The sequence below is a fragment of the Sporosarcina koreensis genome (assembly GCF_001531445.1).
In the GTDB taxonomy this organism is placed as follows: Bacteria; Bacillota; Bacilli; order Bacillales_A; family Planococcaceae; genus Sporosarcina; species Sporosarcina koreensis_C.
The window spans coordinates 8,098-65,768 of sequence record NZ_LQYA01000092.1; the positions used below are offsets into that span (position 1 = coordinate 8,098).

The 57,671-nt window shown below is 43.7% G+C and carries 39 protein-coding genes and 2 pseudogenes (1 of these 41 running past the window's edge); 40 read left to right on the forward strand and 1 reads right to left on the reverse strand.

Going from position 1 to position 57,671, the window contains the following annotated elements; translation table 11 throughout:
• Positions 1–247: 247 nt before the first annotated feature.
• A complete protein-coding gene (locus AWV70_RS11345; protein WP_060207131.1) occupies positions 248–1,378 on the forward strand; it encodes a polysaccharide deacetylase family protein in 1,131 nt (376 codons plus the stop codon).
• A 495-nt stretch (positions 1,379–1,873) separates the two neighbouring features.
• Complete coding sequence (locus AWV70_RS25200; RefSeq protein ID WP_082713576.1) at positions 1,874–7,264, forward strand: S8 family serine peptidase; 5,391 nt, start codon at positions 1,874–1,876, stop codon at positions 7,262–7,264.
• Between the two features lie 420 nt (positions 7,265–7,684).
• Here the strand turns inward: AWV70_RS25200 and AWV70_RS11355 are convergent, their stop codons facing one another.
• Positions 7,685–9,109 (reverse strand): MDR family MFS transporter, encoded by a 1,425-nt coding sequence (locus AWV70_RS11355; protein ID WP_060207205.1) that lies wholly within the window; start codon positions 9,107–9,109, stop codon positions 7,685–7,687.
• 458 nt (positions 9,110–9,567) lie between these two features.
• Here AWV70_RS11355 and AWV70_RS11360 point away from each other — a divergent pair, with 458 nt between their 5' ends.
• The 38 genes and pseudogenes from AWV70_RS11360 to AWV70_RS11550 form a co-directional block, all read left to right on the forward strand.
• On the forward strand, positions 9,568–10,173 hold the full coding sequence (locus tag AWV70_RS11360) for a 3'-5' exonuclease (RefSeq protein ID WP_060207133.1): 606 nt from the start codon (positions 9,568–9,570) through the stop codon (positions 10,171–10,173).
• A gap of 248 nt (positions 10,174–10,421) precedes the next feature.
• Positions 10,422–11,339 (forward strand): S16 family serine protease, encoded by a 918-nt coding sequence (locus AWV70_RS11365; RefSeq protein ID WP_082713578.1) that lies wholly within the window; start codon positions 10,422–10,424, stop codon positions 11,337–11,339.
• 416 nt (positions 11,340–11,755) lie between these two features.
• Positions 11,756–12,067 (forward strand): RNHCP domain-containing protein, encoded by a 312-nt coding sequence (locus tag AWV70_RS11370; RefSeq protein WP_060207137.1) that lies wholly within the window; start codon positions 11,756–11,758, stop codon positions 12,065–12,067.
• 383 nt (positions 12,068–12,450) lie between these two features.
• Positions 12,451–13,425, forward strand: coding sequence for a nuclease-related domain-containing protein (locus AWV70_RS11375; protein ID WP_060207140.1), 975 nt, complete (start codon positions 12,451–12,453; stop codon positions 13,423–13,425).
• A gap of 482 nt (positions 13,426–13,907) precedes the next feature.
• Positions 13,908–14,240 (forward strand): YhdT family protein, encoded by a 333-nt coding sequence (locus AWV70_RS11380; RefSeq protein WP_060207143.1) that lies wholly within the window; start codon positions 13,908–13,910, stop codon positions 14,238–14,240.
• The gene (panF, locus tag AWV70_RS11385) at positions 14,237–15,679 is read left to right on the forward strand and encodes a sodium/pantothenate symporter (protein WP_060207144.1); all 1,443 of its coding nucleotides are present in this window, start codon (positions 14,237–14,239) and stop codon (positions 15,677–15,679) included. The genes AWV70_RS11380 and panF overlap by 4 nt, the downstream gene beginning before the upstream one ends.
• A gap of 897 nt (positions 15,680–16,576) precedes the next feature.
• Positions 16,577–17,488 carry a DMT family transporter gene (locus AWV70_RS11390; RefSeq protein WP_060207146.1) on the forward strand — a complete coding sequence of 304 codons (912 nt, stop codon included), beginning with the start codon at positions 16,577–16,579 and terminating at the stop codon, positions 17,486–17,488.
• A gap of 323 nt (positions 17,489–17,811) precedes the next feature.
• Positions 17,812–18,357: a helix-turn-helix domain-containing protein gene (locus tag AWV70_RS11395; protein WP_060207148.1), complete on the forward strand. Its 546-nt coding sequence runs from the start codon at positions 17,812–17,814 to the stop codon at positions 18,355–18,357.
• 20 nt (positions 18,358–18,377) lie between these two features.
• Entirely contained in the window at positions 18,378–20,423 is a 2,046-nt protein-coding gene (locus tag AWV70_RS11400) for a hydantoinase/oxoprolinase family protein (RefSeq protein ID WP_060207150.1), read from the forward strand.
• Entirely contained in the window at positions 20,416–22,173 is a 1,758-nt protein-coding gene (locus AWV70_RS11405) for a hydantoinase B/oxoprolinase family protein (protein ID WP_060207152.1), read from the forward strand. Before AWV70_RS11400 ends, AWV70_RS11405 begins: the two co-directional genes overlap by 8 nt.
• Complete coding sequence (locus tag AWV70_RS11410; protein ID WP_060207154.1) at positions 22,170–23,489, forward strand: purine-cytosine permease family protein; 1,320 nt, start codon at positions 22,170–22,172, stop codon at positions 23,487–23,489. Before AWV70_RS11405 ends, AWV70_RS11410 begins: the two co-directional genes overlap by 4 nt.
• 52 nt (positions 23,490–23,541) lie before the next feature.
• On the forward strand, positions 23,542–24,633 hold the full coding sequence (locus tag AWV70_RS11415; protein ID WP_060207156.1) for a DUF917 domain-containing protein: 1,092 nt from the start codon (positions 23,542–23,544) through the stop codon (positions 24,631–24,633).
• Positions 24,634–24,805: 172 nt separating this feature from the next.
• Positions 24,806–25,888, forward strand: a complete 1,083-nt coding sequence (locus AWV70_RS11420; RefSeq protein WP_060207158.1) for an S-layer homology domain-containing protein — start codon at positions 24,806–24,808, stop codon at positions 25,886–25,888.
• Positions 25,889–26,617: 729 nt separating this feature from the next.
• On the forward strand, positions 26,618–26,713 hold the full coding sequence (locus tag AWV70_RS24540; RefSeq protein ID WP_235588635.1) for a putative holin-like toxin: 96 nt from the start codon (positions 26,618–26,620) through the stop codon (positions 26,711–26,713).
• An 892-nt stretch (positions 26,714–27,605) separates the two neighbouring features.
• Complete coding sequence (locus AWV70_RS11425) at positions 27,606–28,598, forward strand: aminopeptidase (protein ID WP_060207159.1); 993 nt, start codon at positions 27,606–27,608, stop codon at positions 28,596–28,598.
• 52 nt (positions 28,599–28,650) lie between these two features.
• Complete coding sequence (locus AWV70_RS11430; protein ID WP_060207161.1) at positions 28,651–30,210, forward strand: ABC transporter substrate-binding protein; 1,560 nt, start codon at positions 28,651–28,653, stop codon at positions 30,208–30,210.
• A gap of 59 nt (positions 30,211–30,269) precedes the next feature.
• Complete coding sequence (locus tag AWV70_RS11435; RefSeq protein ID WP_060207163.1) at positions 30,270–31,184, forward strand: ABC transporter permease; 915 nt, start codon at positions 30,270–30,272, stop codon at positions 31,182–31,184.
• 49 nt (positions 31,185–31,233) lie between these two features.
• On the forward strand, positions 31,234–32,100 hold the full coding sequence (locus AWV70_RS11440; protein ID WP_414714831.1) for an ABC transporter permease: 867 nt from the start codon (positions 31,234–31,236) through the stop codon (positions 32,098–32,100).
• A 21-nt stretch (positions 32,101–32,121) separates the two neighbouring features.
• On the forward strand, positions 32,122–33,123 hold the full coding sequence (locus AWV70_RS11445) for an ABC transporter ATP-binding protein (protein ID WP_060207165.1): 1,002 nt from the start codon (positions 32,122–32,124) through the stop codon (positions 33,121–33,123).
• Positions 33,120–34,151, forward strand: a complete 1,032-nt coding sequence (locus AWV70_RS11450) for an ABC transporter ATP-binding protein (protein ID WP_060207167.1) — start codon at positions 33,120–33,122, stop codon at positions 34,149–34,151. The genes AWV70_RS11445 and AWV70_RS11450 overlap by 4 nt, the downstream gene beginning before the upstream one ends.
• Positions 34,144–35,241 carry a M24 family metallopeptidase gene (locus tag AWV70_RS11455; RefSeq protein ID WP_060207169.1) on the forward strand — a complete coding sequence of 366 codons (1,098 nt, stop codon included), beginning with the start codon at positions 34,144–34,146 and terminating at the stop codon, positions 35,239–35,241. Before AWV70_RS11450 ends, AWV70_RS11455 begins: the two co-directional genes overlap by 8 nt.
• Positions 35,238–36,176 (forward strand): aminopeptidase, encoded by a 939-nt coding sequence (locus tag AWV70_RS11460; protein WP_082713580.1) that lies wholly within the window; start codon positions 35,238–35,240, stop codon positions 36,174–36,176. Before AWV70_RS11455 ends, AWV70_RS11460 begins: the two co-directional genes overlap by 4 nt.
• Before the next feature lie 93 nt (positions 36,177–36,269).
• Positions 36,270–36,935, forward strand: a complete 666-nt coding sequence (locus AWV70_RS11465) for a GntR family transcriptional regulator (RefSeq protein WP_060207173.1) — start codon at positions 36,270–36,272, stop codon at positions 36,933–36,935.
• A 734-nt stretch (positions 36,936–37,669) separates the two neighbouring features.
• Positions 37,670–38,683: pseudogene (locus AWV70_RS11475) on the forward strand (Rpn family recombination-promoting nuclease/putative transposase).
• Between the two features lie 764 nt (positions 38,684–39,447).
• On the forward strand, positions 39,448–40,611 hold the full coding sequence (locus AWV70_RS11485; protein ID WP_060207179.1) for a S41 family peptidase: 1,164 nt from the start codon (positions 39,448–39,450) through the stop codon (positions 40,609–40,611).
• Between the two features lie 169 nt (positions 40,612–40,780).
• The gene (locus tag AWV70_RS11490) at positions 40,781–42,070 is read left to right on the forward strand and encodes a nucleotide sugar dehydrogenase (protein ID WP_060207181.1); all 1,290 of its coding nucleotides are present in this window, start codon (positions 40,781–40,783) and stop codon (positions 42,068–42,070) included.
• Complete coding sequence (locus tag AWV70_RS11495; RefSeq protein WP_060207183.1) at positions 42,071–42,781, forward strand: WecB/TagA/CpsF family glycosyltransferase; 711 nt, start codon at positions 42,071–42,073, stop codon at positions 42,779–42,781. It begins immediately after the preceding gene.
• 759 nt (positions 42,782–43,540) lie between these two features.
• On the forward strand, positions 43,541–46,861 hold the full coding sequence (locus tag AWV70_RS11500; protein WP_060207185.1) for an S-layer homology domain-containing protein: 3,321 nt from the start codon (positions 43,541–43,543) through the stop codon (positions 46,859–46,861).
• Between the two features lie 235 nt (positions 46,862–47,096).
• On the forward strand, positions 47,097–47,591 hold the full coding sequence (locus AWV70_RS11505; protein ID WP_060207187.1) for a tetratricopeptide repeat protein: 495 nt from the start codon (positions 47,097–47,099) through the stop codon (positions 47,589–47,591).
• A 21-nt stretch (positions 47,592–47,612) separates the two neighbouring features.
• The gene (locus AWV70_RS11510; RefSeq protein ID WP_060207189.1) at positions 47,613–49,187 is read left to right on the forward strand and encodes an O-antigen ligase family protein; all 1,575 of its coding nucleotides are present in this window, start codon (positions 47,613–47,615) and stop codon (positions 49,185–49,187) included.
• Positions 49,171–50,091, forward strand: coding sequence for a Wzz/FepE/Etk N-terminal domain-containing protein (locus AWV70_RS11515; protein WP_060207191.1), 921 nt, complete (start codon positions 49,171–49,173; stop codon positions 50,089–50,091). Before AWV70_RS11510 ends, AWV70_RS11515 begins: the two co-directional genes overlap by 17 nt.
• A 26-nt stretch (positions 50,092–50,117) precedes the next feature.
• Positions 50,118–51,950, forward strand: coding sequence for a polysaccharide biosynthesis protein (locus AWV70_RS11520; protein WP_060207193.1), 1,833 nt, complete (start codon positions 50,118–50,120; stop codon positions 51,948–51,950).
• Between the two features lie 37 nt (positions 51,951–51,987).
• Positions 51,988–53,250, forward strand: a complete 1,263-nt coding sequence (locus AWV70_RS11525) for a lipopolysaccharide biosynthesis protein (RefSeq protein WP_160327654.1) — start codon at positions 51,988–51,990, stop codon at positions 53,248–53,250.
• A 3-nt stretch (positions 53,251–53,253) separates the two neighbouring features.
• Positions 53,254–54,492: an O-antigen ligase family protein gene (locus tag AWV70_RS11530; protein WP_060207197.1), complete on the forward strand. Its 1,239-nt coding sequence runs from the start codon at positions 53,254–53,256 to the stop codon at positions 54,490–54,492.
• Positions 54,493–54,495: 3 nt separating this feature from the next.
• Complete coding sequence (locus tag AWV70_RS11535) at positions 54,496–55,728, forward strand: glycosyltransferase family 4 protein (protein WP_060207199.1); 1,233 nt, start codon at positions 54,496–54,498, stop codon at positions 55,726–55,728.
• Positions 55,725–57,005, forward strand: coding sequence for a nucleotide sugar dehydrogenase (locus AWV70_RS11540; RefSeq protein ID WP_060207201.1), 1,281 nt, complete (start codon positions 55,725–55,727; stop codon positions 57,003–57,005). Before AWV70_RS11535 ends, AWV70_RS11540 begins: the two co-directional genes overlap by 4 nt.
• A 56-nt stretch (positions 57,006–57,061) precedes the next feature.
• Positions 57,062–57,664 (forward strand): sugar transferase, encoded by a 603-nt coding sequence (locus tag AWV70_RS11545; protein WP_060207203.1) that lies wholly within the window; start codon positions 57,062–57,064, stop codon positions 57,662–57,664.
• Positions 57,664–57,671, forward strand: a pseudogene (locus AWV70_RS11550) (transferase); its annotated part runs 374 nt beyond the window's last position; the annotation flags it as partial. The gene AWV70_RS11545 and the pseudogene AWV70_RS11550, both read left to right, overlap by 1 nt.

Consider the following 57,671-nt stretch of genomic DNA (forward strand, 5'->3'; position numbering starts at 1 on the left):
GCGCTACATGCCTTTGATAAATCAGCAAGGGAGAGTTTTGCGCGAGTCGGGCCTTGTTTTGCTCGATTTGTGACCTTCAACCTGATCGGTAAAATGTCTTAGCTAGTCAAAAGAGCATGGCACGAGAGAGATTCGCCCCGTACATAACATATTTCAGCGCTCCCGAAAAAGTTTCTGCTTCTAGACCTGTCCCGCTTTCAATATAGTGGAGAAATCGAAAAAAATCGGGAGGAGACGGGGAGAACGAATGAAGAAATGGACTTGGATCAGTTGCATCGCAATCATTTGCTTTTTATTCACAGGAACGGGGAAGGCAGAAGCGGCAGAAAACGGAAAACGGTACATCGGGCTGCATGACCGCATCCTGCCGATCGAGGATATCCGTGTCATTGACGGTGACACGAAAGTGCCTCTTAAAGACATCGCGAAATACCTCTATTTGCCCGTCGAAACGAAGGACGGGAAAACGATCATCCAAAAACGCGGAAAAGTAATCATATTCGATCATACAACAGGGGCGACCGTCTTGGACGGGGTGGATCAGCCATGGGCTCCAATCTCCTCCATTGACGGCGAGCTGTTCATTAGTGTGAAATATATCGCTCGCGAAACCGGGTTCCAATTCGAATACTTCCAGCAACACCATACAATCCGCATCTATCGCGACGAATTTAATCATATAAGCAATGAAGCATTTGAGGAGATAATCAAGGAACATGCTGCAAAGAAGCACCAGATATCCGCCTCTAAAAAAGCGAATGTCTATTTGACATTCGACGACGGACCGAATCAATTCACATTGATCAATCATGCAACACTTGAAACATACAAAGTGCCTGCCACATTCTTCTTCCTCGGCAATCAAATAAAGCACAACGAATCCATCGTCAAAACCGTATCGAAAAGCGGTCATTACGTCGGATCACACAGCATGACGCACGACAAGGCACTCGTCTACAGCTCGACCGAATCATTCATTGCCGAAATGACTGGTGCCGCACAACTTCTTGAGCAAGTGACAGGGAAGTCCGCGAATCTCGTGCGCGTCCCGTACGGCAGCAAGCCGCTCGTCACACCGAGCATGCAAAAAAGCCTCATCGATCACGGACTTTATATGTGGGACTGGGACGTCGACTCCAATGACTGGCGCTACACGGACAAACAAACCTCCCAAATTATAAAAAACGTCCAGGACGGCGTCACAAAAGCTGCAAAATCTGGCGACAAGGACATCATCATCCTTCTGCACGACCGCAGCCAGACTACCATCGCCCTTCCAAGAATCATAGAATGGCTGCAAAAAGAAGGCTACACCTTCAAGACGTACGAACCCGACAATCACATCATCCAGAACTTCCTCCAAGACCCGTTGCTCTGAATCAAACCGTTAATTGGTCAAAAGCATTCAGCGCAACAGGCAAAACCAATTACGCATAAACACCGCGAAACACGCATAAATCGCTACAACTACGCATAAATCGCAAACTCGACGCATAAATCGTCACAATCACGCATAACCGTCGTCAGAAACGCATAAATCGGCAAATGCACGCATAACTGCTGCCACTTACGCATAAACGTCAACATTCACGCATAATCCACCCAACAATGAATCGCACGATCCAAAACATCACCAGCAACCTGTCAAAATTGCATATCCAAACACCCAAGCAGTCGACTTAGCCAAATACTCATATTTCCAGCTTCACCCATAAATCTTCGGAACTACCCGCATCCAGAATCACCCATATCCTTTGAACGATTTTTCAGAAATATCATCATTAACCACACCAATCGGTATTTTCAAACAAATCGCACTATGATATCTTGAAATGGCATCAATCTACCAAACTACTAAGGGGGGATAGGTATTTTGAAGAAACATAACTTCACCAAGCTGTTCAGCACATTCTTGGCAATCATCCTTGTGCTTTCCTTGCTCACGCCATTCTCGGCATCCGCCAACACGGATTCCGCCGATTTGGCTGGCACTGCTGAAACAGCTGAAAAAACAGTACAAGCAACAAAAGCCTTCAAAGAAAACCTTCAAAACGAAAGCGTCATGGAGCGAAAAGCCGCAATCGCCGAACAGCTCAACCTGCTCGGGGGCGAAGCGAAACTGCATGAAGAGCTTCAAAACGTAACAGGGAATCAACAAGTCCCTGTCATCATTCACTTATCCGAAAAATCAGTCGGACTCCAACAGGGAATCCAAAAACTGAACGGAAAACCATTCTCTAGCGCAGAAGCACAGCAAACGAAACAAAAAGTGCGCAATCAGCAAGCCGCCGCGAAAAAAGAGATGGTCATCAAAGGCATTCAGTTCAACCAAGGCTTCTCCTATGACACCGTCCTCAACGGAATGTCAGGAACTGTAAAAGCCGACGACCTGCCAAAACTTCTTGAAGTGAACGGCGTCAAACTCGTCGAACCGGACACCACTGTTTACGCACTCGAACTCGACAAATCCAAAAGCTCTTCCAAACTGAACGGCCTGAAAAAACCGGCGCCTTCCGAATCAAAACTTGAAGAGAAAGCAAAAGACAATCAAGTCGGACCTGCCATGGACACAAGCATCGGCTTCCTCGGAATCGAAGCACTCTGGGCAGAAGGCCTTGAAGGACAAGGCATCAAAGTAGCCGTCCTCGACACAGGCATCGACGCCGATCACCCAGACTTCCAAGGTATCTACAAAGGCGGAAAAAACTTCGTTCCGCACACAGGCAACGACTACGCACGCCCACGTGCCGATGACGACGCTTCCGAAACATCACCGGTGGAACGACCGTCACACAGGCCGGAATTCAATGACAGAGGAAGCTCATTCTACACGTCCCACGGCACACACGTAGCGGGCACAATCGCCGCAATCGGCAACAATGAATATGGCATCAAAGGAATCGCACCGAAAGTCGACCTCTACGCATACCGCGTACTCGGCGCATACGGCAGCGGATCCACATCAGGCATCATCGCAGCAATCGACACAGCAGTCCAAGAAGGCATGGACGTCATCAACCTATCACTTGGCGGTGGCTCCAACACAGAAACGGATGCTGGCTCCTTCGCCATCAACAACGCCATGCTTGCAGGCACGATCTCAGTTGTCGCAACAGGAAACTCCGGACCGAACCGCGGCACGATGGGCACACCAAGCACAGCCCGCCTCGGCATCGCAGTCGGCAACACGACCAACCCGGAACTGTCGACTGTCAATTTCGAAATGTCAAACGGCGAATTCGAATTCTCCAACAATGTGAAATTCTTCTTCACGCCAATTGGAAAAAATCTTAAACAAGAATTGTCTGGTGAATTGGATATTATCGCAATTCCTGGTGTCGGTAAAGAATCCGACTACGATCAGTTAGACATCACAGGAAAAGTTGTCCACGTTTCCCGTGGAGAAATTGCGTTTTTGGAAAAAATACAATTTGCTACCGAAAAAGGCGCCAAAGCGATTATTATCTACAATACAAAAGACCATGCGGATGGAAACGATAATCCTATGTCAAATGTAGGTAGTGGCGATGTTTTCGATGTGTCAATCCCTTCCTTCAACATGTCTTACAATGCTGGGAAGGCAATCTTGGATGGTTTGAATAACGGAGAAGGAAAAATCACATTCGATGTAGATAACTTTGTCTATACTTCTGGCGACGAAGTGAACGACTCCAGCTCACGCGGACCGTCCACACCGAACTTCGACATCAAACCTGACGTTACAGCACCGGGAACGAACATCATGTCCACAATCCCGATGTACAAAGCAGACTTCCCGGAAGCCACCTACGAACAAGCATACGCACGTAAAACAGGTACTTCCATGGCCACACCACATATTGCGGGAATCGCGGCGCTAGTAAAACAAGCGAATCCGAATTGGGACGCCTTCGACGTAAAAGTCGCGCTTTCCAACACAGCCAAGGTCCTTGACACTGGCAAGTACGACGTATTCGCACAAGGGGCAGGCCGCGTACAAGCATACCAAGCAGCGCATCCTGAAATCCTTGCATACGCAATCGACACCGCAAGCAATGATGGCGTGTCCGTCGAAAACAAAAAAGGGACTGTGACATTCGGTCCTCAAGATTTAACGAACGACATCTCGGTTACAAAGCAAATTCTCGTGAAAAACGAAAACGGCAATGGCGGCACGTACAATGCTTCTGTACAAGTGACGAAAGGATTTGGTGACGCAACTGTCACAATCGACAAGCCGACATTCACGTTATCCGGCGAGCAACTGCTCAACGTCACATTGACAGCATCCGCTGCAAGCACAAAGTCCGGCGATGAAATTCTCGGATACATCAATATCGAAGGCGGAAGCACAACCGCTTCATTGCCATTCGCAGCCGAATTCGGCGGGGAAGCGGCAACTGAAGTTCAAAACATGCGCATTACAGAAACAGACTTGAGCTTCAATGGCGACGGCGTGAAAGACGAAGCGATGCTCTACTTTACAATCACGGGCGACGTCGCAACGAACTATGTTGAACTTTGGGACATCATGGACCCTGAAGGCGGTGTCTATGAAGACGGCTACATCGGCTACTTGCATGCTTCCGATTCACTAGGTGCAGGGTCCTACCAGCTGAGGATTGGAGGACAATACAGACCATGGGACGGCACACCTCCAACAATGATTCCGGACGGTCTCTACACGATCGACTTCACAGCATTGTCAGCTTCCGGCGTCATCGGTGACTACGTCGGACCAGTCGTCGTCAAATCCGAGGCAGGCACGATCGAAGGGGCAATTGAAGGCACAACTGCAACCGGTCAAATCGACGATGCCTATATTCAATACCAAGAGGAATTGGTTTGGTATGGCCTTGGCTACGACATCAATACGAAACTGAAAGCATCCTATGAGGTGGTGAAGGAAGATGAAGTCGTTGCATCCGGCCCGATCAAACTTGAGCAGGACGGCACATTCACATTTGATCTTCCAGAACTGAACAAAAAAGACAACTCGGTCAAAGTGAAGTACGAAGACGCGGCGGGCAATAAAGCTGAAGCGATCATCTACAACGCAGGCGACCAAGTGGACGATGAAGTGGAATATGCGTTGAACCATGAATCACTTACGCTTGAAGTCGGCGCATCGGAGCAATTGACAGTAACCGAAACGACGACCAAAGCGGACGGAACGACAGAAGAGAAGGATGTCACGGCTGACGCGACATTCACTTCAGCGGATGAAACAATCGCAACTGTCGAAAACGGCAATATCACAGCAGTGTCTGCCGGTACGACTGACATCACAGTCACATACAAAGAATTCACTGCAACGGTCACAATTGAAATTGCAGCTGAAGTGGAAGATACAGTAACATATGCTGTCAATAAAACAAATCTGGTGCTCGAAGCAGGCCAGCAAGAACAGCTATTCGTTACGGAAACGATCACGAAACCTGATGGAACGACGGAAGAGAAAGACGTCACAGCTGACGCGGCATTCACATCTGCAAACACGGCAGTGGCAACCGTCGAAAACGGCAACGTCATAGCAGTCGCTAAAGGCACGACTGACATCACAGTCACATACGAAGATTACACGGAAACAGTGGCGGTAGAAGTAACTGACAAGCCGGTCGGTGAAGAAACAGTCACGTATTCCGTCAATAAAACACAAATGGTTCTTGGTGAAGGCCAGCAAGAACAGCTATACGTCACACAAACGACAGTGAAACCGGACGGCACCGTCATCGAAAAGGATGTCACCGGCCAACTTCGCTATAACGTCGTCAACAACACCTACGCAACGGTCCAAAAAGGGCTCGTTACAGCTAAGAAAGCAGGAAAGACGCAAGTCCGCGTCATGATCAACGGCCAAGAAACGATCTACGTCTACTTGGAAGTAACGAAAAAACTACAAAACATCGTCACGTACACAGTGAGTCAAACCCACCTGAACATAGGTGTCGGCCAACAAGAGCAAGTGTATGTAACGGAAACAACGGTCACACCTGAAGGCGACGTATCCGAAAGGGATGTCACAGGATTCGGCGCATACAAAGTGATCGACAACTCGGTCGCAACCGTGAAAAAAGGGCTCGTCACTGGACAAAAAGCCGGCAAATCACAATTGCGCATCGAAGTGAAAGACCAGAAAGGCGTCCTAAAGGAAACAATCTACGTCTACATCAACGTGGAGGCCCTTCCGCAGGACATCGTCACATACGCGCTCAGCACGACGGAAATGACAATGGAAGTCGGAGAGCAGAAACAATTGAAAGTGACAGAAACAACAGTGGCGCCTGACGGCAGAACGACACAGCGTGATGCAACAGTCGACTCGAAATTCAATGTCGTTAATAACACGCTTGCGACCGTCCAACGAGGACTCGTCACAGCACATGCACCAGGCAAAACACAAGTCCGCGTCGTCATGCCGAACGGCGAAGTCACACTCGTCTACCTTGAAGTGACAGGCGCACCGGTGCAACCGGAGCAACCGCAAGAGCCAGAAACACCTGACACAATCACTTTCGCGGTCAATAAAGATCGAATCTCCCTACTCGAAGGCGAGACGGATCAATTAACAGTAACGCAAACAACAACAAAAGCGGACGGCACTTTTGTAGGTGATAACGACGCCACTGCTTCGTCAACGTTTACATCTGCAAATGAACATGTAGCAACTGTCGCGAACGGCATCATCACAGCGACAGGCGCAGGTGAAACAGAAATCACAGTGACAAATAGCGATTTCACAGCGACTGTCTCAGTAACAGTCACAGCCGTCGAAGAGCCGGAAGTTGAAGTACCTGCAACAAGCTTCATTGTTACGGAAGAAATCATCACAAGCTCCCCAGGCGAAATCGTGCTAGACTTGTCGGCATTTGAAGGGGAAACGGATATTGAAGTGAACGAGTTTGTCTTGAGGACGCTTGCAGATTCGAATAAGGAAGTCGTCATCCAAAAGGACGGCGCAGTCTTCTCGCTTCATAAAAATGTATTCAAAGACTTGCACGGCGACCTGACGATTTCCATTGCAAGAAGCAGTGCATCTGAAGTAATCAACGCCGTTTCCGACATCTACACGATCACGTTCTGGAACGGAATCGGTGATACGAAACAACAACTGACAAGCATCAATCATAAAATCGATGTCATCATGTCAGTGTTTGGCAATAAAAAAGTTCAAATCTTTGACCTCAGCAACAATAGAGAAGTTGAGAAAAATGCTAATGTTAAAGAGGGTAAAGTCAAATTCAAAACAGATAACGCCGGCAGCTTCGTAGCCATCGAAATCTAAAATCCAAACAGCCTTTCCGGATTCCGGAAAGGCTGTTAGTTTACCACAAACCGCATAAATTCCGCTATCCACGCATAAATTTATTTATTTACGCATAATCGCTTCCAACGACGCATAAACTCTCCAATTCACGCATAACTCCCCATAATTACGCATAATGCCCCAAACGAACCCCTTCATTTGTCAAAATCATTCAGCGCGCATTGCGAAGGCATCCCCCAAAAAATCTCCCGCGTACATTTGGCCGCAACACAATCAATTCGTCACAACACAATCAACCTGCCACGCAACAAAACGAACTCCAATCACAACGCAACGAATCTAACACGCAACACAACGACCGTCCCCAGCAACACAACAAACGAACTTTGCAACCCAAAAATAAAAAACCAGCAAAAATGCTGGTTTTTCACTTACTACTTATTCAGTTTGCTCCTCAGCTGTTTCTTCCCCTTCATCCGGCTTCGCACGATACACCAAGAAAGCCAAGATGACGGCCACAATCGACATCGCAAAAGCAATAAAGTAGACGAGCTCAACGCCGGCCACCATCGCAAGATCGATTGTCACCGGATCTTGCGGACTTGCGGAGCCTTCCAAAAACTTCATCTGCCTTGCATTCAAAATACTGATGAAAACAGAAACGCCAATCGCTCCGCCAACTGGCTGCAACGTTGACATGACCGCGGTTCCATGCGGGTACAACCTCTTCGGCAACTGGTTCAATCCATTCGTCTCCGCAGGCATCATGATTGCCGACACCGTCAGCATGATCAAAATATACCCGACGACAACGGCCCAAACAGGCGTATCGACCGTCAATCTGCTCATCATGAACATCGTTCCGCTCAACACGATCGTTGCCGGAATCATCAAGACGCGCGGTCCGAATTTATCAAACAGGGCGCCCATGAACGGCGACATCGCCCCATTCAAAATGCTTCCCGGCAAGAGGACCAAGCCGGCAGTGGCGGCGGTTAATGCCAGTGGCCCCTGCATATAGATTGGCAAAATGATTTCCGATGCAAACATCGCCATGATAATGATCAAAAACATGAGGACCGCATGCGTATACATCGGGTAGCGGAACACCCGCAAATCCATGACCGGCTCCTCCAACTTCAATTGCCGCAGCACAAAAAGAACGACACCGATGACACCTACAATCAGGGCGGACAGTACATTTACACTAGCAAATCCATTCGCGCTTTCTCCGACGGAGCTAAAACCGTACACGATTCCACCGAAGCCCAACGTCGAAAAAACCAACGAAATGACGTCAATCTTAGGTTTCGTCACTTCCGATACATTAATTAAATGCTTGTAAGCAAACACAATCGAAAACAATGCAAACGGAATGACGATGATAAATAAATAACGCCATCCAAGATATTCAACGATCACTCCGGAAAGCGTCGGGCCGATAGCTGGCGCAAACATGATGACAAGGCCAATCAATCCCATCACTTTCCCTCGGCGTTCCGGTGGGAAAATCAATAAGAACACATTGAAAATGATAGGCATCAGCAAACCGGTTCCGACTGCCTGGATCAACCGTCCAACGAGTAGTATTGGAAATGTCAGCGCGGAGGCACTGACAATGGTACCAACCGTAAAGACAATCATCGTTCCAAGAAACAATTGCCTCGTCGTGAACCATTGCAATAGCAATGCGGAAATCGGAATGACGATTGCCATGACAAGCATGAAGCCTGTCGCCATCCATTGCACAGTCGGCAATGATATTGAAAATTCATCCATTAGCGTAATCAGCGCGATATTCAATAAGGTTTCATTCAAAATCGCGAAAAAAGCACCGATGATGAGTGACAGCATGATCGGCATGACTTTTACACTCGGATCATCCGCCAAATACTCATATTTTTTCGGTTCTACAGTTTCTTGCATATAAAAAAACTCCTCTCGTCTACGTAAATATTGTTGGCATTCTTACGTGAAAGTAGTCGAAATGGAGCTCTCCAAAAAAGCGCAAAAATAAAAAGAGAAGGCAATCCCCCTCTTTTCATGACTATTGATTTTTAAAAAGGCAGACCTATTCCGAATACTCCACAAAAGTAGAGCCTCTCAAGCTATTCAATTACCCATTCAACTTGATTCGGATTTTGATAGTTGCCATTGTTAAAAACCTCCGTTCGAAAATGTAGGCCAATAATATCATGCTTGGCACCACTTTGCAAACGTTACACAAAGACAAAAAGATATATCTAGTTTAATACTTTAAAAAAGGTGTAATATAGTAATAGAATTGAAACAATGAAAAAAGTAAAGGATGTGCATCCAAGATGAGCTCGAATCAAAAAGCCGCAGACCTGCTACAATCCAAAACGGACATCCAAAACTGGGGGGCCCGCCGCGCTTCCCGGATTAGGAAATACAAAACGACATCCAGGCACGTCACAGACTATATCGTGCTCGACTTCGAAACAACAGGTTTCCGAGCTGGCGCTGACCGCATCATCCAGATTGGGGCACTCAAATACATCAACCATGAGCGGGTCGAAGTCCTCAATACATTCATCAATCCGGAACGCCACATACCGGTATCCATCACCCGGCTCACGGGCATCACAAACGAAATGGTCCAATGGGCGCCGATCATCGAACACAAAATCGAAGAGCTCCTCGAATTCATCGGCGACCTGCCTATCATCGCCCATAACGCCAGCTTCGACATGGGTTTCCTCTACGCCCTCGACAATATCGAAGGCATTCAGATTCCCGAATACACCGTCATCGACACTGTCAAACTGGCACGCAAAGTAATCACGGAAACGCCAAACCACAAACTTGGCACCCTGGCGAAGCACCTCCAACTCGAACACGACGCCCACGACGCAATCGGCGACTGCCTCGCCACCGCCGCCATCTACCAATACTGCACCCAATAACCGCCGAGCCTGGCGGTTTTTTAAATGAAAAACGCATAAACCGCTTCAGAAACGCATAAATCCCACCATTCACGCATAAACGCCCTCCAACCATCCCCTTAATTTGTCAACCCCATTCAGCGCGACCGGTGAATTGAGTTACATGTAAAATTCCGCGACACCACTTTTCCTACTACATTTGTTGAAGTATTCAAAAATAATACAGTTTGGAATATAATGAGAATAGGCATTACGAGAAAAGGAGCAAGATGAATATGAAGAGCCGTAATAAATCACTAGATCGCTCGACCAAACTGTTAGCATTTGTCTATAGCATTTTCATAGTAGTCCCTATCTATTTCATACTTGGCAATGCTTATTATTTGGATTATATAAACAGTTATGTATTTGTAGGGGCATTATTAGTTCTCATGATTATTGCTTCAATTCCATTGATTATTTTTCGAAAAGATAAGTTTAGGAGCCTTATCGTCAATTGGGTCATCGCATTATTAACTCTCTTTTGCGGTTATGAATTTCTACTCATAGAGTTTGAGAGCAATACCTATATTGCAGTGGTTAACAGAGAACCTGAGGAAATTATACAAAACTCGGGGATATACATTTTGGCGATTGGGCTTAACCATATTTATTACGTGAAAGAGGAAAATATCGTAAAGGATACTTACGAAAAAGAAGGCATCCAAATTTTTGATTTTCATCAAATTACAAATCGGGAAAGGTACAAAAGTAAAACAAATGAAATAAAACGATTTTTAGGATTTAGCAAAGAGCCATTTCACATAATGGGGGAGAATGTAAGAGGTTTTATTCGGGAAGATATTGTAGCTATTAATGAATTTCTAAATAAAGAAAATCAAAGCGGTGACAGTGCTGGACTAGCGTTAGGACTTTCATCGATGGTCCATCAAGGCAGCTTGCATAACCAAATTCCAATCGGCGTCACGGGAACGTTAGAACCAAATGGAGATGTCAATCAAGTGGGCGGAATAGCAGGAAAGATGATCATATCGGAACAAAATGGTTTCCCGTATATCATTGTTCCGGATGCAAATAGGGACGAAGCGGAAACTGTAAAGGCCGAACAAAAGTTAGCAATCGAAATTGTACCTGTTCATCATATTGACGAGGCTGTGAGGGTGATTAAGGAACTTAACGACCGATGATAAAACAATTTCGTGTCAACTTTCAGATCACCCGGCTGCAGAATGATTCAAAAAAATGATAGTATTAAATCGAATAGAAAACAATTTGAGTAGGAGTGAATGGTTTGAAACAAAAATTATTCACTTTCATTGCCAAATAGGGGACGAATGCCAAAGTCAGTGATTATAGGTGAACACCTACTAGTGGAAGGTGGAGCAATCCGCCTTACAGTGGTCGGGATAAAATCATAAACCCGATCGTGGTCCGGATCGGAGGATGGAAAAAGCCTCCGTGAAGCAGGAACTAGAAGTAATTGTTTTGTAGAGCAAGACGGTGAATCGGTCACTTCCCTCTAAAAGCCTGATACCACTTCAGTGGAAAAACCAAACGGAACCCTTTTCTCCAAAGATGAAAAAACATCTTGGAGGAATGGCAAATGAAAAGACGAATAGAAAACGCCGCATTCCAATGCGAAAATTGCGGCGCAAAGATTGAGCCTCTAACAAATGGCAGCTTTCGAAACCATTGTCCCGTCTGTCTGTACTCAAAGCATATGGACAATTTTCCGGGAGACCGTGCAAGTGAATGCAAGGGATTAATGAAACCGATCGGCCTTGATTATTCCGGAAAAAAAGGCTACCAACTGATTCACCAATGTACAAAATGCCAAAAAGTCGGCCGCAACAAGGTCGCAACCAATACCATCCAAGCAGATAACTTGATTCAATTTATGATCGAGATTGGTTAAACTTCTTGTTTTCTATCAAAGTGCTTTGGCATAACCGCCAAAGCACTTTTTATGCCCAATTCGCCACGGCCATCACCGAATCACGCATAAATGCCCCCAAAAATGCATCAATCCCGCCAATCACGCATAAACGCCCTCAAAAACGCATAACCCCGCAATTTCACGTATAACCCTAAAAACTCACGCATATTCCAAAAAATCTCCGCATAACCTTCTACATTCACGCATAAACTCTATCAATCAAACTAGCAAAATCCATTTTTAAACACCGAAATTGGCTCAAAAACCATTTTTAAACGCAGAAAACGCACCAAAACGCAATCTTTTTCCAAACCATTCCATTCTCTAGCAAATCCATCTAAACTAAACATGAGGTGATAAAAATGATCTACAAAAAACGGACAATGCCGAACGAACTGAAAGCACTCCTCTCCCTGAACAAACGCCTGCCCAACAACCATGAAAAAAAACACGTCGTCCGAAAGAATCTGCTCATCTGCCAATCAGGCTACAATGGCGAACTCGAATTCGACGCCCACATCAAAGAATTTCAGCCAGCCTATCCGCACGCCATACTCCACGACCTCTACCTGCAGCAAGACGGCGCCTATTTCCAAATCGATTCGCTGCTCATCACACCTTCATTCATTACTGTCATCGAAGTGAAAAACCATAAAGACAAAACGGTCATCAAAGCGAACCCGACCCAATTCATACGAGTTTTCCAAAACGGCGATCGCAAACCGATGCATAACCCGTACATCGAAGTGGACCGAAAAATCCACCTGCTCAAAAACTGGCTCGACAAGCGCGGCATCCAAATCCCCATCGACGGCATCCTTGCATTTGCACACACCAACGAACTTGCCATCGAACACCCGTCGCCTGAAATGAAAACGATGCTCACATACGAAGCACCTGCCCATTTCCGATCACTGCCCATTGATGAACAAATTCTCGACGGACACGCAATCTACAACCTGGCGCACGCCTTACTCGAACATCACAAGGACTACAACCCATTCCCACTCGCTGACCTATACGATATCGCTCCAGAAGACATCATACCCGGCGTCATCTGCCCGAGCTGCGAACGTCCCGGAATGCAGTGGGGGAGGGAAAAGTGGAACTGCCCATCATGCGGCCACACCGGAAAAACCGAGCACCACCAAACCGTCCAAGACTGGTTCATGCTCATCCAGCCGAAGATGACCAACCGTGAATTCCGCTACTTCACCCAGCTCAACAACCGCAACGTCGCCCGCGGCCTGCTCTCCAAATCCGGCCTGCAGCTCATCGGCGAACGCAAAGCAGCGCATTATATTCTATTAAATGAAGGGAAATCCCCAAACCGGTAAAAACGCTCCCAATGAGCGTTTTTCTTATGCAATCAACTCACAACCGCATAAATTAATTTCCCACGCATAAACCCGCCAATTCGCGCATAACCGCCTCCAAAAAGTCCATAAACTCTCCCAGAAACGCATAAATCCCCAGATTCACGCATAACGCCCTCAATCCACCCCCCTTTATTTGTCAAAACCATTCCGCGCGATCCGTACTCTCTCTATAATAGAAGAAACTCCGCACCCTCAAAAATCCGCATAAACTCGCCGAAAAACGCATAAACGCCCGCAAAAGTCCATAAATCCGTCGAATCGCGCATAAATCCAATTTTTTACGCATAAACGCAGACCCCCACGCATAAATCGCAAAACTCACGCATAACCGCCCCGCATCCGCACTCCCGATACCTATTAATCTCCAATTCCCCCTCCCACAAACAAGAAAATCCTGTATAATCAACCTCAAGAACACGAAACGAAAGGAGCATCCAAAAATGCCCGCCAACAAAAAAGCATCGCAACACTATAAGCCCGACCCGCGTTTCAAAATCGCGCACCGCGAAGCGCTCATCGGCGTCGCACTCGCCATCTTCAACTTCATCTGGTGGTACGGCTTCGCCTACGGACTCGGATCCCGCCCACCTGAAGAATATACATACATCCTCGGCTTGCCAGACTGGTTCTTCTATAGCTGCGTCATCGGCTTCATCCTGATGTCCGCACTCGTCATCGTCATCACCAAATTCGTCCTAAAAGAAGTCCCGCTCGACGCGGACCCATACGCGGATCTATACAATGAAGCAAAGGAGGAATCGCCTAAACTATGAACATCCAAGTCATCATCCCGCTACTCATCTTCCTGATCGCGATCTTTGCTATCGGCTTCATCGCATCGAAACAAATGAGCTCAGGCGGCGGATTTCTCCAAGAATACTTCCTCGGAGGACGCGAACTAGGAGGATTCGTCCTCGCCATGACAATGGTCGCGACATACGGCAGCGCATCCAGCTTCCTCGGGGGACCCGGAACCGCCTACACAGTTGGCTTCGGCTGGATTCTGCTTGCCATGACCCAAGTCGTCACCGGCTATTTTGTCCTGCTCATCCTAGGAAAAAAATTCGCAATCCTGGCACGTAAATACAACGCCGTCACAATGATCGACTTCCTGAAAGCACGCTACAATAGCCCAGCCGTCGCGATTCTATCAGCCATCGCCATCATCATTTTCCTATTCTCCGCCATGACCGCGCAATGGGTCGGCGGCGGACGGCTCATTGAATCGCTCACCGGGCTTCAATATACAACGGCGCTATTCATCTTCGCGATCTCCGTCCTCGTCTACGTCGTGATCGGCGGATTCCGCGCCGTCGCTCTGACCGACGCTGTCCAAGGCGCAATCATGGTCGTCGGCACACTCATCCTGCTCATCGGCGTCATCATCGCGGGCGGGGGAGTCCCAGCCATCATGCAAGATTTATTGAATGAAAACCCGAGACTCGTCACGCCATTCGGGGCAGACGGATCGCTTTCAGCCGCATACGTATCTTCCTTCTGGATACTCGTCGGCGTCGGCGTCGTCGGCCTTCCGCAAATGGCCGTCCGCGCAATGAGCTACAAAAGCTCCCGCGCCATGCACCGGGCACTCGTCATCGGCACCATCGTTACCGGCTTCATCATGCTCAACATGCACCTGATCGGCGTCTTCGCAAGACCCGTCATGCCGGGCATCGACGTAGGGGACAAAGTCATTCCGTTAATCGCGCTCGAAGTTTTGCCCCCATGGCTAGCCGGTATCGTCCTCGCGGCACCAATGGCGGCCATCATGTCGACCGTCGATTCACTGTTGCTGCTCGTCAGCTCAGCGATCGTCAAAGACGTCTACCTGAACTTCATCAAACCGGAAGCAACCGAAAAGCGGGTCAAACAAATAAGCTTCGGCGTCACCGGCATCCTAGGAATCATTGTCTTCCTACTCGCCCTACAGCCGCCCGACCTGCTCATCTTCCTGAACCTATTCGCCTTCGGAGGACTCGAAGCCGCCTTCATCTGGCCAATCGTCCTCGGGCTCTACTGGAAATACGGCAACAAACACGGAGCCATACTCAGCATGATCACCGGTATGGCATCTTATATCGCAATCCACTTCTACAACGCAGAATACGGCAATCTACTAGGCGTCCACACAGTCACGATCCCCGTCGTCCTGTCCCTGCTCGCCTACATCATCGGCTCCCTCGCCATCCAGCGAAAAGCCTTCAGATTCTAAACGAAAAGCGGACCCCACAACGGAGAGTCCGCTTTTCCCATCCAAAAACGCATAAACTGAGAAACTCACGCATAAATTCTACAATCTACGCATAAACCCGCCCAGTTACGCATAAACGCCGCCAATCACGCATAAATCCCAAAACTTACGCATAACGCCTTCAATCCGCCCCTTAATTTGTCAAAACCATGTGGCGCGAACAGGGAGACGGTCGACGCCTTTGCGAACCACCCGCGATTATAGAAAGTGAAATCCGATTATACGTATGTTATAATTGACATATACTAAAAAAGACTGAGCGTCGCACAACGCCCAGTCAATGTAGCTGACATCCGCATGAAGTGCGGTTGGCCAGGTCAATGGAGAGTAACCCCATCACACTGTGCCAAAGTGTATCGGATGGGGTTATTTTTGTCTAGTGGTGAACAATACAACAATTGCCACAACAGTCGTAACCGCCGTTGCAATCGCTATAAAAAATTGAATCAAAATATTTATAGCTTCGTATGTTCCCATTATATCACCCCCTTTTACAGGAGTGCCAACCGTCCATCCGCTTATGCCACTGCAACTTCTATTCTATCATTCCGTCCTACCAAAAGCGAACTAGCATTCTCTTTTCTTGTAAAGTTTATTGTACCTTCAACCAACCCCTTAATTTGTCAAACCATTTCGCGCGAACAGGGAATCGAGCCTATACTACTACCCGCGAACCCTTACTCACGCATAAATCCCTCCAGAAACGCATAATCTTAAAAACTTACGCATAAACTCCCACAATCACGCATAACTCCGCCAAAACACGCATAATCTCCAAAATTCACGCATAACCGCCCGTTACCTCCGCCCAATATGCTAAACTAGACTCTTACCATCACTAGAAAGAAGGACACCAACATGTGGAAAATCTATGCACTCCTCACCACAACCATGCTGCTCTGGGGACTCAACCTCCCCATGCTCAAATACATGCTCGAATACATGCATCCCGTCACCATGACAGCACTCCGCATATTTACAGCTAGCATCACCGTGTTCGCCATCCTCGGAGCATTCAAACTCCTTCGTCTCCCAACGAAAAAGGAATGGACATACATCATCGGCGGAGCCATACTCAACGTAGTTCTCCACCACTACTTCCTCAACATGGGCCTCTTCCGAACAACCGGCACCAACGCCAGCCTCATCCTCGGAACCGGCCCCGTCCTAACAGCAATATGCACAGCACTCATCCTGCGCAACTACCCGACCAAAATCCAATGGATCGGCGCAGCAGTAGGCTTCATCGGCATCAGCTCCGTCGTCCTTGCTGCTGGCGAAGGATTCACCGGCCTCAAACTCGGAGACGCTTTCATCTTCATTTCGATCCTTGCACAAGTCCTTTCGTTTTTGGTAATCGCGAAGGCGGCAAGAACGCTCGACCCAAGACTGCTCACCGCGTACATGCTCACGATTGGCAGCATCATCCTGTTCGTCATCAGCCTCATCCAAGAGCCCGGCGAACTCATCAAATTCACAACCGTGCCGCCAAGCTTCTGGGCAGTCTTCGCCGCAAGTGCCGTTTTCGGAACAGCCGTAGGGCATATGCTCTACAACTATTCAGTCGGACAAGTCGGCCCCGCCAAAGCCGCCATCTTCATGAACATGAACACACTTTTCGCCCTGACAGGCTCGGCCATCTTCCTAGGAGAAATCATCACAAGCCGTCACCTATTCGGCTTCATCCTCATCATAATTGGCGTCATCCTAGGCTCCGGCGCCGCCGAAGATCTATGGAAAAAACGAAAAACCAAACTCAAGCCGTCCTAAAGACGGCTCGATCACTACATCACGCATAACCCCCTCCAAATACGCATAAATCTGCCCAGCCTGGATGCGAACACGGACCTAACAAAATCAGGTCTCTCCAACACAATGAAGTTGCACTGGTTAAAAAGCGAAAAAATAAATTTTTCCTAAAAACAAAATGAGTTATCAACACCTTTTGGTTTGTTTACAAAAGGTGTTTTCGTGTTGAAAAGAATTTTCACAAATAAATTTTAATAGATTGACAAATTGGAAGTGCCGAAGTAGTATAAAATAAATTAAATATATTTAAAAAAGTTATATATATTAAAAAAGAGGGTGTCTAGATGGAAGATATTCATGGAAAAATCCATAGATTGCGTAAGGAAAGGAACTTAACGTTAAAAGAGTTAAGTGAAAAGACAAACCTCTCAGCAGGTTTTCTTTCTTTAATAGAGCGTGGGTCCACGTCTTTGGCGATCACGTCTTTGAAAAAGATTGCCGATGCATTTGAGGTAGACATTACGTATTTTTTCGAGAGTCCAAAAATTGATCGCAAATTTCATATATCGAAAAATGAGCAAAAGAAGTTTTGGATTAACACGGTTGATAATGGGTTTATAAAATTGAGCGGACAGTTTCAGAATCGAAGTATGGAGTCGTTAATCGTAACCTTGGGGCCCAATCAGCAAAAAGAATATGATGATTCGCATCCTGGGGAGGAGTTTTACTACGTATTAAATGGAACGGTTCGTTTTACGATAGATAACGAAATATATGATGTTCGGCAGGGAGAGTCGATTCATTTCCCATCGCGATTGCCGCATGATTATGAAAATCCAACAGATGAAGAAGCAGTTCTGCTTTGTGTGATGACGCAGCTGTTATTTTAAGACAAGGGGAGGCAAGCGAAATGAGAGTTGCAACAGATATCGGTGGAACATTTACGGATTTAGTGTATGTAGATGAAAAAGGGAATGTTCAAGTTGAAAAGAGTTCAACAACGCCACCGAACTTTGAAAAAGGAGTACTCGAAGTTATTCGGAAGAGCGGGATTAATGCTTCGGAAATAGAGGAATTCATCCATGGAAGTACGGTAGTCATTAATGCGATTACAGAACGAAAAGGCGTCAAGACGGCATTGATCACGACAAAGGGCTTCCGCGATGTATTGGAGATTGCTAGAGGAAATCGACCGGATCTATTTAATGTTAGATATGAAAAGCCTACTCCTTTTGTGGAACGCTATTTGCGCAAAGAAGTGAACGAACGGTTGAATGCGAAGGGCGAAGTACTAGCCCCATTAAATACTGATGAGCTGCTTACAATTATTGATGAATTGAAAAAGGAACAAGTCGAAGCGATTGCAATCGTCTATCTTCATTCCTATTTGAACCCAGATCATGAGCGGCGAACAAAGGAGTTCATTGAATCACAATGGCCAGAAGTGTTTGTAAGCGCTTCATATGAGGTGACGAGGGAATGGCGGGAATATGAAAGAACGAGCAGCACCGTTTTGAATGCCTATGTAAAACCGATCGCTTCGACGTATATCAATAAATTAAACGATGAGTTGAAACAATTGGCTCCAAGCAGAAATTACATTATGCAGTCTAATGGAGGCACTACTACATTTGAGCATGCAAAGGAATTGCCGCTCTATATGTTAGAGTCCGGTCCGGTAGCGGGTGTATATGGTTCGGCAGTCCTTGGCAAAGAAATAGGTGAGCATAACATTATTGCATTTGATATTGGTGGAACAACGGCAAAATGTTCGTTGATTGAAGAGGGCGAAATGAAAGTGTCCACAGATTACTATATCGAAAAGGATAGTAAACGTGCTGGCTATCCAGTGAAAGTACCGGTCGTCGATATTGTGGAAATTGGCAACGGCGGCGGGTCGATTGCCTGGATTGATGAAGTCGGTTCGTTGAAGGTTGGACCTCAGTCCGCTGGTTCACAACCTGGGCCAATAGCATATGGACAAGGGGGTACAGAACCGACTACGACGGATGCCAATTTATTGACTGGTAGACTGTCTCCGAAAAACTTTGATTATCCAGTCAATCTCAATGTTATTGAAAAGGTGATTAAAGAAAAGATCGGCAATCCCTACTCCTTGTCTGCAGTCGAAGCGGCCCTGGGCATCATTCGCATTGCCAATGCTAATATGCTAACTGCCTTGAAGTTAATTTCAATACGAAAAGGGCATGATCCTCGACGTTTCGCAATGGTCGCTTTCGGTGGAGGAGGTTCCATGCACGCTGCGGCTTTAGCTAAAGAATTGGGCGTGAATAAAGTAATCATACCCTTCGCATCTCCTGTATTTTCCGCTTGGGGCATGCTCATGACAGACTTACGGCAGGATTCCGTAGTTACATACAAAAGTATTCTATCGGAATTAGATTTTGAAGAGATCTCACAAGAATGGACTTCGATTGAAAACCGGTTGCTTGCTACTTTTGAAAGTGATGGGGTAGAGGAACCGATACTGTTTTTGCGATTTGTTGATATCCGGTATGTAGGGCAGGAGCATACAGTTAAAGTCTCCGTTCCGGAAGATGAGTGGAATGAACAGATTGTGGAAGAGGTAAAGGAGCGTTTCCATCAATTACATGAAAAGAACTATACCTTCCGTTTAGAGGATGCCCAATGTGAGATTGTCGGTTTGCATGTTACCGCATTAGGACAAGTGAAGAAACCAGAGTTAGCAAATGTGGAGAAACAAGGTACTCTAACTGATGCGATTAAGGAAATCCGACCTGTTTATTTTGAACAAATCGGTTGGATTGAAACACCGATTTATGATCGTGAATTGCTGCCGACTGAACAAGTGATCAACGGGCCGCTAATCGTGGAGGAAAAAGCAGCTGTCACAATTATCGAGAAGGGCCAATCGCTGCACGCGGATGTTTACGGAAACTTAATCATTGATACGGGGGTGCAAACAAATGCATGAACGCATATCGCAAGATCCGTTCACACTTGAGATTGTTAAGGATACGTTACTGTCTATCGGAGATGAAATGTTCTATACACTAGCCCGTACTTCCATGAGTCCGATCATTTATGAGGTACTGGATTTCGCTTGTGGGTTAACGGATAACAAAGGGCAACTTCTTACGCAAGGCAACGGAGTAGCCGGGTTTATCGGTACGTTAAGCTACATGGTAAAAGATGTGCTTTACAGGTATTTTGGAGAAGGCGATATTAATCCTGGTGATATTTTTATCATTAATGATCCATATGGTGGCGGAGGAACACATCTATCTGACGTCGGCCTTGTTATGCCGATCTTCCATGATCATGAATTAATCGGATTTTCGGCAAATAAAGCGCACTGGACCGAGGTTGGCGGGAAAGACATCGGTTCCTTTACAAATGATTCAACTGACATTTACCAGGAAGGTTTGCAGTTCCCGTGTATTAAAATAGTTGACGGCGGAAAAGAGAATAAGGCGCTTGTCGAAATGATCAAATCGAATGTTCGGTTCCCTGAATTATCAATAGGTGATATGCGGGCGCAAATCGCTGCACTGAAAATCGGGGAAAAGCGTTTTAATGAACTATATGACAAGTATTCAAAAGAGACGGTTTCCGCTACAATCGAACTGCTATTAGATCAAGGTGAAAAAATGGCAAGAAACTCAATATTGAACCTTCCAAATGGTGTCTATACGGCTACCAATTTTATTGATGGGGATGGCCTTGGCAATGGACCCTTCCCTATCCAGGTGAAAGTGACGATTACGGATGATCAATTCATATGCGATTTCCGTGGAAGCCACCCACAAGTACCTGGTCCGGTAAACGGTTCCTATACAACATTGGTGACGGATGTGAGAACGGTATTTTTGGCGATTACAAACCCTTCCCAAGATGTAAACGATGGTGTATTCCGCCCATTAGAAGTGATTGTGGACAAAGGCTCGATCTTTTCTGCTGAACGGCCAGCTCCAGTATCGAACTACTGGGAAAGCGGATCATCCGGTGGAGATTTAGTTTGGCAGGCGCTCGCTCCTATTTTGCCTACGCAGTTGACGGCAGGCCATTTCTTATCGGTTTGTTCTGTTACATTGGCCGGGAAACATCATGACACGGATGACGACTTCCTTATCGTAGAGCCTTCTGTTGGCGGATGGGGGGCAGGGAGTGGACAGGATGGAGCAAGGGGACAGTTTTGTATTGGGGACGGCGAGACATACAATATCCCGGTTGAAGTGGCAGAAGCGCGTTATGGCGTGATGGTGGACTCTTACCGTCTTCGTTGTGATGGGAAAGGCGCCGGTGAATTTATCGGGGGATCGGGTGTCATTCGATCGTATCGGGCATTGACGGATGCGCAAATGGCTACCGTCACTTATGGACGTCATCTCTATGCTCCATGGGGTGTTAATGGGGGAGAAGAAGGCTCGCCGAATGAGTTTTCGATCATAAAGAACGATGGGGAAATGGATGGTCCTTATGGAATGTATGCAAGATATCCTCTGAACGAGGGAGATATTATAGAACTACGAACAGGGACGGGCGGAGGTTACGGTAGTCCGTTTAAAAGGGATGCGTCGAAAGTACAGCACGATGTGAAAAATGGTTACTTCTCCATTTTGGATGCTGAGGAGAAGTTTGGAGTCTTACTGAACCCGAAAACATTGGAATTGGTAGGTGAAACAAAAGAGAGATTGCAGGTTAGGGAGGCTGGGGAGCTATGAGTACCAAAGAAAAGAAGACTGGACAAAAGCAGTCTGATGAGGCATTGGTAGCGGTACCTTTGCAAGAAAGGCAACATTGGATCTTTCCTGCCATGATTTTTGGGGGATTGGAATTCTCCATCCCGGTCTTATTGACAGGTGCTGTGCTCGCTGTAAACTTCGGAATTTCCAAGGTCTTTTGGATTTTATTCATCTCTCTTTTCGTAATTCAGTGGATTGGAAATGCTGTGACTGGCTATATGGGGGCAAAGACGGGAATTGCTTCGTCTGTTCTTGCCCGAAGCAGTTTCGGCCATGTACAAGCTCGATGGATTATAGGCTTGATCACGTTTTTCGTAGGTCTCGGTTGGTGGGCACTTCAAACCGCAGTAACAGGTGAAGCGATTGCAGCAATGTTCGGCATAGATTATAAGAACAACTTTGGAATGCTTGCGCTCATTACGACAATATGTGGATTGTTATTTGCCCTACCGTCAATACTTGGCTATTCTTCGATGAAATGGACAGATATCGTTGCAGTTCCTGCGGGTTTATTGCTTGTTGCGACGGGCATTTATTTAGTAATGAAGAACGAGGGATGGTCATCCATCGCATCGTGGCAGCCGGAGCAGACGATAACTTTCATGGCGGGTATCAGTCTAGTATTAGGGATGAATGTGTCTCAATGGGTAGGTGTTCAGGATTACACGCGATACGCAAAGCCGAAGGTAAAGGATAATGTAATTATTCCACTTGGCATTATTGGAGTCGGGTTTCCGTTATTTTTGGTAGGGGCTATCATGTCTGTCGGAACCGGAGAAGCTGATATTGTACAGATTATGATGAATCTCAATTTTCCGGTTTGGGGATTCTTGATCCTTTGGTTGTCGACATGGACAAGCCAGATTGTCAACAGTTACAGTATGGGGCTTTCCATGGCTAACACATTCAATATCAATTCAGGTAAAGGACGGGCAATTCTTACGCTGATTGGGACAATTATTGGAATCGGTTTAGCATTGGGTGGTGTATTGCAGTATTTCGAAGATTTTCTTTACGTGTCGGGTATTATTTACGGTCCGATTGCCGGAGTGATGATTGCAGACTTTTTCTTCATCCGCAAACAAACATACACGGACAATCCAGGATGGAACTGGATTGCTACAATTACAATGAGTATAGGCATTGCAATTGCTTACTGGTCCCAGTATGTCCATGAGTGGGGAATTCCCGCGGTTCAATCATTATTCATTTCAATGATTTTATACTTAGTGGCAATGAACATAAAACGAAAAATAAAGCCGGATCAATTCACTGAGGTTAAATTAAAAGAATAATTTGTGTGAAGTGACAGAAGTAACCTAATAGAATTAAAGGTGGTAGTACTTTGTGAGAGAGATTAGTTTGCAAGAAGCGGAAGACATTCTTTATGGTGCCTGTATATTGGGAGCCGGAGGAGGGGGGAGTTTAGAAGAAGGTTTGAAGCTCGTCCGGAATATTTATGAGCGCGGCCAATCAATCCGAATTGTTACTGTTGATGAAATCAAAGATGATTGGCTTATAGTCTCCCCATATTATGTCGGGTCTGTTGCTCCACCGAGCGAAGAAGTAATGGATAAACTCCGTGGACTAAAAGAGTTGCCCGGAAACCCTTCCGTTTTTGCAGCCGAAGCATTACAAAATCACCTTGGTAAAGATGTGGATGCTATCTGTGCGACGGAACTCGGTGGAAATACGGCATGGGCAATGGATGTAGCTGCAACTATGCAACTTCCTTTAGTGGATGGGGACCCTGCAGGGCGGGCTGTCCCTGATTTAGCACACACAACATTTAATGTGCATGGAGCTTCCATAACTCCTTTTGCGCTGGCGAGTCGATATGGCGATCATATAATTGTAGAATCTGTTGTCAATCATGATCGTGCCGACCAAATAGCGCGCTCCTTTGCAATGATTTCAGGAAACATTGCAGGAATATGTGATCACCCACTCGATGGAAAAAGGTTTAGAGAATATATCATTCCAGATACATTATCCCGAGCAGGAAGCATCGGATATGCTAGAAGAGTTGGACAACAAAACGACCCCATTACCTCGATTTTAAAAGAGGCAGATGCAAGGCTGCTTACTAACGGGGTTATCATTGACTCTGAATGGCATGATGCGAATGGGTTTATTGAGGGAACAATCCTCATAAAGGATAGTCAAACTCAAGAAACTTGGACTATTTGGTTTAGAAATGAAAATATGATTGCTAGAAAGGGAGATGAGCTCATTTCAATCATCCCTACCATTATATCAATCTTAGATTGTGAGAATGGCGAGCCAATACTAAACCCGCAATGCCAAACTGGAATGAAGGTTGCTGTCATCGCCTTTCCGTCTCCAGAGATTTGGACGACAAAAGAGGGATTGGCTATCTTCGGACCGACGTATATTGGGATGGATGATCAGGATTATGGGAGAACATTGAAAAAGTAAGAAGAAAAAGCCGCTCTCGAAATTGGGAGCGGTTGTACGTTTTGGAAGGCTTTCTAAAAACTCTAAATCTCAGAACTCCCGCATAACTCCCCAAAAATATAAATAACACCACCATTTCCCTCCGTTCTCTATCAAAAAAACAGTATAATCATAGAAAAGGAGGCAAACATCTATGAAACTACGAATGCAAACCGCACTTCTAACTACCGCACTGTTGCTCACACCCGCAATCCAACCAGCACAAGCGGCATCCTTCACGGACGTCCCGAAATCCCACTGGGCATACGAGCCGATCGACGCAATCTCAGATCTTGGCATCATCAACGGCTACCCGGACGGCACATACAAACTCAACCAACCCGTAACGCGCGCCCAAGCCGCTAAAATCGTCGCACTCGCAACAAAAACGAAGCCAACACAAAACTTCACGCCGGACTTCAATGACGTCACCCCGGCACACGGCGCATACGACCATATCCGCGCACTCACCGAACGCGGCATCTTCAACAACGGCGAATCCTTCAACCCGAACGCATCACTCACACGCGGGCAAATGGCCAAAATCATCACACTCGCCTACAATATCACAGTAGACGACAACGACCTGGTCACCTTCAGCGACGTCCGTAAAATAAACGGCTACCATAGCTACATTACAACCATCGCTGAACTCGGCATTACAACAACCGAACAAGGCGGGGAATTCAAGCCGAACGATCCCGTATCACGCGCACACATGGCTGCCTTCATCCAGCGAGCCATCGAATTCGACGCGAAACGCAAATCCGGCGAAATCTACTATGACCAAGCCCAACAAAAATACGTCGAAAAAGTCTACTCCATCCCTGAGCCGCCCCCAAGCCAAATGGACGACGCGCAAGCAGCACAAACCATCAATCTAGTAAACAATGAACGCCAACAACAAAATCTGGCAGCACTCAAACAAGACAAAGCACTCTCGGCCATCGCCCAAGCCAAAGCCGAAGACATGGCGCAGAAAAACTACTTCGCCCACAACTCGCCAACCTACGGCTCCGTCGGCAACATGCTCGACCACTTCAAATACGACTGGACAGCCTACGGCGAAAACATCGCCAAAGGCTACACAACCGCCAAAACCGTCGTCCAAGGCTGGATGGACTCACCCGGCCACCGCGCCAACATTCTCCAGTCCCGCTTCACCAACATCGGCATCGGCTATGCCACCGACCAAAACGGCACAACCTACTGGGTCCACATATTCGCAACAAAATAAGACAGGGGGAGGGGAACCCAACCCCTCTTTCTCTCAATCGCGCCTCACCAATCCCCAACCAATCAGAAATCTCCGCATCCATCTCCCAAAAACGCATAAAATCCAAAATCAACGCATAAATCCCTCAAACGACGCATAACCGCCCCTAAAAGTCCATAACGCCTCCAAACAACGCATAAACCCGCCCAGATACGCATAAATCCCAAACCTCATGCATAACGCCTCATACTACCCCCTAATTTGTCAAAAGCATTCAGCGCGAATAGGGGAAGATTGAATCTCGACTGTTTTCCCGCGTCCAGGCTCCATCGCAACGCAATCATCCCACCTCGCAACGCAATCAATCACCTGCGCAACAAAACCAAACCGTCGCAACGCAATGAACTCGCCATGCAACACAATCTACCATTCTCGCAACGCAACCAATCCCACACGGAACACAACGAATCGCCTCCGCAACACAATCAATCGACTATAGATCCTTCTCTTATCTCGAAAAACGCATAAATACCTTCAACTCCAATTTACTCCATAAAAAAAAGCTCTAAGCAAAAAAAGCTTAGAGACATTCCATTAAATGATATCTTATGTTATTTGACCAACAAAACGACACAACAAGAACAGGTGTATGGTATAATGATAGAGAATAGCATTGGTTTTCGAGGGTGGACAGCGCCTTTTCCTAACTCCGTTCATGGGAGATTCCCGGCGGAAAGGAGGTGCTGCTACGTGACTATTTTTGAAACGTTTGTAATCACGATTAGCTTTTCAACACTAATCGTCAGTGTGATTGCATTATCGTACACGATGTCACGAAAGAGATAATCCACCCTTGAGTGTTAGGCGACTCGGGTGGATTATCTCATCTCGTAGCGCTGATCCCCTTAAGGGAATCAATCTATTCGACTTGCCGTTTCGATGTTCGCGCATCGAAGCGGTCTTTTTATGATATTCATATACAACATAATTATAACAAACCAAAATTTTATTGTCTACGAATGAAGAGTACGACGGATGAAACACTGGTCGTAACCCATTTTTAATATCAATCGCGCCTCACCATCTTTCAATTATATAGCAACGTCCACATCCATCCCCAAACATCTCTAGAAACGCATAAACGTTGAAATTTGCGCATAAACTCTGATATATACGCATTAATCCCACAAACGACGCATAAACCCGCCTAGAAACGCATAAATCCCAAAACTCACGCATACCGCCTCATACCAACCTCTAATGTGTCAAAGGCATTCAGCGCGAATAAGGGAAAGTGAATTCCGACTGTTTCCCCGCGTCCAAGGTCCATCGCAACGAATCCTTTCTTCATCCTCCAAAAACGCCTACCAATATAACTATTCTGGAAAACTATTTTATCCATCTGGCAGATTCGATTGAATGACATGTCCTCTAGGAAACTGATTCCGAAAAGGTATAGATGCATGAGATGTGGTTATGGCGAAAAGTAGCTAAAAAAATGATGAAATTAGTGAAAGTGGCTTTTGAATGAGTGCGAGCTCCCCGTAAAAATTACGTTTTCTAATCATAATTGCACGTGAGAAATTCATAAAAAATAAAACGTTAAAAAATTATATCTCAATAACAGAACAAAAAAACAATTATATATTCTATAGAATATGGTATTGAATATTAAAAATTCTTACCCTATAATGAAAAATGAATTGAGCAAATCTATTAGTTTACAGGGGGCAGAAAATTGAATCAGATCTTAATGGGTAAAGGTGCGAGAACGATTGTTGAAGTGTGTGCGGGTGTAAAACCTGGGGAGCAAGTTTTGATTGTTACGGAACCAAGACAGTTGAAAATTGCAGAAGCAGTTGGGGCAGCGGTTGACGCGGCTGGCGGAGAGTTGGCGATGGCGGTCATTACACCGCGGGCAGCGGATAGCCAAGAACCGCCTAAAGTGGTGGCTGCGGCAATGAAGGAAAGTGATGTCTTCATCAGTGCGGTATATACATCCATCACGCATACGAAAGCTGTGAAGAACGCGGTTGCAAACGGTTCAAGAGGCGTCATGCTTACGCAATTCGATGAACAAATGTTGGTGGATAGCGGAGTGAAAGCAGATTTCCCGGCAGCGGCCCCTATTTGCCATGCCGTTGCTGAAATACTGGAAAACGCTCGTGAAATCATTTTAACTACTCCGCATGGAACCAATTTAACGATGTCGGCAACTGGCAGAAAGAGCAATGCGATGACATGTATGGTGAATCCGGGACAGTTTGCGCCTGTGCCGACCGTAGAGGCGAATGTTTCTCCGCTTGAAGGAACAGCAAACGGGACGATTGTTGCAAATGCGAGCATCCCCTATCTTGGGATTGGCGTGCTGGACGAGCCAGTGACTGCCATTGTCAAAGATGGAATGATTACATCGATTGAAGGCGGAAAAGAAGCGAGAATCCTTTCAGATGATCTTGCTTCTAAAAACGATCCGAATGTCTATAACATTGCGGAAATCGGTGTCGGCTTGAATCCGGAATGTAAGTTCATCGGTTCGATGCTGGAAGATGAAGGGGTATTCGGTTCAGTTCATATAGGGATCGGCTCCAGCTTGACATTAGGCGGGAATGTAGTCGCAGCTTGCCATTATGACTTGATCATGACAGACGTGACGTTAGTTGTAGATGGACAAACAGTGATCAAAGACGGTGACGTTCTAGTTGGGAAGCCCCTAACTGAAACTGTTTGACCCTAAGTTGAAGAATGGAAGCATTTCAAAAAACGTAATGGGGGAGAAAACGTTGAAAAGAAATTATCTAGTATTCCTGCTGCTTGCTGCTATCTCGCTAGTTTTAGGAGCGTGCAGCAATAATGATAAGGGCGAAGCAAATTCTTCGAATGATGGAAATGACGGGTCTTCAAAAGAACAAGTATTGACAATCGGATTGCCGACCGACATCGATACGTTTGACATTCATAATACGACGAGCAGCGCCACTGAAGCCGTGCTGACGAACATGTTCAGCTATCTGTATAAGCGGACAGACGAGCTTGAGCTTCAGCCGGATCTCGCGGAAAGCTACCAGATTATTGACGACAAAACATGGGAATTCAAATTGAAACCTGGCGTCACTTTTCATAACGGGGACCCACTAACGGCAGAAGATGTGAAGTTCACATTTGAGCGGGTTGCTAAAGATCCTTCCTTGAAACGGAACTCTTACTTCACGAACTTCGAGGAAGTCGAAGTGGTAGATGAACTGACGTTAAGAATCCATACGAAGACGACGGAACCGTTGATGCTGAACCGTATTTCGCGGAATGGACTAGGGATTTTGCCGAAGAAATACATTGAAGAAAATGGGTTGGAACACTTTTTAAAAAATCCTATCGGTTCCGGACCATATCAATTCAAGGAATGGGCGAAAGACTCGCATATCACACTTACGTCATATAAGGATCATTTTGAACTGAAGCCGGAATGGGACAAAGTCGTTTTCCGAGTCATCCCTGAAACGTCGACGCGTGTCGGTGAACTGATTGCAGGCGGCGTTGATTTAATTTCCAACGTTCCTCCGACCGAATGGGATCGCATCAACGATAACGATGGGACTTCCATTACGGAGGGGGATTCAACTCGGGTGATGCAGTTGATCGTCCGCCATACGGAAGGTTCCGTCACATCCGACCCACGCGTCCGTGAAGCGATCGACCTTGCCATTAATAAAGAAGTATTGGTCGACCACATTAACAAAGGCGCGGCAATTCCGACAAGGACAGGCACTCCTTTCGGTGTAACGGGAGCCCACCCCGATTTGAACAACTCATTCGTCTATGATCCTGAGCGTGCGAAAAAATTGCTAGAAGAAGCTGGATATGGGAATGGGGTGGAAATCAATCTCCAATCGTCGAATGGAAGATACACATTGGATAGCGACGTTGCCCAAATTATCGCGACGATGCTGGAAGAAGTCGGCTTTAAAGTGAATCTGGAACTGCTCGAAAACAGCCGTTATTTGGATGTGTATGATGCCCATCAGAATAAAGAGTTGTTCTTGATCGGTTTATCAAACTCTTTGTTCGACGGATCTCATGCACTTGAGTATTTCTATACGGAAGGGGCAAAAGGAATGACGGACTACAGTAACCCGGAATTCGATAAGCTATTTGCCCTTTCTGAGGAAAATATGAATCTGGAAGAAAGAGAGCAGCAATTGCAGAAGATGCAGGAAATTGTTGCAGAAGACCGTCCAAATATCAATTTATATCAAATGAAAACGGCGTATGGAATTCGGGACCACATTACTTTCGATGCTTCGCTGACAGAACATTTCTATGTTCCTAGCATTCACAAAAAATAATATTGAGAGACGATGAGGGAGGTGCCCATACCTCCCTTCAATGTATAGGGGTGAAAACGATGTTGGGATTTTTGTATAAGAGGCTGCTGCAATTAATACCTGTCCTCTTCATTATTTCTTTTATTGTATTCGGATTAGTATATGTGGCGGGGGACCCTGTTACGTTGATGCTCCCCGAAGAGGCGACTGCAGAGGAAAAAGAGACGCTGAGAGAAGCTCTTGGACTCAATAAGCCATTTATCGTTCAATACGGAATTTATGTGTTGAATTTGCTGAAGGGCGATTTTGGAGAGTCGTTCAGGTACAACACGGATGCCTTGTCCCTCGTCTTGGAACGGCTGCCGGCCACATTGGAATTGGCTTTTTACTCAATGGTCATTGCAATACTTATTGCAATTCCCCTTGGGGTTCTGTCAGCGACAAGAAAGAATTCCCTAATCGACATTTTCGCTTCGAGCACTTCGGTATTAGGAAAAGCGTTGCCGAACTTTTGGGTAGGAATCATGCTTATCCTCATATTTGCGGTAAATTTGAAAGTTTTTCCGGTGTCTGGAAGAGGATCTTTCGCCCATGTCATCCTGCCGGCTCTAACGTTAGGTACTGGAATAGCGGCGGAAATTATGCGATTAGTTCGATCGAACGTGCTCGAAATCTTACAGCAAGACTACATTAAGACGGCGAGAAGCAAAGGCTTGAGGGAGTTTTTTGTTGTCTATAAACATGCATTTAAGAACGCTTCGATTCCTGTCATTACGATTATGGCTCTGCAAATGTCTTCGGTCATTTCTGGAGCGCTGGTCACAGAAACTGTTTTCGCTTGGCCGGGGATCGGGCAGCTTATCGTTCAATCCGTGAACGGTCGGGATATGGCGGTCGTGCAAGCAGCTGTTTTCGTCATTGCCCTGATGGTCATCGGCATCAATTTACTAACGGATATCTTATATAGACTTATCGACCCGAGAATCAAATATTAAGGTGGGGAAAACCTTGACCACAAATGTTCAGATTGACAGTCAGAGAAGGATTACGAAAAATCGATCGAAAAGTTTTGTTCTAGGCTTTCGATCATTGGTGCGAAGCAAGTTAGGGCTGCCGGGACTGGTTATTGTACTGATTTCTTGTTTGACCGCTATATTCGCTCCGGTCATCGCCCCTCATGATCCTGCCCAAATCAATACAGCTCACATGTTTCTCCCTCCGGCCTGGATGGATGGCGGAATGAAAGAGTACTTGTTAGGCACGGATAACTTGGGAAGGGATGTTTTTAGCAGAGTCATCTATGGGACACGGATTTCATTGATCGTCGGTATTATGGCTGTTGTTGTTTCCGGTGCCATCGGACTTTTTTTAGGTTTGATTGCAGGTTACTACGGAGGCTTCATCGATAATGCGCTGATGAGAATCGTCGACGCGTTCCTCGCAATCCCGAATATTCTATTCATGCTTGTCATCTTAGGCGTGCTCGGTCCGAGCTTGTTGACACTAATCATCGTGCTCGGCGTTACCAATTGGATCATCTATGCCAGAATGATCCGCGGCGAAGTGTTGAGCATTAAGGAAAGAGACTATGTCATCGCATCCAGATCCATCGGAACGAAAAACTTGCAGATCATTTTTAAACATGTGCTGCCGAATGTGTTCTCTTCCTTCATCGTCATTTCCACATTAAGTGTCGCAACGACAATAATATTGGAAGCTTCCTTGAGTTTTTTAGGATTGGGTGTTCAGCCACCTACCGTCTCGTGGGGCGGCATGTTGAGTGAAGGACGGAATCATTTGGCGACAAGTTGGTGGATTGCAACGTTTCCGGGAATTGCCATTACGATGACGGTGCTGGGAATCATTTTTATGGGAGATTGGCTGCGCGACTTGCTGGATCCGCGATCTTAAAAGCATAGGGGGGAAGATGATATGCAAAAAGAAAAAGCATTATTGGAAGTGAGAAATTTAAAAGTCGGCTTTGCGACAGACAGCGGACCGATTCTAGCGGTGAACGATGTTTCGTTCAGTGTGAATAAAGGGGAAATCGTCGCCATTGTAGGGGAATCCGGCTCAGGAAAAAGCGTGTCCGCGAATTCCATCATGAGATTGATCGCCCCGCCAGGCCGCATTGAAGGCGGTAAAATTCTGTTTGACGGGAAGGACTTGGCCACTGCTTCACCCAAAGAAATGAGAGCCATCAGAGGGAATGACATTTCAATGATCTTTCAAGAGCCGATGACCTCTTTAAATCCATTGTTTATAGTAGGGGACCAAATTGAAGAATCAATCCGTCTGCACCAAAAGCTCTCCCGAAAACAGGCGAAGGAAAAAGCAATCGAAATGTTACAGAAAGTCGGCATACCTCGAGCTGAAAAGGTGTATTCATCCTATCCTCATTTGCTGAGCGGCGGCATGCGTCAACGTGTGATGATTGCCATGGCGCTGTCTTGCAATCCGAGGCTGTTGATTGCAGATGAACCTACAACTGCGCTGGATGTTACGATACAGGCGCAAATTCTGGAACTGATGAAGGACCTTATCCGTGCACAGGATACATCCATCATCTTGATCACCCATGATCTTGGCGTTGTAGCGGAAATGGCCGATCGGGTCATCGTCATGTATGCAGGACAAGTGGTGGAAGAAGCGAATGTACACGACTTGTTTAAAGAGCCAAATCATCCCTATACAAAGGGACTGCTGGACAGTACTCCGAAAATTCACGAGATGTATGAGGAGCTTATTTCAATAGAAGGAACTGTGCCAAGTCCATCAGAAATGCCGAGCGGTTGTTTTTTTCATCCGAGATGTCCAAAGGCAATGCCAGAATGTTCCTTGAAAACGCCGCAACTGCTAACGATGGAGAACGATCGCAGTGTACGCTGTTTGCTTTATACGAATCAAAAAGAAAAGGAGGCTGTCAATCAATGACGATAGTCGGTAAACCTCTGGATCATCCATTATTAGAAGTGAAAGGCTTGAAAATGGCCTTTGACGTGACGGAAAAGCGGTTCTCCAAAGAAAGGCACTATCTGAAGGCTGTCGATGGTGTCGACTTTTTTGTCAGGAGGGGGGAAACGCTCGGTATCGTAGGGGAATCGGGCTGTGGAAAGTCGACGACCGGAAAGCTCATTATGCAATTAATGGAGCCGACGGAAGGATCCATCATTTTTGACGGCATCGATTTACGTTCCCTTTCGAATGAAGAGATGAGGAAAAAAAGAAAAGATCTGCAAATGATTTTTCAAGATCCGTACTCATCGTTGAATCCTAGGATGAGAGTCTTCGATATCATTGCGGAACCATTGATCAGCCATCGGGTGGCGAAGGGGAGGGAACTGTATGACCAAGTGCTCGAACTGATGGATGTTGTCGGGTTGAACAAGGCGCACGCATACCGTTTTCCACACGAATTCAGTGGAGGACAGAGACAGCGGATCGGCATTGCAAGAGCACTTGCCTTAAAGCCTAAATTGATCGTTTGTGATGAGCCGGTATCTGCACTGGATGTCTCGATTCAATCGCAAGTCCTGAACTTATTGGTCAAACTGCAAAGAGAGTATAACTTAACGTATATCTTTATCGCGCATGGCCTTCCGGCGGTCAAGCATATAAGCGATCGTATCGCGGTCATGTATCTTGGAAGAATCGTAGAAATCGGAAACAAGGAACAACTCTTCAGCAATACGAAACATCCTTATACAGAAGGTCTGCTATCAGCTGTCCCGATACCTGATCCGGAAATGAGAGACAAAAAGAACAGGATTATCTTGAAAGGGGATATGCCGAGCCCCGTCACTCCTCCATCCGGATGCACATTCCGTACAAGATGCATGTACGCAACCGAAAAATGCAGTGAAGTGGTCCCGCCATTGACTGAGCAGGAATCGGGGCATTTTGTAGCTTGTCATTATCCACTTGACACCAAAAAACAGCAAGGAGTGACACAGTATGTATAAGTTCAGAAGGGAAAAACTCCTTTCCCACATGAAAGAACATGGTGTTGAAATGGCCATCATCACTTCAAACATCAACATTTATTATTTCACCGGCTACTATAGCAACCCTCGGGAGCGGCTGACCGCATTGATACTCGATGCTTCCGGGGAATCGACATTGCTTGTCCCGAGCTTGGACAGGCTTGCGGGGGAACTGGCAGACGTCAGGAAAGTACTGGATTATCAGGACCACGAAGATCCGTTTGTCATCATCCAATCATTGCTGAAAAGTTCAAAAGTGGCATTGGAAGAAAATCAATTCTCGCTGCACCGGTTCAAAAAGCTTTCCGAGCATGTCTCTCCTATCGAGTCAACGGACATCGGACCTTGGATAGACTCCATCCGTAAAATAAAGGACGCAGATGAAATCGAGAAAGTGAAACAGGCGATCGACATTACAGAGGAAGCGCTGGAATATGGCATCAGTCTAGTGAGTCCTAAAATAACCGAAAAAGACTTGGCACTTGAAATTGAATATAAGATGAAGAAACTGGGCGCGCAAAAATTGGGCTTTGATGTTAAAGTCATATCAGGCAAGCGATCAGCGCTCCCTCATGGAAAACCGGGCACACTGCCGATTGAAGAGAATGCATTTGTCCTATTTGATATGGGCGTGAGTGTAGGTGGGTACATAGCGGATATTTCCCGAACGGTCGTGCTAGGAGAGCCGACAGAAAAAATGATCCACATCTATGAAACTGTCAGGGAAGCATTGGAAAAAGCAATCAATGCTGTTAAACCGGGAGTAGTCATATCCGATCTGGATAGAATTGCAAGAGAACATATTGAACAACAAGGGTTTGGTCAATATTTCATTCATCGCCTTGGCCATGGATTGGGACTGGATTTGCATGAATACCCCTCCATTCATGCAAATAATAGTGATAAACTAGAACAAGGTATGGTCTTTACAATTGAACCGGGGATCTATATACCGGAAATCGGCGGCGTCCGCATCGAAGACGATGTGCTTGTAACGGAGAACGGGGTGGAAGTGTTAACAAAGGCCGACAAACGCCTTCGAGTGATAGGGGGTAATCAATCCAAATGATCGAGAACGCAAAAAAGGTATTGAAAACAAATGTCAACGTAGCTGAAGGTGAAAAGCTGGCCATTATCATCGATTCCACGAAAAGGGAAGCGGGCGAACTCTTTTACCAAGCTGGCAAAGAAATCGGTGCGGAAACGGTACTGATCCAGTTTGAGTCAAGCGGCAAGTCTGGCGCCGAACCGCCGAGCATCGTTGCGGATGCGATGAAAAACTGCGATGCTGCGCTATGCATTACCGAAGCCTCCATCTCTCATACGAAAGCGCGGATAGAAGCGGCGAAATGCAATACACGCGTAGCGACGATGCCGGGCTTGACGTTGGATATGTTAAGGGAAGGCGCATTGACGGCAGATTATTCGGATGTGAAGAAAAATGGGAACTTGCTGGCAAAAGTTTTGGATGAAGGAAAAGAAGTTGTCATTCGAACGGAAGGCCAGACGCTGACCTTTTCGATTGATGGCAGACGAAGCAAAGCGAGCAACGGGTTACTCGTAAATCCCGGTGATTCAGGCAACTTACCTTCCGGAGAAACATTCATCGCACCGGTTGAAGGGACTGCGAACGGTGAAATCATAATTGATGGATCGATTGCGGATATCGGAAAAGTTGCTCAGCGGGTTTTATTGAAGATCCGTGAAGGTAGGCTTGTGGAAGCGGAAGGTGCAGAAGGGGAAGAACTGTTGCGTTTATTGGGTGACGGAAACGGTAGACTTGTTGGCGAATTTGGCATCGGCACAAATCGTGCGGCGAGATTGACCGGTACTATATTAGAAGACGAAAAAGTCTACGGGACATGCCATATTGCATTTGGAACAAATACCTCTTTCGGCGGAACGATCAATGCGGGAATCCATTTGGATGCAGTTACGAAAACACCCGAAATATACGTTGATGGAAAACTTATCATTGCTGAAGGGAAAATACGAATCGAATAGAATAATAGATAGAGTGGATTGTTGTTGGGTTCCTTATGTAAAGGTGCTAATCAGAACGTTTCAAAAATAATGACCCTTGACAAGGAGACGACTATGAGCATTTCGAAGATTAAAACAGTAGGCAGGCAGCCGCTAAATGTGATGGTGTATGAGAATATAAAAAATGCCATTCTAGAAGGGGATCTCGAACCTGGTACCCGGTTAACGGAAACAAAAGTCGGAGAACAGATGAATGTAAGTACAACTCCTGTCCGTGAGGCGTTTCGCAGGTTGGCTTCGGAAGGTCTGTTGAAAATTGTTCCATGGCGTGGAGCGATCGTTCAAGAATTTTCCGATCGAGAACTAATTGAAGTTTATAAATGCCGTGAAGTACTCGAAGTTTTAGCGATCAAGTCTGCAATGGAAAATATAGATGATAGTGGAATTGAGAAACTCGAAAGACTTGTCGAAGAATCCAAACTGACAGAAAACCTTTCTGAACATGTTGAAATAAACTCTGCAATCCATAATACAATATTGGAATATGCACGAAATGAGATGCTTTCCAACTTGCTCGGACAATTGAAAGATGTAATTTATCATAATCGTAATATGTCTTCGTATAATGAAAAAAGAAGAAATGAAATATACGATGAACATATTCAAATCGTGAATGCGATTAAAAGCGGTGACAAAAATCAAGCACAAGTCGCAATGGAACTTCACGTAAATAATGGCTATGAGTATATTAAAGAGAGATTAAAAAAGAGAGATAGCTGAATTACATTCGGAAAAAGACTGGACGGCGGGGAACGTCCAGTCATTACAGCCGATGCGCCCTTGATGGATGTAATGTGATGTCATATAGAAACACAACACAATCAGTCGACTATAGATCATTCCCTAATCTTGAAACACGCATAAACCCCTCAAACTACGCATAACCGCTCCGAAAAGTCCATAACGCCTACCAACGACGCATAAACCCACCCAGAAACGCATAAATTCCGAAACTCACGCATAACGGCCTCGTACTACCCCCTAATTTGTCAAAACCATTCAGCGCGAATAAGGGAAGGTTGAATCCCGACTGTTTTCCCGCGTCTGAGGGCCACCGCAACGCAATCATCGCACTTCGCAACGCAATGAAACCAAATCGTCGCAACGCAACAAACTCACCATGCAACGCAATCTATCATCCTCGCAACGCAACCAATCCCACTCGCAACACAATCAATCGACTATAGATCTTCCCTTATCTCGAAAAACGTATAACTACCTTCAAACGACGCATAAACCTGCCCAGAAACGCATAAATCCCAAAACTCACGACTAACGCCTCGTACTACCCCTAATTTGTCAAAACCATTCAGCGCAAATAGGGAAACTGGTCCCAAAAAACTGAACCCCGCGCTCAAATCCCGCATCACATTGGCAAAGAACAATGTTGGATTGTATACTAGTTGACACAGATAATAAACCGGAAAAAACGTAGAAAGGAGGCGCATTTACATTTGAAAGTTCAAAACCCGCACGATAAGTTTTTCAAAGAAACGTTGGGAAATGTGGCGACAGCAAAGGATTTCCTCGTCCATTACTTGCCCGAACATTTTATGAAACATATCGACGTAAGCACACTGGAGCCGCAAAAAGACAGTTTCATTAACAGTGACCTAGCAGAAAGCTTCTCTGATCTCCTGTTCTAAGTGGACATCCTGGAAAAAGAAAGCTATATCTACTTCCTGTTCGAACACAAAAGCTATCCGGACAAAGGAATCGCGTTTCAACTATTGAAGTATATGGTAGAGATTTGGGAAGCCAAAACGAATAAAGAAGAGGTGAAGGAACTACCCATCATTCTTCCACTCGTCTTGTATCACGGAAGGGAAAATTGGCGTATATCAACCAATTTAGGAGCCATGCTAAAGGGAGACGAAGAACTATCGCAAGATCTGAAAGTCTTTGTGCCGAACTTTGAGTACTTGCTTTACGATGTATCCGTGTTTTCAGACGAAGAAATCAAAGGAAAAGCGCAACTGCGGATATTACTAACACTATTCCGCGACATATTCACAAAAGAAACAGAAGAACTTCACCAGGCCATTCGTAAGTCGATCCTTTACCTAAATGAATTGGAAGATAAACAAACAGGAATCGAATATTTGGAAACGATGATAAAGTATGTATTCAGCGTCAGAAATCATTTAACAAAAACAGATATGAATCAAATCATCAGGGTGATAGAAAGAACATATCCAGAAGGGAGTGACGTAGCCATGACAATAGCTAACATATTGAGGGAAGAAGGACGAGAAGAAGGACGAGAAGAAGGGCTGAAAGAAGGGAAGGAAGCGGGTGCGGTGGCAGCATTATCCGAAATAGCAATCCAACAGTTAATCGAAAAATTCGGCAAGGTACCCGAAGATATTAAGGATGGCATCCTCAAGTCAGATACTGTTTCCTTGAAACTTCTGTTGGCCAACATCTTTAGATATGAAAGCATCGACGACGTCAGAAAATATATCTAAAAAAGCGTATCAATACAAAAAGCTTACCTTGGAAGTAAGCTTTTTTCTATTTACAAATATTCTTGCAACGCCCCCCTAATTTGTCAAAAGCATTCAGCACGAATAGGCGAAGATTGAATCCCTACTGTTTCGCCGCGTCCAAGCTCCATCGCAACACAATCATCCTGATCCGCAACACAATGAACTTGCCATGCAACGCAATCTATCATCCTCGCAACGCAACCAATCCCGCACGCAACACAACGAACCATCTCCGCAACACAATCAATCGACTATAGATCCTTCCCTTATCTTGAAAAATGCATAACTACCTTCAAACAACGCATAAGTCGGCCCAGAAACGCACAAACTCCAAAACTCACGCATAATGCCTCGTACCACCCCCTAATTTGTCAAAAGCATTTAGCGCGAATAGAGGAAGATTGAATCCCGACTGTTTCCCCGCGTCCAAGCTCCATCGCACCACAATCATCCCATTCCCCAACGCAATCATTCTCCATCGCACCACAATCATCACCGCTCGCATCACAACCAATTCGCCCCGCAACACAACCAATCACAAACGCAACGCAACCAATCCCACTCGCAACACAACGAACCACCTCCGCAACACAATCAACCTTCGGTTCCATTCCTCCCCTTGAAAGACGCATAAACCACTCCGCACGCCCCACTCTACAAAACTATTCTCCAGTACCATGTCTTTAATCTCCCAAAGTGGGTATAATAACCATAACAACCCACCCAGAAAGGAGTCACCCGGCATGAGAAAAATCCATTCCATCCTACTCGCATTCATAACCATCATCATACTAGCGCCACACGCCTCGGCCCAAACAACAGCCGAAGCCGCACGTGTCGACGACATCAAATTCTTCGTCGAACACTTTTACTATGGCGACATCCCGGAAAACCTTCATGCCATGACCACTATCGACGAAATCGTCGGGGCGCTCGACGAATACTCACGCTACATGACACCTGACGAATACCTGAGCTACGTCGCAGCAGTCGGCGCAGACGACCTGGCCCTACATAACATCAACGAACCCGCCGTCTCGTCCTACATGCTCTACGGCAACATCGGCTACATTCAAATCAGCACCTTCTCCACCAACATGGACAAGGAAGTCACCAAACACTACAGCAAACTCAAGAAACAAGGCGCCGACAAACTCATCATCGACCTCCGCTACAACGGCGGCGGCTACGTCGAAAGCGCCGAACAGCTCCTTGGCCACTTCGAAGGCGTCAAAACTGCCTACGAAATGAAAACGAAGGAAGGCACCACAACCGTAAAACCCGTACAATCGAAAATGAAATTCCCGAAACAGACCTATGTACTCGTCAACCGCTACTCCGCATCCGCATCCGAAATCGTGGCGGCATCCCTCCAAGACCAGAACGCTGCCATCATCGTCGGCGAAAAGACAAAAGGGAAAGGCACCATCCAATCGTTCTTCGAATTCGAGGACGGATCAGCACTCAAGCTCACAATCGGTGAATTCACGGGACCAAAGAAATCCAAAATCCATCGCACAGGAATCGCACCAACTATCCATTGCGAACACGACCAAGAACTCTCTATCATCCATACGCGCCTATTGAAAGAATCATTGGCACACCAACAATACAAACAAGTCGACGACCTGCAAGAAGTCCCGATGAACAAAACATTCCACATCCATTTCACACAGGAAATGAACCTTAACGACGCAAACACGTCCAATAAAGTAGAACTCATAAAAGTAGGAGGCGTCGCAGTCCCGATCTCAATCAAACCGAACGGCACAAACAAACTCGACATTACGCCAAACAGGCAAATGCAAAAAGGCGGCTCATACTTCCTCGTCATCCACCCAGGCTTCGCAAACGACGCCGGGCGGACGACAAAGCAGGGCATCTACACACCAATTACAGTCAAATAGATCCCACATTAGTGGAAATATGTACAACCAATTCAACTATGATATAATCAACAGATGTGAAAAAACAAAACCGCAGGGGTCCAGAAACTTCCGACCCCTGCCTAAGCATTTCAAATTAAACTCAAGCACCACCTATAAAAGCACCCCCATTCAGAAAGGAACATCACTCATGAACAACAATATCTGCGTCATCGGTCTCGGCTACATCGGCCTTCCGACAGCTGTCATGTTCGCCAACAGCGGCGTCCAAGTCCACGGCGTCGACATCAACGAAAAAGCAGTCAACATGATTGCCAACAAGCAACTACATATAGAAGAAAACGGACTCCAAGAACGTCTCGACCAAGCGATCGATAGCGGAAAATTCACCGTCTCGACAACTCCGGTTGAAGCCGACACCTACATCGTCGCTGTCCCATCGCCAATCAACCCGGACAACACAGCAAACTTGGAATACATCCGCCAAGCGACAGCATCCATCGTGCCATACCTGAAACCAGGCGCACTCGTCATCTTGGAATCGACCGTCCCACCAAAAACAGTCGAAAACATCATGCTGCCAGAGCTTCGCAAATCGGACCTAACACTCGGCGAAAACCTCTTCGTCGCTCACTCGCCTGAACGCGTCATCCCAGGCAAGATCTTCGAGGAACTCGTCAACAACGATCGCATCGTCGGCGGCATTACTCCAGAATCCGCCGAAAAAACGAAAGAACTTTACAAAACATTCGTTCAAGGCGAAATCCACCTGACAGACGCAACAACAGCTGAACTCGTCAAAGTCATGGAAAACACATACCGTGACGTCAACATCGCGTTCGCTAACGAACTCGCGAAAATCGCAGAAACAATCGGCGTCGACATCTGGGAAGCGATCCGTTTCGCCAACTTCCACCCGCGCGTCAACATTCATATGCCGGGACCTGGAGTAGGCGGCCACTGCATCGCGGTAGACCCATGGTTCCTAGTAGAACTAAACCCGGCAAACGCCGAAATCATACACAAAGCCCGTCTCACAAACGATGGCATGCCGCAATTCGTCGCACAAAAAGCGCAATTCCTACTTGACGCGAAAGGTATTACGGACGGCAAAGTAGCAGTCCTCGGCCTCGCATTCAAAGGCGATGTTGACGACATGCGTGAAAGCCCATCCATTAGTGTGATTGAAGCGTTGCAAGAGAAAGGGCTCGAAGTCAAATCGTTCGACCCGCACATCAAAACCTTGCAGCACACGACGCAACTTGCAACATTGGAAGAAGCAACACAAGACGCTGACCTGATCATCCTGACGACGGATCACACCGACTTCAAACAGCTTAGCCCGAACGCTCTCACAACAAAAGAGCCGAAACCATTCGTCCTCGACACAAAAAACGCGCTCGACCGAAACAAATGGGAACAAGCCGGATTCCACTACTTCAAACTCGGTGACGGCTCACCCGTAGGAGTCATGAACTAAATGAAAGAAACGATACTCGGCGTCGACGTCAACACAGAGAACTACGATGAACTCATCCCGAAGCTCTTTCAAAACATCGACGCCAAAAAGAAATCACTCATCGTAGCCATCAACCCTGAAAAGTTGATGAAGGCGAAAGACGATCCAGCGTTGAAAGCCCTACTCAACCGTGCTGAATTCCAAATCCCGGACGGCATTGGCGTCATAATCGCGTCCAAGATCCAAAAAGGCAACATAACATCCCGCGTAACCGGCGTAGACATGATGGACAGAATTGTGAGGGAAGCCGCCCGTACAAGCAAGTCCATCTTCCTCTACGGCGCAAAGCCGGGAGTGGCGGAAGCAGCAGCTGCTAAACTGATCGAAACTTATCACGACCTCAAAGTCGCCGGCACACAGGACGGCTATGAGAAGGATACGTCAAAAGTGATCAACAAAATTAACGAAGCGAAACCCGACATCCTCTTCGTCGCCATGGGATCCCCGAAACAGGAGCTATGGATCGAAGAGCACCGAGATAACTTGCATCCGATCCTTTACCAAGGAGTCGGGGGTTCATTCGACGTACTGGCAGGCAACATCAAACGCGCACCAGCCGCATTCCAAAAAGCTGGCGCCGAATGGCTCTATCGGTTATTATTGGAACCGAGCCGTATCAAACGGCAAATGAATCTACCAAAATTTTTGTTTGAAATAATTCGCTCAAAATAAACAATGACACTTGTATTCTAGTAAAACTGGTGATAGAATACGTAAGTGTAAGGATAATTTCCTCTGTAGCATATATTATTAAACGCCACGCAGGACGAAAACGGTTGGTTGACCGCACAAAAGGACTTGAACAGCTCCCATCTGTTCAAGTCCTTTTGCATTCTATAGAAAAGCGGAGGGCGCCTGCCTAGGAGCGACAAGCATAAGGCAAAGCAACGGCGTGGCGGTTTTTGCCACAGAGCAGCTTTGACTTATGACCTCGAGCCCCTGGCGCCCGGAGCTAGACAAGAAAAGCGGAAGGTGCGGTAGCAACTATTTTCGAGGCTGCTAGCCTTGTTAGCCTTATTTCAGCCGGTTACTAAACAAGAACCCGAAAACTAATTCCTCTAATCTTCTTCTATTAATAGTTTCCCCAGCATAGATTCAAAGTAGCCACCCCCCCGTACAAGCCTCAACTCATGCCAGCGGAAAAAGTTGGACAAAACATGACACCAGTAAAACAATAAGACAAAGAGCCAGATTATAAGACTTTTTCGGAAATATGATAGAAATACTTGATATTAATTTGAAATGCGATAGAATAGTAGAAGCGGTGGATAATTACATAGAGTCTTGGTCTTGCAATCTAGCAAAATACCAATAAGTAATTGACATCCCTGCTGATAGTATCTATACTTTATTGTGTAATGGCTTCTACTTCCATTTTGCCGTGGGGTAGATGACAAATTTTATTTCTTAATTAGAGGAGGAAATTATTCAATGGCTAACCAACCAACGAAGTATCGCAAGTTTGTAGTTGGCGCTGCATCAGCTGCATTAGTAGCATCTGCAGTAGCACCAGTAGCAAGCGCTGCAACATTTTCTGACGTGAGTGAAGGAAACTCTCACAAAGCATCAATCGACGCACTAGTTGCAAAAGGTGTTATCTCAGGATATCCTGACGGCACTTTCAAGCCAACACAAACATTGAAGCGTTCTGATGTTGTCAAAATGATGGGTAAATGGTTGAAATCAGAAGGCTACACAGTAGCAGCAGATTACAAAACAAACCCTCGTTTTGCTGATCTAACGTCATCTTCAAACGAAGAGCTTTTAGAAATGGCAGCTCTAGTGAAAGATAACGGTCTATTTGTAGGAACACCGGACGGTAAATTGGATCCGAACGGCAATATCACTCGTGAAAACATGGCGATTGTAATTGTTCGTGCTTTCGACACTGTTCATAACATTGACCTTGCAACATACGTTGCTGGACAAGAATTCAAAAAAGACGTCGTTGACCTAGCAAAAGCAAAAGCTGAAGCACGTCCAGCTATCGATGTACTTGACTACTTCGATATCACGAACCCAGCTGCACCATCTTTCAACCCTAAAGATACAACAAACCGTGCTCAATTTGCTTCTTTCTTAAACAAAGCAATTGAAACTGACTACTCTGAAGTTACTTCTGGCGTTGTAGGAGACGTTGCTGTTAAAGCTGTTAACGCTACTACTGTTGAAGTTACTTTCAAAGATGCAGTTGAAAATGTTAACTCTTTGAATTTTACAATCGAAGGTTTGACTGTTTCCAACGCGGCAGTTAAACAAACTGACAACAAAACAGTTGTTTTGACAACTGCAGTTCAAGAAGGCGGTAAAGAATACACAGTTGCGCTTAACAACGATAAAATCGGTACATTCAAAGGCGTTTCTGCTGTAGTACCTACTAAGATTGACATCACTACTCAATCCGTTCAAGGGAAAACAGGTCAACAAGCAATCATTTCTGCTGATGTTGGTGTAAAACAAGCGGGTATCCCAGTTACGTTTAACGTAGATGCCCTATCTACTTCTTTGAACAAAGATCAAGTATTTGAAGCAGTTACAAATGCTGATGGGATTGCGACATTCTCTTATACTCAATACGCTGCTGGAACTGACGAAGTGGTAGCTTACCCAACAGGGGCTCCAACAGTACGCAGCCATGCATTCGTATTCTGGGGTGTTGACACTATCCTTTCATTGACATCAACAGATGATAAAGGAAACAGTGTTAAAAATGGAGAAGATAAAACATATAAATTAACATATCTTGATCCGAAAACTGGTAAGCCAGTTGCAAATAAGAAATTCAATGTAACATTTGCTGAAAACGTTGATGTAAACATTGATAAAACTTCTAAAGCAACAGTTAACGGAGTAAACCCAACTCAATTATTGAACAATACTGCTCCTGTAGTAGCAACAGTTACAACAGATAGTAAAGGTGAAGCTATCTTTACTGTATCTGGTCATAATACGGCTGTAACACCAGTAGTATTCGAAGATATTGGAGTAGAAAGCACGAAATATGAAGCAAATAAACTTCAAGCAACTGTTGATAAGTTGACATTTGGTGCACTTCAATCTGACTACGTTATCGATGTTACTCGTGCTGAGGGCGGAGAAGAAGCTGCTATTGGTCTGCAAAACGGTCGTGAATATAAAGTTGTTGTAAAAACTAAAGACGGAAAAGCTGCAGCAAACGAGCTTGTGAACGTTGCATTTAATGAGGATCTTGACCGTTCAATTAACACAAATACAGAAGCGTATTTTGTTGATGAAGACGGTAATGCAATTGCTGATCCAAGAACAAAATCATACACTGTGAAAACAGACTCTAAAGGTGAAGCGAGCTTTACTATCGCTAGTGGTTTAGATAAAGATTATGCTACTCCGATCGTATGGATTGATATTAATTCAGCTGATGCGAGAGACGGTAAGTTTGATGAAGGGGAGCCATACAAACTAGCTCCAATCACTTACTTTGCACAAGAAAGACTATCAGGTGGTGTGTTGACTCCATCAAATACACCTGGCGGTAAGAAGCAAGAGAAATTTGCAGGAACAGAAACAGCTTACTTCTCATTCACTGCTTCAAACCAAAGTGGAAAAGCATATACTCTTGATAGCAGATATAAATCAATTGATGCAACATTCACTATTACAAACACAGGTTCAAATGATATCACTGTAATTGATGCGGAAGGAAAGACACAAGTGGTTTCACCAAACCGTCCTCATACAGTGCATATCAAGGGTGATAAAGCTCCATATATCGCTGTTAAAACTGGAAATGAAACAAAAACAGATCTTACAACGTCTGTAAGTGTAACAGCTACTGGAACGGCACAACCAACAGACTCAACTAAAGATCGTACGATTAACCTTGGTAGCCATACGAAGAAAGTTGAGTTTACATCTACAACAGATGTAGGCGTTTCGTACACAGGTTTAGTTGAAACAATTTCAACTTCAGGCTTGAAATTTGTTGGTAAATCAGAAGAGAAGTTTGCTAGCTCAACTAAATTCTATGGTGGAAATGGTTCGGAAATTTTCACTGCTCAAAAATTCATGGATGAAGTATTCTCATATGGTACGGGAGTATACGTAACGTTCATCCAAGATGCTGATGGCGTTAAAACATTCAAGATTGTACGTGGTGATGGTAATACAGCAACTAAACCAGTAAATAAAAATCTTGTTGATGCTAAAAAAGCACTCAAGGATAGCATTGATGCAGTAGTAGTGAATAACTATGTAACTGCTGATCAAGCAGCTGCTCAAAATGCTGTGAATGCAGCAAATACTGCATATAATAACGGAGCTACTGTTGCTGACTTCACTAATGCGAAAACAGCTTTGCAAAATGCACTGAATGCTCTAGAATTGAAGCTTGCACCTGCATATACGGTTACTCCTGATGCTGCAGGTAATGTAACTGGAACATCATCTGATACACTGACATTTACATTCAATGCAGTAGACGGTTCAAATGTTACAATTGCTGGGTTTGATTTTGATACTACTAACCTAGTTGTTGGTTCTACTACTAGCAACAACCGTGCACAGGTTACAAATGGCACTGCTCGTCAACTTGTTTTAACAGTTAATGATGGTGGGTTTGGATCTAACGCATTACCTGTTGATTTAACTGCTAACAAAGGCGATAAATTTGTCTTTGACGCAAATGTTAAATCTAATACTCAACAAAACGCTGTTGTTACAGTTACGGTATCTCACAATGGTACTGATTGGGTTGCGACAGTAGTTCAAAAATAAGTAAAGTATTGCTTAGAAACTAAATTATTAGTGAATATGTAATTAAAAAAGCTCTGTGGAGAACATCTCTACAGAGCTTTTTAATATTTGCAATATGGTATATTTAAAGAGTCTTATCTTTGTAAAGCTGTGATTCCCTGATATAACAATGACTTTTGTCACTGTATAAGTTATAATATAAAGGGTTAAGATATCAAGAATATATTAATAGACATTTGGAAGGTTGAATGAAAATATGAAAATATCAAATACACTTAGACGATCTTTTTTTCTCGCATTCTCCTTGGTAATTGTAATTGGCTTACTTGTTTCTTTCTTTTTAGGTAAATCTCAAGATAAGTCTTTTCTAAAGGATGCGCAACAGTATAATGAAGTACTAAGCGCTTTTCAAGAAGGAGAATATGAACTCTCTTATGAAAAATCAAGAGAATTAGAAATAAGGCAAGGGAAGTCTGAAATACTAAACTATATTAATGCATTGTCTTATGCAAATACAAATAATCCTGAACAAGCAATTAAATACTTTAATCATGTGTTAGATTTGAACCCTTATAAAGTAGAGGATTCAATGTTTATGCTACAGTTTGCAGAACTGCTAATAGAGGCGGAGCAATTCGATGAGGCTCATATTGTTCTTGCAAGGTGCGATAACTTACCTATTCCAGAAATCTTTCCACAATATAAAGAAAGGGTTGCTCAATTATGGGAGCAACTATCTAATCAATCATAATAAAAAGGGAGGTATTAGTTGATGAGCTATTACTTTAAATCTGAAAACAGTGTTCTTCGCGATGAACAAGAAGATGCGCAATCTCGTATGAAAACAGATTGTTGGATTTTTATATTATTATTGCTTGCTATTGCAATTGTGCCATTAATAGTTGGAGGACATGTTGAAAATATAGTTGCTCCATATATAACAAACATTGATCTTCTTAATGCTGGACTAAAAGTTGATATATTTACTCATTATAAGATGATAATTTTACTAATATTAACCGTAGTTTCTCTTGCGTTGCTTTTAATGAAAGTATTTTTTATGAATGGTGAGATACGAAATTCTAAAATAAATATATTTATAATTATATTTGCAATTTCAATTTCAATTTCAACTATTCTTTCACCAACTGTTTCTATTGCACTTTGGGGACAATATAATCGTTCGGATGGAGCAATATCATACATATGTTACCTCACGTTGTTTTTCGTTGCTATGAATATTGAATATCCTAAAAATGCAATTCAATATATTATGTATTCTCTCTATCCATTTATTTTAGTAAACTTCATACTAATTACAATGAATTTTAGCGGATATGATGCAATGAATTATAAAGTAGTTGAAAAGACAATGAGTTTGTTTTTACCTTCAGGGGCTACATTAGAAGAAGGTTCATCTCTATTAGGCACCCTAAACCAATGGAATTTTATGAGTGGAATGTTCGCAGTGCTTACAATTATGTATCTCGCATGGGCGATTATCGACACTCATATGATACGTAGTTTCTTAAATATCGGAGTTGCGGTAATCACATTTGCTATCATGCTTATGTCGGTGTCGACAAGTGGCTTTTTAACAATAATTGTATTAATACCATTTTTAATTGCATTATTACTCAAATGCAAAAATTCCAAAAAGACAATTATAGCTCTGCTTGTGTTTCTGATAATTAACATACCTGTTTTTCATATGCTTGCTGATAAGAACCCTCGTGTATGGGATGAATCAATTGGTGTCCTACTTAAAAAGAATCCATATATTAAAGAGCAGCCAGTTGCAATTAAATCAAATGAATTCAAAATTTTATTGGAGAACAAAGTTTATGCTGCTGAAAATCATTTCGAACTCCCCGAGCTCCCTGAGCGTGATGTTTCTGCTGGATCAGGACGGGCATATATTTGGCAAAAGACAATAGATTTAGCTATGGAACGTCCATTATTCGGATTTGGTTTAGACACATTAATGTATCATTTCCCGCATTATAACATTGATGCACGTGCTGGTATGTGGGATGAAAATAAAATTGTGGACAAGCCACACAGTATGTATGTGGGTATTTTCTATGGCACTGGTATAGTTGGTACCATTGGATTCGCCGGAATTGTGATACTGACAGTTTTTGCTGCTATGAGAGTTGTTATCAGAAGAAAACAGTCGATGGTTGCTGTGCTTGCAGTAGGATGGCTTGCATTCCTATTTCAAGCTTTATTCAATGACTCACTTCCTGGAACTTCTGGAGTTTATTGGACACTTGCAGGGATGATGATTGGAATGACGTTTATCAATAATGACAATGAGGAGAAAATTGATGGAAGAATCGATTGAGTTGCGAGAATTAATTGAGACGTTGTGGAAAGGTAAGTGGATTGTTGCAGGAGTGACAGCAGTAGTAGTTTTTGTAACAGCAATTGTGAGTTGGTTTGTCCTTCCTGAACAGTACGAGTCAAAAGCTACTGTTCAAGTCGCAAACGAAGTTCAAGATACGGGAATCATGTCGAGTTATATTGCAGCAGAGTTTACGCCAGCAATTTTTATCCAGCGTATCAAAAATCCGACTCTGATGACTGAGGCGTTTAAAGAGGCAGGAATTGATGAGGAATTTGATGAGAAGCGTCTTTCTGTAAATCCTCAGGCGAACACGAATATTGTGGAATTGAAGTATCAAGCTAAATCTCCTGAAGATGCACAAGAACAGTTATCTTTATTTATTCAAAAGACGAAGGAACGGATGGATAGATCTGTAAAAAATACATTGAATGAATTAGAAAAGACATATACATCTGAATCGGAACATTTATCTGTTGAAATTGAAAAGTTGATTAATCGTTATAATGAGAGTATCACTTCGAACGGACTTCCAGAAATTTTGATCATGCAATCACTAATTGGTACGCAAATAATTACACCTGTCACGGATGTCCAATTGGAGGCGCTCAGCAAAGTGGATGGCAAATTGCATAATGATCTATTGCAAATGCAGGCGCAAATTGAATCTAAATCAGAAGAGTATAGACGCGTTTTAGATAAGTATCAATCTGTTAAAACAGGACTTGATAGTTTTAGACCTGATCCGTTCATTCGCCAAATTGTTGAACCGATTTTTCCAGAAGATCCTTCCGCTCCTAATAAGATATTAAATATTGCAATTGCATTTATCATAGGTCTAATGATTAGTATAGGCATTGTATTCTTCCGTGAATACTGGAAGAATTCAACACCCGCAAAATAATTAACAGTGGAAAGAGGGTTCTGAATTTGAGTTACAGATTACGATACATTATATTTTTTTTACTCGACTCAGCAATCGTACTTTCTGCAATTTTTATGAGCTATTTTTTACTGCATCCAACGATTTCTGGTTATTCCAATACAATGATCATCCTGAGTGCTATAACATTGCTTATCAGTCACCATATTGCTGCGTACTTTTTCCACTTATATGACCGTGTCTGGGGAGTAGCATCGGCTCGTGAATTATTGACGATTGGTATTGCGGTGACTATTTCTGTAGTTGCGGCAAGTGGAATGCAATTTTTGATAAAAAATGATATTTATTTTAGAGTAATGGCTATTACATGGATGCTTCACATTCTTATGATTGGTGGCTCAAGATTTTTTCTTCGTTTACTAAAGGACCATGATTCCTTTACCTCGCATGGAGAAAGAAGAAGAGTGCTCATTATAGGGGCTGGTCAAGCTGGAACGATGCTCGCACGTAACCTACTACGTGCACAGCAACCTGAATTCGTGCCAGTTGCTTTTGTAGATGATGATCCAAGAAAGCAACAGTTAAAGATTATGAATGTTACTGTTCAAGGGAAGACAACGGATATTGAACGGCTCGTAGAAAAAAAGAAAGTCTCTGATATTATTATCGCGATACCTTCACTTGGGCGTATAGGAATAAGAAATATTTATGAGAGATGTGCAAAGACTGGCGTCAGAGTTAAAATCATGCCTAATATTGAAGACGTCATGACAGGAAAAATATCAGTCAATGACATGCGAGACGTGAAAATTGAAGATCTGCTTGGACGTGAAGAAGTCCATTTAGATTTGAAAGCAATTGCTGATAAGCTGACAAATAAAACAATACTTGTGACAGGAGCAGGTGGCTCGATCGGTTCGGAAATCTGCAGACAAGTGTTAGATTTTCGTCCGAGCCAACTGTTATTATTAGGGCATGGGGAAAGTTCTATTTATAATATTGATATGGAATTAAGACGCAAAGTTTCAAAAAGTACAAAACTCACTCCTATTATTGCCGATGTCCAAGATAGGAATCGTATTTTTGATATAATAAGTAAATACCAGCCAGATGTCATTTACCATGCTGCTGCACATAAGCATGTACCACTAATGGAATCTAATCCAATGGAAGCGGTAAAAAACAATATTTTTGGTACTAAAAATGTAGCTGAAGCAGCGGATACGTTCGATGTAAGATACTTTGTATTAGTTTCGACGGATAAAGCAGTAAATCCGCCTAATATAATGGGAGCAACAAAGAGAGTTGCCGAAATGATTGTTCAAAACTTGGCAAAGACAAGCAATACGAGATTTGCTGCTGTACGCTTTGGCAACGTGTTAGGATCTCGTGGTAGCGTTGTACCATTGTTTAAACAGCAGATTGCTCGTGGTGGTCCCGTGACCGTTACTGACCCGGAAATGACCCGATACTTTATGACAATCCCAGAAGCATCAAAGCTCGTTATACAGGCAGGAACACTTGCTACGGGAGGAGAGGTTTTTGTCCTGGATATGGGGGAGTCAGTGAAGATTGTTGACTTAGCCAAAAATCTTATAAAACTGTCTGGTTACAATGTTAATGAAATTGGGATTGAGTATTCTGGTATTCGACCGGGTGAAAAAATGTTTGAAGAACTACTTAATGAGGATGAAATTCAATCAGCTTATGTCTATCCTAAAATCCATATTGGAAAGGCAACACCTATTGGAAAAACGGAATTGGATCGATTAATAGAGCAAATACCGAAGTTATCTGAGAAGAAACTTAAGGAAATACTAATTGACGTTGCAAATAGGAAAATGATAGATAGAAATGAATTCCAAAATATTAATATTTAAATTTAAAATAAACACTTCATTTAAGGAAGTTACTGATATGAATAGGAAATTTGTGAGGAAAGTTTTGGTTTTGGTTAAAGGAACACTAATTGGTCAAATAATAGCGGCTTTAGCCGCTATTATTCTAGCAAGAATTTATGAACCTGAGACATTTGGATATCTTGCTATTCATCTATCTATACTGACTATCATTGTTACGATAGCAAGTCTAAAGTTTGAGATATTAGTAGTAAGCGAAAAAAAAACACATATTGCTTTTAAGATCCTATCATTTTGTATACATATATTATTTATAAATACACTGATAGTATGTATTTTTGTTTTTTTGTTTATATTTCTTTTTAAAGAAAGTTTATACCCGAGCATTCCAGTACTTTATTTTTCACTTCTGCCAATTAGCTTTTTTGCGCTTGGGTTAAATCAAATTCTTTCTTATTGGGCTATTAGACAAGAAAAATACGAAGTTCTATCAAAAACTAAAATTAATCAAAACCTATATTCTTCACTTGTTCAAATAGGTACCGGTTTACTTGGATTTAAAACAGGTGGTTTGCTGGTAGGAGATGTTATTGGTAGAGTAACAAGTAATATTTCATTGATAAGGCTTTTAAAGGATAATAATAGCAAATGGAGAATAAAAAAAAACGAAGTGAGGTATATAGCGAAAAAACATTATAAGTTTCCCATCTACAGTGCTTCAGCAAATCTAATTAATAATATTTCTATGCAGTCACCTTCAGTTTTTTTGGCACTCAGTTATAACTCAATAGTAGTGGGATTTTATTCACTAATAATTCGAGTATTTGAATCACCAGTATCAATGATAGGAAAATCAGTTTCTCAAGTTTTAATTCGTGAAATCGCTGAAAATACTAACGAAGGGAATTTTGAAAAAAATTCGTTTTTAGTTAAGAAGATGATTTCTAAAATCACACTTATTTCAGTTCCGCTTTTTGTTACCCTAACGCTTTTAGGACCAGAAATAGTTAAACTTATTTTTGGGTCTACATGGGCTGAAGCTGGATTTTACTTGCGATATTTGGCACCGATGCTAACAATGTCATTATATACAACTCCTTTTTTACAAGTGTTAGATATAATAAATGAACAGAAAGTATTTTTTGTATGGCAACTTATACGTTTAATATTGGTACTGGCTATATTTATACTCGTATCAAAGTACATTGAAGATGCTAAGCATGTTATATTGATTTATAGCATTACAATGAGTTTTCTTTCCTTAACTTTGATTCTATTAATTAATAAATTAATCTCCAGAAAAGCTGAAGGTAGTAGATAAGAAATGACAAATAGACTACAGTTAAAACTAAATTTCATAAGTATAATAATATTCACGTTATGTTTATTAATGGGGCGGTTCTTAAGTTATTCGTTTTTAGGATTCCCAGGTCTTTATTACAATTTAGGAATCATTTTTGCATGGGTTTTGTTGATTTTTTATATGAGTGAAACTAAGAAGATGTTTTTTTCTATAGACATTTTCTTGCTTTTAATTTTCATATTAATATCTTTAATAAGCTTATTAAATGAACAGCTTAGTGAGTATAGCACACAGAAAATATATGAAATATCATTTTATATATTGCCTTTGTTACTGCTAAGTAAATATATATTTAAAACTAAGAAAGACTTTAAATATTTTTTCATTACAAGTTATTATATCGCCTTAATTTTCTGTGTTATAGCTGTAATATTATCGCTATTGAATGGATCTCTACTAAGCGGTCGCTTAAGTGCTTTTGGTGGGGGTCCTATAACTTTTTCTAGAATATTGATGTTAGGTTTACTTTCAGGAATAATCCTCTATATTGATAGTTATCGAAAAAAGTCTATGTCTTTATGGAAATTTGTTTATCTCCTATCGTTAATCTTCTTAGCAATTTCTATTGGATTAACTGGTTCCCGTCAATCATTTTTGGCAATGTTTTTATGTTTGTTATTATTAGGGTTCTTTGTTTATTATTTAAGCTCTTTTAAAAGAAAAGTTAAAGGGTTTATTAGTTTTATTATGATATCTATGATATCAATATTATCCATTTTTATATTTTTTGATGACATTATTAAAAACTCAACTATATATAGTAGAACAAAATTAATATTCCAAGAAGATAAAGGTGAATCAATTAACATTAGACTTGAAATGTTAAAAACATCATTTATTCATTTTAAGGAAAAATGGTATATGGGTACAGGATTGGGGACTTTTGAAAATTATAATAATGCTGGTTTTTTATATCCACACAATGTCTTGGCTGAAATTGCTATGGAAGTTGGGTTATTAGGAGTTGTATGTTTATGTATACTTATCTGTATTCCTTTTTTTATTGTAGTTAGTACTTTAGTTTTTAAAAAGCAAAATGATATATATATATATGGTCTTTTCACTATATATATTTACTTCTTAATTACTTCGATGATTAGCGGTGACTTTTTCGATAATCGTTGGATATGGATAACAGTTAGTCTAGTTCTAATTTATAGGACAAGAATTATAAAAAAAGTGAATTTATATGAAGGGTGAAAAATGAAAATCTTAATTCTCCATCAATATTTTCTTGGGCAAAACGATCCAGGAGGTTCGAGGTTTAACCAATTTGTTAAGTATTGGGAAGAGCAAGGACATGAAATTACAGTCGTCGCTGGAACAGTGCACTATGCCACTGGAAAAAAGGAAGAGAAATACAAAGGTAAGTGGGTTGTAAAAGAAGACTACTCTAAAAGGGTGAAACTTGTACGGACCTACGTATCTGAAGCTTATAACAAGTCATTTATTGGTAGATTATGGGGTTACTTCTCATTTACAGTTTCTTCTTTATGGGCTATTTTATTTCATGTGAAAAGACATGATGTTATTGTTGTCACTTCACCTCCGCTATTCGTTGGTATCACCGGTATATTAGCGAAGTGGTTTAAACGGACACCAATGGTTTTTGAAATACGTGATCTTTGGCCGGAGTCGGCAATCGATACAGGTGTATTATCGAATAAATTGATCATAAAGATTGCTTATTTAATTGAAAAATTGTCTTACCGCTTTGCAAATAAAATCAATGTGCTTACGCCTGCTTTTAAACAGTCTTTGATATCTAAAAAGGGTATTTCATCTGAGAAAATATGCTTTATTCCTAATGGGGCAGATTTGGATATTTTCCAACCGGGTCAGAAAGAGAACTGGGTAAGGGATAAATACAATCTACATAACAAATTCGTCGTTACTTATATGGGAGCACATGGCGTAGCTAATCATTTGGAATCTTTATTAGAAGTTGCGCAAGAATTTGAACATGACGAGGATGTCGTAATTGTATTGATTGGGGACGGCATGCGAAAGGCAGACCTGATGCAAAAAATGGATGAAGAGAACATATCGAATCTTCTTTTCATCGAATCCCAGCCTAAACATACAATTCCAGATTTTTGTAACGCTTCAGATATATGCACGGCTGTCTTAAAGAAAGTGGACACGTTTAAGACGGTTTATCCAAATAAGGTGTTCGACTACATGTCATGTGCCAAGCCTATTCTTCTTGGAATTGATGGTGTTGCAAGAGAGCTAATTGAAGAAAGCGGTTCTGGGTATTATGTTGATCCCGAAGATCCTAAAGCTTTTGCAGCTAAAATTCGTGAATTGAAATCGAAGCAGGATTTAATGAAAACCTTAGGCGAAAATGGTCTAGCGTTTGTAAGAGAACACTTTAGTAGAGAAGGTCTAGCCAAGAAGTACATTGATGAACTTGAGAAAGTGGTGCAGAAATGAACAAGTTATGTGTAGTCGGGTTAGGTTATATTGGACTTCCAACAGCAGCGATGTTTGCGAATCACGGTTGGCAAGTACTTGGGGTTGACGTAAATCAAAAAGCGGTTGACATGATTAATAAAGGACAGATACATATTGAAGAAGTCGGCCTTGGAGAAATGGTTGCGAAAGCAGTGAAAAATGGAAGTCTGAAAGCTTCAGAAAAGGTAGAGGAAGCTGATTCTTTCATTATTGCAGTACCAACCCCTCATACGGATGATAACACTGCAAATCTAAAATATTTGATACAAGCAACTAATTCAGTGCTCGAAAAGGTTCAGAAAGGAAATGTAGTCATCGTCGAGTCAACAATTCCTCCAAGAACAATAAATGACGTTGTGGCCCCGCTATTTGAGGCGGCAAATTGGAAGGTTGGCGAGGATATTTACTTAGCACACTGCCCAGAACGGGTTTTGCCTGGAAGAATCCTTATTGAACTAGTCGAAAACAATCGGATTGTCGGCGGTATTAATCAGGCTTCAACTGAAAAAGCGGTAGAAGTGTATTCTACATTTGTAAAAGGCGAACTACTACGCACATCTGCACTGAGTGCTGAAATGTCAAAGTTGATGGAAAACACGTATCGTGATGTGAATATTGCATTAGCCAATGAGTTAGTGAAAATATCTGAGAAACTTGGTATTGAAGCTTTGGAAGTAATCGAACTTGCGAACCAACATCCACGGGTGAACTTGCATTTGCCGGGACCAGGGGTCGGGGGGCATTGCTTAGCAGTAGATCCATATTTCATCATCGAAAAAGCGCCTGAGGAATCGCAATTGATCGCCAATGCTAGAATAATTAATAACTCAATGCCTGGTTTTGTGGTCGATCAGGTCGGTAAAAGAGTAAAGGACAGAAGCTCGAAAATCGCTGTCCTAGGCTTAACATACAAAGGAAATATCGATGATGTGAGGGAAAGCCCGGCGATGGAAATTGTGGAGAAACTACTGGAAGAAGGATACACGCTCGGTGTGAACGACCCCCATATTGGTCAAGAACAAGTAGGATTCAAGATTTCCTCATTTACTGATGCGGTGGAGGATGCGGAATGTATTCTTGTGTTAACGGATCATAATGAGTTTAAGAAGTTGGATGAAGAAGTGATTCTAGCGAAAGCAAAACGACCTTTGGTTTTTGATACTAGAAATTGTGTGCGAATTTCAAATGAGAAAATTGAGTACGTGAACTTCGGTAACCTTAAGGAGAAAGCTGCAATTGATATTACCATAAATTGAGTACTCTTGTTAGTTAGGCAGTGAATTTAAAATACGATAGAAACGTAGGCATTACTATGAAAAGATTATTTGATCTTACCGTAAGTTTATTGGCGCTGATTTCTTTATCTATGATAATTGGGATAACAGCACTCTTAATTAGGTTAAAGATCGGTTCACCAGTTTTGTTCAAACAGCAACGTCCAGGCTTGAATGAGAAGCTATTTTATGTCTATAAGTTCCGTTCAATGACTAACGAACGTGATGAAGCAGGTGAGCTGTTGCCTGATGATATCCGCCTCACTTCTTTTGGTAAAGTGGTTCGGAATTTAAGTCTAGACGAGCTTCCACAGTTATGGAATGTATTGAAAGGTGACATGAGCTTTGTCGGACCCCGCCCATTATTGGTAGAGTATTTGCCATTATACAACGAGCGGCAAGCAAGGCGACACGAGGTGCGTCCGGGGATTACTGGCTGGGCTCAGGTGAATGGTCGGAATGCAATATCATGGGAAGAGAAGTTTGAGTTGGATGTTTGGTATGTTGAGAACCGTTCTTTCTGGTTGGATATGAAGATTTTATTTATGACTGTCGCTAAGGTGTTCAAGTCTGAAGGAATTAGTCAGGATGGCCAGGCGACGATGAGGAAATTTGAAGGCAATAATGGAGGGAAGCAATAATGAAAGA

Bases quoted from the DNA above. Each gene is read 5' to 3' on its own strand.
- AWV70_RS11515 (WP_060207191.1), top strand. From the start codon at position 49,171: ATGGAAGAATCGATTGAGTTGCGAGAATTAATTGAGACGTTGTGGAAA.
- AWV70_RS11355 (WP_060207205.1), bottom strand. From the start codon at position 9,109: ATGCCGATCATGCTGTCACTCATCATCGGTGCTTTTTTCGCGATTTTG.
- AWV70_RS11390 (WP_060207146.1), top strand. From the start codon at position 16,577: ATGTGGAAAATCTATGCACTCCTCACCACAACCATGCTGCTCTGGGGA.
- AWV70_RS11495 (WP_060207183.1), top strand. From the start codon at position 42,071: ATGAAAGAAACGATACTCGGCGTCGACGTCAACACAGAGAACTACGAT.
- AWV70_RS11395 (WP_060207148.1), top strand. From the start codon at position 17,812: ATGGAAGATATTCATGGAAAAATCCATAGATTGCGTAAGGAAAGGAAC.
- AWV70_RS11345 (WP_060207131.1), top strand. From the start codon at position 248: ATGAAGAAATGGACTTGGATCAGTTGCATCGCAATCATTTGCTTTTTA.
- AWV70_RS11410 (WP_060207154.1), top strand. From the start codon at position 22,170: ATGAGTACCAAAGAAAAGAAGACTGGACAAAAGCAGTCTGATGAGGCA.
- AWV70_RS11505 (WP_060207187.1), top strand. From the start codon at position 47,097: ATGAAAATATCAAATACACTTAGACGATCTTTTTTTCTCGCATTCTCC.
- panF (WP_060207144.1), top strand. From the start codon at position 14,237: ATGAACATCCAAGTCATCATCCCGCTACTCATCTTCCTGATCGCGATC.
- AWV70_RS11360 (WP_060207133.1), top strand. From the start codon at position 9,568: ATGAGCTCGAATCAAAAAGCCGCAGACCTGCTACAATCCAAAACGGAC.
- AWV70_RS11540 (WP_060207201.1), top strand. From the start codon at position 55,725: ATGAACAAGTTATGTGTAGTCGGGTTAGGTTATATTGGACTTCCAACA.
- AWV70_RS11375 (WP_060207140.1), top strand. From the start codon at position 12,451: ATGATCTACAAAAAACGGACAATGCCGAACGAACTGAAAGCACTCCTC.
- AWV70_RS11405 (WP_060207152.1), top strand. From the start codon at position 20,416: ATGCATGAACGCATATCGCAAGATCCGTTCACACTTGAGATTGTTAAG.
- AWV70_RS11500 (WP_060207185.1), top strand. From the start codon at position 43,541: ATGGCTAACCAACCAACGAAGTATCGCAAGTTTGTAGTTGGCGCTGCA.
- AWV70_RS11535 (WP_060207199.1), top strand. From the start codon at position 54,496: ATGAAAATCTTAATTCTCCATCAATATTTTCTTGGGCAAAACGATCCA.
- AWV70_RS11380 (WP_060207143.1), top strand. From the start codon at position 13,908: ATGCCCGCCAACAAAAAAGCATCGCAACACTATAAGCCCGACCCGCGT.
- AWV70_RS11455 (WP_060207169.1), top strand. From the start codon at position 34,144: ATGTATAAGTTCAGAAGGGAAAAACTCCTTTCCCACATGAAAGAACAT.
- AWV70_RS11450 (WP_060207167.1), top strand. From the start codon at position 33,120: ATGACGATAGTCGGTAAACCTCTGGATCATCCATTATTAGAAGTGAAA.
- AWV70_RS11510 (WP_060207189.1), top strand. From the start codon at position 47,613: ATGAGCTATTACTTTAAATCTGAAAACAGTGTTCTTCGCGATGAACAA.
- AWV70_RS11490 (WP_060207181.1), top strand. From the start codon at position 40,781: ATGAACAACAATATCTGCGTCATCGGTCTCGGCTACATCGGCCTTCCG.
- AWV70_RS11530 (WP_060207197.1), top strand. From the start codon at position 53,254: ATGACAAATAGACTACAGTTAAAACTAAATTTCATAAGTATAATAATA.
- AWV70_RS11545 (WP_060207203.1), top strand. From the start codon at position 57,062: ATGAAAAGATTATTTGATCTTACCGTAAGTTTATTGGCGCTGATTTCT.
- AWV70_RS11525 (WP_160327654.1), top strand. From the start codon at position 51,988: ATGAATAGGAAATTTGTGAGGAAAGTTTTGGTTTTGGTTAAAGGAACA.
- AWV70_RS11400 (WP_060207150.1), top strand. From the start codon at position 18,378: ATGAGAGTTGCAACAGATATCGGTGGAACATTTACGGATTTAGTGTAT.
- AWV70_RS11435 (WP_060207163.1), top strand. From the start codon at position 30,270: ATGTTGGGATTTTTGTATAAGAGGCTGCTGCAATTAATACCTGTCCTC.
- AWV70_RS11420 (WP_060207158.1), top strand. From the start codon at position 24,806: ATGAAACTACGAATGCAAACCGCACTTCTAACTACCGCACTGTTGCTC.
- AWV70_RS11445 (WP_060207165.1), top strand. From the start codon at position 32,122: ATGCAAAAAGAAAAAGCATTATTGGAAGTGAGAAATTTAAAAGTCGGC.
- AWV70_RS11465 (WP_060207173.1), top strand. From the start codon at position 36,270: ATGAGCATTTCGAAGATTAAAACAGTAGGCAGGCAGCCGCTAAATGTG.
- AWV70_RS11460 (WP_082713580.1), top strand. From the start codon at position 35,238: ATGATCGAGAACGCAAAAAAGGTATTGAAAACAAATGTCAACGTAGCT.
- AWV70_RS11365 (WP_082713578.1), top strand. From the start codon at position 10,422: ATGAATATGAAGAGCCGTAATAAATCACTAGATCGCTCGACCAAACTG.
- AWV70_RS11370 (WP_060207137.1), top strand. From the start codon at position 11,756: ATGAAAAGACGAATAGAAAACGCCGCATTCCAATGCGAAAATTGCGGC.
- AWV70_RS11485 (WP_060207179.1), top strand. From the start codon at position 39,448: ATGAGAAAAATCCATTCCATCCTACTCGCATTCATAACCATCATCATA.